This is a genomic window from Superficieibacter electus (assembly GCF_002915575.1).
In the GTDB taxonomy this organism is placed as follows: domain Bacteria; phylum Pseudomonadota; class Gammaproteobacteria; order Enterobacterales; family Enterobacteriaceae; genus Superficieibacter; species Superficieibacter electus.
This window is the reverse complement of sequence record NZ_PQGD01000006.1, coordinates 1-57,671: the sequence shown is the minus strand read 5'-3', so window position 1 is coordinate 57,671 and position 57,671 is coordinate 1. Positions and strand designations below refer to the sequence as shown.

Sequence of the window (57,671 nt, the reverse complement as noted above, 5' to 3'; positions counted from 1 at the left end):
CAGTAATTGTAAATATTCAGTTTCTTCTGGCGCTTTCACCAGCATAAAAGGGGATACCGACAACGGACGAAGCAACTGCTCAAGCGCGTAGAGCAGACGGTCCTGGGTGCCGTTTAACAGCGTATCGTCTTCAGATGCAAAATCTGGCTGTGCAAATACCTGCTGATAGCTTTCGGTATCAGGTGTAAGGTCGCGCCAGGCAAGTTTATTTATGGTCAAAGTCGATATTTTTTAGTCAGATTCAAAGCGCGCGATTATACCGCATGCAACAGGTGAGCACACGGATAATAGATAATCAACGTGTGCTAAAACGCATTTCGGAGGGTGCAGGCGATTTCTGCTCAGCACAGCGCAAAAAAACTGTTATCCTGAATGAGTTACACGGTCACATATGAGATCGCGATGAAATATCAACAACTGGAAAACCTTGAAAGCGGCTGGAAGTGGAAATACCTGGTAAAAAAACATCGGGAGGGTGAGCTGATCACTCGTTATATTGAAACCAGTGCCGCCAGAGAAGCCGTCGATTTATTGTTAAAGCTTGAAAATGAACCGGTTCAGGTGAATAAATGGATTGAACAACATATCAATCCGGCGTTGTTGAACCGCATGAAGCAAACGATTCGCGCGCGGCGCAAGCGGCATTTTAACGCTGAGCATCAGCATACGCGTAAAAAATCTATCGATCTTGAATTTGCTGTCTGGCAACGGCTGGCAGGACTCGCGCAACGTCGTGGCAAAACGCTATCAGAAACCATCGTGCAACTGATTGAGGATGCGGAAAATAAAGAGAAATACGCCAATCAGATGAGTAGCCTGAAAAGCGATCTTAAGGCGCTATTGGGTAAAGAGTAAATTCTTGCTGGATAAAAGACAAAAAAAACCCCGCGCTGCGGGGTTTTTTATTAGACGATAACTTAAGCCTGCGGCTGAGTTACAACGTCTTTGATACCTTTAACTTCGATCTCAACGCGACGATCCGGAGCCAGGCAGTCGATCAGCGCAGCACGCGGTTTCACGTTGTCACAGGTATTGCCGGTAACCGGGTTAGATTCACCCATACCACGTGCAGAGATCTTGTTGGACGGGATACCTTTAGAGATCAGGTAGTCAACAACAGACTGAGCACGTTTTTCAGACAGACCCTGGTTGTAAGCGTCAGAACCGATACGGTCAGTGAAGCCCAGAACCACTACAGAACCGTCTTTCGGATCAAGGTTGCTCAGCTGGTTGTACATCTGATCCAGCGCCTGCTGACCTTCCGGTTTCAGGGTAGCTTTGTTGAAGTTGAACAGTACGTCAGACTTCAGAGTAAAGTGTTTGGTCTGTACTTCAGGGGCCGGAGCCGGTGCCGGTGCAACTACCGGTGCAGCTTCTTCCTGACCAAAGCGGTAGGAAACACCTACGCTCAGCAGGCCGTTGTCCGGACGAGTACCAACGGTGTTAGCGTCGCCAATGTTGTTGGTCCACTGGTATTCCAGACGGGTAGCAACATCACGAGTAACAGCCCACTCCAGACCACCAGCAAATACCGGAGAAACACCGGTATCGTGATCTTTGAAGGTGTCACCGCTTACGCGAGACTGAGCTTTAGCATCTGCACGCCATACCATACCACCCAGACGAGTATAGACGTCCAGGTCGTCAGCTACCGGGTAGCTCAGTTTGGTGGTCAGCTGAATGCCCTGTGCTTTGAAAGCGCCATTCACGTTGTCGCCTTTGTAAGGCATACGGCCCAGCCAGTCATAACCCAGTTCGAAACCAACATACGGGTTAACCTGGTAACCACCGAAAGCGCCAGCGCCAAGCTGGTTTTCGTGGGTCGGGCCATCATTCGGGATAAACCCGGTGTCATGATACTGGGACCAGCCCAGTTTAGCACCAGTGTACCAGGTTTCGTCTTTCGGAGCGGCCTGCGCTACGGTAGCGAAGCCAGCCAGTGCCACTGCAATCGCGATAGCTGTCTTTTTCATTTTTTGCGCCTCGTTATCATCCAAAAATCGCCATGAATGTTCAAAGAAACTCACGGTTAAATCCTTCACCGGGGGCGCGACTCATTAATTACATTGCCGTTATTAGCAGCTTAAGACGAGCACCCCTGGCGATGTAAAGTCTACAACGTAGTTGGAAACTTACAAGTGTGAACTCTGTCAGGCATATGAAAAAAAAAGGTTGCTGAACATAATATGAAACATTTGTGTGTCATTTTTGGACTGACAACTATACGCGAAACCGCACCAGACAAGCATTGTCGCGAAATTTACCTGTACAATAAAAAGGTTGCCTGCAAATTAAAAAAAATGCCAGGAAAATTCTTAATTGCGATTAATGATACAAATTTGAGTGAATTTTTAACCCGCCGGAATGTCTGCCGCTACGATTATCCCCCCGAATCGGGCGCATAACGAAGCCCATGGCATGACCTTCTTCTGCCGCTTCAGCCAATTGTGAATATTCCTCGGGTGTTAACTCATCAGAGAGCCAGCCGATTACGACGCTGTAGTTACCCGTACGCAACGCGCGAATCATAGAGGCCAGTGTATTGCAGGGAGACATTTGACTGATTTGCATTAGTTTGGTCAAAGGAAGCCCCGCAGACTGTACCCATTCCCGGCTCAATTTCTGCTGAGGGGTAAGCCAAAGTTGCCACCGAGACTGTTGCCCCAGCTGTTGCAAAAGAGGGAGCAGCAGAAGCTGTGTCATCATGGGCTGGTCTTCTTGATAAACGATTTCACTGATCAAGCCAGCTGAATATTCAGATGCGGACCAGGACCCGGCGTTAGCGGTTGTCGGGAATGAAGAAGTGCGATTTGCGTGACCTGAAGTGTACATAATCAATCCAGCCCTGTGAGTTACTGTATGCATATACAGTACCCCTGCCACGTATAAAGATCAACCTCATTTTCTGAAAGCGACTCGCAAATTTGAACTTCAATGCAGCCGATCGTGAAATTCACCTTGCCGCAAGACCCGAAGTTGCCTATGTTCCTGATTAGCGGATCCGTTAGTAATGTTAATATTTTATATCCATGATTTTTAAGGAATAATCATGAGCAATATCTCACACAAACGGATTTATCAGTCGCAAGAATACCTTTCACCGTTAGGCTCGATTCGCTATCGGGCACTTTTTGGCGGATATAGCCTGGCGATAGACAACACCGTCTTTGCCATGGTAGCCGATGGGGATTTATATCTTCGGGTCTGCGAGGAAAGCGCACCCTATCGCGTCAACCACCCTACCTCTTTACTGACGCTGCAAAAGCGAGGACGTCCCATCTTGCTGAATTATTACCGGGTCGATGAAGCGCTATGGAGCGACCGGCAAACGCTTTTGCACCTCAGTTCGTTTTCGCTCCAGGCGGCCCGGCAGGAAAAAGCCCGGCGGGGTGGTGTCAAGCGGCTTAAGGATCTGCCTAATATTACTTTTCATCTGGAAATGTTGCTAATAGAAGTGGGGATTCGTAGCGAGGAAGAGCTTCGTGCAGTAGGGGCGGAGGTCGCGTGGCTGAAGATCAGGGAGAAAAATAAATATTTATCGGTCAGACTGCTTTATGCGCTGGAAGGCGCTATTACAGGCATGCATGAAGCCATGCTGCCGATGCAAAGGCGTCAACAGTTAACCACCTGGTTCGAGAAAATACCCGCACCCGGAAATGAATAGCAGGCATTACACGACTGTTGCGGGCGGCGTCAGCCGCCCCTTTATTGAGCATAACCTTCAATACTGGGTACGATTAAAGGTAAATGCGCCAGGAACCACGTTCTGTGCATCATAATTTTCCAGAATTTTGGCGTAACGTTCTTTATAGCCATTATCAACGTCCAGCTGCGGTATTACCTTTGACGCTTCATGTAGAAAATGCATCGATCCTCTGCCCATTGCGGCACCGCGTTTGGTGTGCTTATCCAGTGCGACATCCGGAATGACCGGCAATTCGCCCATGGCGACGCTTTTAATAATGATGTTTTTCAGCAGATCGCTGGAGCGATCTTTATCGCTACTGCACAAGACACGGATGGCATGAATAAAAAAGATAGGCTGATCGCCATCATCGTAAGGAAAATTTTTACGCATTTCAGACAAGTTTTGTACCAGCCCCGCAGCATCCAGGTTGCCAAAACCAATATCCTCAACGGAGATAGCCAGCAGTCTGCGCCATAGTTTATCCAGCAATAACGGAGAGGTGGTGTACATTTCATAGGCAAATCGGCATGCCTCCTCGACGAGGCCACGGCGAATGCTTTTTTGCAGCGCCGAAATAATTTCATCGGCAGGAAAATCATTCTTTGTTTTTAATTCAGACCAGATATCGTAGGTCATTTCATAGCTCCTCTTCTCTTTTTAAAAGTTATGCGTCCCTGACCATGTTCTCTTTACGTAACTCCTGGGCTTCCATAGCCTTAAAGAAGGGATAGTAAAAAGCGGTCATAAGGAGCAGACATACCGCGACCAGAACCACCGCTTTAATGTCCAGCGTCATTAAAAATGCGCCGACCCCTGGTGGCAGGAAGCCCGGCGGCTCAGCAATGGGATGCCCAACAATGCCCGTGCTTATCGCAAAGTAACAAAGGCAGGTCACAACCAGTGGGCCAAAAACAAAAGGGATAAACAGCCAGGGATTTAAAATAACAGGCGTGCCAAAAATGACCGGTTCATTAATGCCAAAACAAGAGGGAACAATAGCTGCTTTGCCCATGGAGCTAAGGTTTTTCGAACGGGAAAAACACATCATAATCACCAGTCCGATTGTCAGGCCAGAACCAGAAACCTGAAGAAGCGCGTAGTAATAACCAAAGGTAAAGAAATGTTCAACGGGTTGCCCGGCACCCCAGGCGGCGATATTTGCAGCACCATAGGTGACGGCAAAAGGAACCCATACCGCAGAGGTAATTGCCGGACCGTGAAGGCCAAAAAACCATAATAGCTGTGTCAGGAAAATAATAATTAGCATCGCTGGTAAGGTATCCATTGAGTCTACAGCCGGAGCCAGAATCGTCATCAACCATTGGGGAAAAGGTTGCCCGGTTAAGGCTACAATACTCACTGAAATAACCGCAGCAATAATAACGGTAACGGTAAGGGGTAATAGCGCTAAAAAACTTTCCATCACCATGGGAGGCACGCTAGCAGGCATTTTAATGACCAACTTTCGCTGGATCATCATCCGTGTAATTTCAACTGTAATGATAGCAGAAACGATACTGGTAAAAAGACCTTCAGCGCCCAGATATGTCGTGCTTAATTTCCCGTCCGTAATAGCAGCACTCAAAATGATATGCATAATTACGGCGGAAACTCCGGTAATAAGCGTTGAAATGCCATACGATTTCGCCAGTGCATTGGCGATAAAAAAGGCAGCATAGACAGATACCAGCCCGGTTGTAAACTGACTGGCCAGCGTCAGACCATGCAAGTGTGCGCCTATAAAGTCGGCGACCGAACCTTCTCCCAGCAGATTTTTAATGGCAACAGGGAGTAATGAGAATGAACCAACAATGATAATGGGAATAATGGCAATCATTCCATCTTTAATAGCCTGCAAGTGTTTCTGCTGCGCGATGTTATTGGCAATGGGAACGAGAAGCTTTTGTAAGACTTCCTGTTGTGCGGATAAATTCATATTCAATCCTTTATTTAAAATCCTTTTGCATTCACGGAGAATATATTTTGCAGAGCGCTATTTTTCTGTATACCTAACACCGGGCGATTTTGCAAACGGTAATGCCGCCACTGTCCATAAAAAGACGCTATGGAGAAATAGGGTGATTATTAATATTGCGAGCGAGAATACATAAGGTTTTAATTAATAAGCTGGTATTATCTATTTCCCAGCCTGAAAATAACTACCGCCTTATTAAATTAAGAATAACTTATATTAGCAAAACTTTATTGTCTGAAGCATCATCGGAGCGCGCCTGAACACGCTTGCCAGGCGCGACACTACCATTATTGTACAGGCGGTGTCACCTGCTGCTGCAAGCGACTAATTTCCGGCAGCAGGGCGATCAACAGGCCAATCTGTTGCAGAACCAGCGGCTCGGTACTCTGGGTATGAGGTTCAAGATGATGAATGCGCAGAGTAAGATCGTCCAGCGCCTGACGCACTCGCGGTTCATCGTCTGGCGTATGGTGAAATGCATCATCAACATAACATACCGCATCATCGAGCAGGTTCAGTACTGCCTCGTTGCTTAATTTTTCCCGGTGCGCACCCAGTGCTGAAATATAGCTGGTAAAAGTATGGTTCAGGCATAAAAGCCGGAATGCTTTTTCCCGCATCTCAGCAGAAGCGTTAGGTTCCGTCGACATGTTTGATACTACCGAGGCCAGTTCCGCATTGCGATGATAGGCGTCCCGGCGCGCGATACGGTATGCCAGGCGATTATCACGACCCTGATGGTATTGCTCAAGAATGGCATCGAGATAACGACAATTAGCAGTGATTGCCTGCTCCAGCACGCGCGGAAGATTACGAAACTGCCAGTCCGGCCAGATAAAACTGACCGCCGCCCAGGCAATAGCACAACCGATTAGCGTGTCGAAAATGCGCGGCAACGCCACTTCAAACCCTTCACCCAGCAGGTTAAAACATAACAAGACCAGCAGCGTAATGAACATTGTGGCATGGGCGTACTGTACGTTACGAAACGCGAAAAATAGCACTCCGGTCAGCACGATTAAAATCAGTTGCCCCTCAACAGACGGCACAAAAAACAGAACCGGTAAACCGATGGCTACTCCGACGAGGGTGCCAATAACGCGCAGTGCCAGGCGATGGCGGGTCGCATTATAGTTGGGCTGACAAACAAACAGGCTGGTCAATAAGATCCAGTAGCCATGATGCAGGCCGGTAAACTGAATAAAGGCATAACCAACACACAGCACCAGCGACATCCGTACGGCATGACGAAACAGCGCGGATTCCGGCGTCATGTTACGGGCTAAACGCGTACGAATATCGCTAAAACCGTGCAGACGGTCATCGGCCAGCAGGTTTTCGGTCTCGTTACGGGAGGGAACCTGCGCCTGCCCGGATTCAATCGTCGCCAGTTGTGCGTCAATGGCACGTAAATTATTGAGTAGAAAGCCCAGCGCCTTAGCCTGTTCATCGGGTACGCCTGAGGCCCGTACCCGATCAAGCGCAGCATCCAGATGAATAAAGGCTTTTTCAAAACGGGGATCGTGCTGCCAGGGGGTACGCATCCGGATGGCCTGAGCAAGCTGCTGGCAGGCCTGCGCCTGCATTGATAGCAACCGCTGAAAGCGAAACATAACATCGCTATAACGAAAACTGTCGCGCAACGTTTGATACTGAATGTGCGAAGAGCTGGCACGCTCGTGAATGTCCTGGGCGACAAAATAAGAGTGCAGTGTTTGTCGCGTACCGCGCTGTCCCCGATCGCCACGCAGGCGTGTTAACAGTGACGCTTTAGTTTGATTTAAGGTAGCAACGAGCTGCCCGTTAGCCAGCGCCAGTTCGTACATCGGAGCCTGGCTTTCTTCCTCAATATCCGGATCGAATAAGCGGGATTTTAGCTCAAGATAATGTGCCAACTGCTCGTAGCTGCGGGCAAGGTTATCCTGCAACGGGCGAATGGGAAAAATAAGGTGCCCGCTCAGCGTCAGCAAATTATACCAGACGGCTCCTGCCAGCAGCAGCAACGGTTGCTGATACCAGTGCTCATATAACGACACGCCAAGCATGGTATAGACGGCAATCAATAGCGCGCCAAAAGCGATAGTGGCGTAGCGCTGCCCCAGTCCCCCTAACAAAATGAAACTGCTGGTGGAAATGGTCAGGCCGATGGCAAATAGCCATGGCCAGTCAAACAACAGTTCTACCGATGCGGAAGCGATAAAAAAGCTGATAAGCGTAATCGCCAGATTGCGTAAACGTCCGGTGAGGCGGTCATCCAGATCTGCCAGCGCCGCCGCCACGACTCCGAGAGTCAAAGGGATAGTGAGCTTTACCTCTCCCAGCCACCAGGGCAAGGCGGCCGTGCCGCACAGGGCGATAAAAATCCTGACGTTATAAAGCCAGACGCTGTTGCCGGTATAGCGACGAATCAGAGGGCTTAGCATAGCGTTAGCGATCCTGTACCAAAACAGATAGAGATGCTGCCAGAACAAATGTGAGCATATTCAGAACGGTGCGCATACAGCCTCAGTAAAAGCAGGGGAATAATTGTTCCCGATGATTGTAACGTTTTTTTGGCTGGAGCACCCGGTATCTGACGGTTAAACTGGGTGACAACAGGTATTGTCAGGGTCGAACGTCGCATGGAACTGAAAGCCACATCGCTGGGCAAACGCATGGCACAGCACCCTTATGACCGGGTGGAAATACTCAATGCCGGGGTGAAAGTCTCGGGTGAACGCCATGAATATCTTATTCCTTTCAACCAGTTAGTTTCGGTTCACTGTAAGCGTGGACTGGTGTGGGGCGAACTGGAATTTGTGTTGCCGGAAGATAAAGTTGTGCGCCTGCACGGCACGGAGTGGAGTGAAACGCTGCGTTTTTATAGCCACCTGATGTCACGCTGGGAAGCCTGGAGCGCGCAAATGAGTGAGATTGCCGCGCGAGTGCTGAATGAGCAACTGGCGGAGATTGCCCGCAGCAGCAGTGAAGGCAAATGGCTGACACGTCAGCAAACTCAGGGGCTTCAACAGCAGATCCGCAATGCTCTTGATGCATTGCCGGTCCCGACCAGCCGCCTTGACAGCTTTGATAACTGCCGCGAATCCTGGCGGCAGTGTCAGGCGTGGCTTAAGGATAGCGAAAGCTGTCGGCTGGCGCATAATCAGGCGTTTACTGAAACTATGCTTAGCCAGTACGCATCATTCTTTGAACAGGTTGAAACCTCACCGCTAAATCCGGCGCAGGCCCGGGCGGTGGTGAACGGTGAACAGTCGTTGCTGGTGCTGGCCGGGGCGGGGAGTGGCAAAACGTCGGTCCTGGTCGCACGGGCGGGTTGGCTGCTGGCCCGCGGCGAGGCAGCTGCAGATCAGATCCTGCTACTGGCTTTCGGGCGTAAAGCGGCTGAAGAAATGGATGAGCGAATACGTGAACGACTGCATACTGAGGATATCTCCGCTCGTACCTTTCATTCACTGGCATTACATATTATCCGTCAGGGCAGCAAAAAGGTTCCGCAAGTCAGTACACTGGAGAACAACACGCCCGCACGCCAGGCATTATTAACCGACGTCTGGCAACAGCAGTGTCAGGAGAAAAAAGCCCAGGCCAAAGGCTGGCGGCAGTGGCTGGAAGAGGAAATGGAATGGGAACTTCCGCAGGGCAGTTTCTGGAACGATAAAAGTGTGCTGCGGCGGATAGCAAGCCGTCTCGATCGCTGGGTGAGTCTGATGCGGATGCACGGTGGTGCGCAGGCAGAGATGATCGCTTCAGCGCCGGAAGAGGTGCGCGATCTCTTCAGCCGCCGCATTAAATTGATGGCACCGCTGCTCAAAGCCTGGAAATCAGCGCTAAAGGCAGAGAACGCGGTGGATTTTCCGGGGCTCATTCATCAGGCCATCAATATCCTGGAAAAGGGACGCTTTGTTAGTCCATGGAAGCATATTCTGGTCGATGAGTTTCAGGATATCTCGCCACAGCGTGCTGCCCTGCTGACGGCGCTGCGGAAGCAGAACTCTCACACCACGCTGTTTGCGGTTGGCGACGACTGGCAGGCTATTTACCGCTTTAGCGGCGCGCAAATGACCCTGACAACCGCGTTTCATCACTACTTTGGCGAAGGGGACCGCTGTGTGCTGGATACCACCTACCGTTTTAACGGGCGCATTGGCGAGATTGCCAATGGCTTGATTCAGCAAAACCCGCATCAGCTTAAGAAGCCGCTCAACAGCCTTAAAGCGGGCGATAAAAAAGCGGTCACGCTGTTAGCCGAAGATCAGCTTGATGCCCTGCTGGACAAGCTTAGCGGCTATGTTCGGGCAGAAGAGCGGATTTTGCTTCTCGCGCGTTATCATCACCTTAAACCCGACGTACTGGAAAAAGCTGCCACCCGCTGGCCAAACCTGAACCTGGAGTTTATGACCATTCATGCCAGTAAAGGCCAGCAGGCGGATTACGTGATTATACTTGGATTGCAGGAAGGGCAGGAGGGTTTTCCTGCGCCGGCACGCGAGTCGGTGATGGAGCAGGCCCTGCTTGCACAGCCTGAGGATTTTGCGGACGCGGAAGAGCGTCGTCTGCTATATGTGGCAATTACCCGGGCGCGGGCGCGCGTCTGGTTACTGTTTAATAAGGACCGGCCATCCCGCTTTGTCGCAGCATTGAAGCAGCTTGATGTACCGGTCGCGCGTAAACCCTGACGTTACTTCAGCCGTTCAGAAAGATAGCGCTGATAATCCGGGATCAGAATATCAATGCTATCGTTAAATTGCGGCGACTGAATAATAAAATCGGCGGTTGAAACGTTCGTTGCCACTGGAATATTCCACACCGTGGCCAGGCGCAGCAGGGCTTTCACGTCCGGGTCGTGCGGTACAGCGTTAAGAGGGTCCCAGAGAAAAATCAGCACATCGATTTTGCCTTCTGAAATCATTGCGCCGACCTGCTGATCGCCCCCCATTGGGCCGCTAAGCATGGCATTTACCTCAAGCCCGGTGGCGCGCTGAATCAAATTCCCCGTGGTGCCGGTCGCATACAGAACGTGCTGCGCCAGTAATGGCTGATGGCGCTGCACCCATTTCATGAGCATCTCTTTGCAGTGATCGTGTGCTACCAGCGCAATATGCTTACGCGGCGGGAGAGAGCGTGTTGTAAGTTCCATGATAATTATCCGTAGTGTGATTTGCCTACAGATTACTGGATGTGACTGCCGCTGCAACCTGCGCCAGCAAAAAATGTGAATAATCTCTGACGGCGATTTTCAGATACCTCCTTGGGGGTTCTGTGGCCGCTCTGCCAGGATTATCGTACACTGGCTGAAACTGCCCGGAGGATAAGATGAAAGAAAATGATATTGCAGGCATCCTGACATCAACGCGTACCATTGCGCTGGTCGGCGCGAGCGATAAACCGGAACGTCCGAGCTATCGGGTCATGAAATATCTGCTCGACCAGGGCTATCACGTGATCCCGGTTTCACCCAAAGTAGCAGGAACGACGCTACTGGGACAAAAAGGATATGCCACCCTGGCCGAGGTGCCGGAGAAAATCGATATGGTCGATGTATTCCGTAACTCTGAGGCCGCATGGGGTGTGGCGCAGGACGCCATTGCCGTGGGGGCCAAAACCCTGTGGCTTCAGTTGGGCGTAATCAATGAGCAGGCGGCGGTGCTGGCGCAGGACGCGGGACTGAACGTGGTGATGGATCGCTGCCCGGCAATTGAAATTCCCCGTCTGGGTCTGGCGAAATAACAAAAAGCCCGTCAGGCACAAGGCCGACGGGCTTTTTAAAAGGCGGAGATTAGTGGCAAAGTCTGGGTGACTGAAGCTGGCGGCGAATGGTCCGGGCCAGTTCATCCATAGAAGGCTGTTCCGGATGCTCCTCCAGCATCTCGCCGCTGAGTTGAGCTTCGGCAAGATAAGTGTGCACGGGCTGGCCGCTGTCATCTTCCATTACCACATGATACCAGGGAGCCGCACGCAGCTCGTCATTAACCGCCATTTCATCAGCGGCCGGTTCATCAAGAGAATACTCAGCGTCCACATCCACAATTACGCCCAGATAGCCCAGCAGGGTGTGGCGGACCTGCTGACCAATGCCATATTTGCTGGCAATCATTGTCACCTCCCGGGGAAAATCGCTCTACAAGGAATGTGGGGCTAAATTTCCCGTTTTCAAGTTACATGACGCGACAGGCAAACCCTTTCAGATAGAGTCCTTCCGGATAGGTAGCGATCACCGGGTGATCGGCGGCCTGACGGAACTGCTCTATAAATTGTATATCACGTCCGGCATCTATAGCGGCATCAGCGACAATTTTCTGGAATAAATCGCTGGTCATCAGGCCAGAACAGGAGAAGGTCAGCAGTACGCCGCCGGGGTTAAGCAACTGGATCGCCAGCATATTAATGTCTTTATAGCCGCGGCAGGCACCCTGTAGCTGGCTTTTATTTTCGACAAACTTCGGCGGGTCCATGACGATGACGTCAAATTTCTCGCCGCTGTCGCGATACTTGCGTAGCAATTTAAAAACGTCATCGCGCACAAATTCCGCTTTGCTGAGATCGAGCTGGTTGAGCTCCACGTTTTGTTTCGCCACATCCAGCGCTTCCTGCGAGGTGTCGACGCTGATGACCTGGCGGCAGCCGCCCATCAGCGCGGAAACGGCAAAGCCGCCGGTATAAGAGAAGCAGTTCAGCACGCGGGCGTCTTCGACGTAGCGACGGGTGGCAAGACGGCTGTCGCGCTGATCGAGATAATAACCAGTTTTATGGCCAGCCTTGATATCCACCAGCAGCTTCATACCGTGCTCCTGAATTGGCAGCAGATCGGGGGGCAGTTCGCCGGTAACCGGTCCCTGGCTCAGCTCAAGACCTTCTTTTTTACGCACCGCAACGTCGCTGCGATCGTAAATGGCACATTCCGGCCACAGTGACTGAAGGGCGGAGATCAGTGCCGCGCGCTGGTACTCTGCGCCAGCGCTCAGCAGCTGCAGCACCAGAAAATGACCAAAGCGGTCGATGGTAACGCCAGGCAGGCCATCAGATTCTCCGGCGATCACGCGCCAGGCATCCAGTCCGTCGCGCTTCGCCAGCCAGTCGCGCCAGGTTTGCGCACGTTGCAGGCGGCGCACGAAAAAGTCGATATCAACTGACTCCTGCGGGTCAAAAGTCCAGACGCGGGCGCGGATCTGTGAGTCAGGAGAGTAGGCTCCCCGTGCCAGCCATTTGCCCTGATGATCGACAATATCAATGGTCTCACCCCGGCTGGCTTTGCCTTCCATACGGGCAACTGCACCGGAGAAGATCCACGGATGGCGGCGCAGCAGAGATTTCTCCCGCCCTTTCGCTAACACTAAACGTACGCTCATAATTTACTTTTCTGTCTGATAAAGAAATTTCGCGCATTTTCCCGACTTCGCCCGGAAATTGCAACGCGTTAAGGAAACCGTTCTTCAGTATCCTGCAATGCTGATGTGCTGTTAAACTTACCTTCAGGTTTTGACATCGTGAGGTGGCTATGTCTGATGAAAAATCGTCCCGTTGCATAAAATGCTGGGTTTATGGCAGAGTCCAGGGCGTCGGGTTTCGCTATACCACGCAATATGAAGCACAGAAGCTGGGCCTTACCGGCTACGCGCGTAATCTTGATGATGGCAGCGTAGAGGTCGTCGCCTGTGGCGAAAATGAACGGGTGGAACAACTGCTGACGTGGTTAAAAGCAGGTGGCCCCCGCAGCGCCCGCGTTGAAAAGGTGCTGACGGAACCTTCGCAGGGCGACTCGTCCTGGCGCAAATTTACCATTCGCTATTAAATACATTTGACCGGTTTGGGCAGGCCAGCAATCTTTGTTGCCTGCTTAGCCGGGCCTTTAGGAAAAAGGCGGTAAAGATAGCGGCTGTTACCTTTCTCCTCGCCATAGGTTTTTGCCATCGCTTTCACCAGCATACGAATAGCGGGTGAAGTGTTAAATTCAAGATAAAACGCACGTACAAAACGCACGACTTCCCAGTGTTCGGGGGAAAGCGTAATGCCTTCCTGCTCAGCAATCAGCCCGGCAAGCGCTTCGCTCCACTGCTGAGTGTCTTTCAGGTAGCCTTCGCTATCGGTTTCAATTTCGCGGCCTGCAAAGTTCAACATCGTCATTCACACGTTATTCTGTTAACTGGCGGCAGTGTAGCAAAAAACAAAGCCCCGCATAAGCGAGGCTTTGTTAACGGCGATGAGCGTTAATCGCGGCTGGCGAAGCCCAGGATACTCAGCAAGCTGATAAAGATATTATACAGCGAGACATACAGGCTAACGGTAGCACGGATGTAGTTCGTTTCGCCGCCGCGAATGATATTGCTGGTCTCAAACAGGATCGCCCCGGATGAAATCAGGATAAATACGGCGCTGATCGCCAGATGCAGAGCCGGCAATTGCAGGAAGATATTGGCAACCATTCCTACCAGCACTACCACAATACCCGCCATCAGCATCCCGCCGAGGAAAGACATATCTTTACGCGTGGTCAGTACATAGGCTGAACAGCAGAAGAATACCAGCGCGGTACCGCCCAGCGCCATACCAATCACATCACCCATTCCGGCGGAAAGGTAGGCGTTAAGAATAGGTCCAAGGATATAGCCCAGGAAGCCAGTGAAGGCGAAAGCCGCCAGAATCCCTGAAGGCTGGTTAGCCAGTTTGTACGTCAGGAACATCAAACCGTACATCCCGACCAGCGTCAGAATCAGACCCGGCGACGGCAGCGCAAGCAACGTGCTTGCCGTTGCGGTAATCGCCGAAAACGCCAGCGTCAGGCTAAGCAGAAAATAGGTATTACGCAGCACTTTATGCGTGCTAAGCAGCGATGAACTATCGCGGGAAACGGTAATAAAACGATCCATGAGTCACTCTCTTATGACAGATGTAATTAACAAGAATAATAGAAAATCAAAGCCTAACGGCATATCGGTTTTACCCATCTTTACTCATATTACGATTTTCTGCACAGAATAAAATAACTCTAAAGGCGTTACTGGCAGGAGGAATGAACGATCTTATCAGAAGACGAGATCAATATCTTATAGGTTACTAAAAAGGATTGCTTTGCCTGCGAACAGTCGTTAAGAGTGGAGTGAGCGTCAGACGCGGCAACCATTTGATGAGGCAAAGGAAATGAATCGGATTACCTATAAGACCTGTAATTACACACTGTTAGCAGCGAGTTTATTGGCGATTACGCCCTGTACGCTGGCGGCACAGGTTCCGCCCGGAACCGCGCTTGCAGTACAACAAGAACTGGTCAGAAATAATGGCAGCGAACCTGCATCCCTGGACCCGCATAAAGTAGAAAGTGACGTTGAGTTCAATCTTATCAGCGATATGTTCGACGGACTGGTCGGTGTAAATATTGACGGTACTATTGAGCCACATCTCGCGGCGAGCTGGGAGAATAAAGATAATACTGTCTGGACGTTCCATTTACGTCCCGGTATTACCTGGTCTGACGGCACAGCAATTACTGCACAGGATTTTGTTTTTAGCTGGCAGCGACTGGTTGACCCGAAAACGACTTCACCCTATGCCAGTTATCCCGGCAATATGCATATCGTCAATGCGGCTGACATAGCCCAGGGTAAAAAGCCGCCGGAATCGTTAGGTGTCAAAGCCATTAACGATACGACGCTTGAAGTTACCCTGACCCAGCCTACCGCTGCTTTCCTCGCCATGCTGGCGCATCCTTCTCTGGTTCCCGTCGACAAAGTTCTGATTAATCGCTTCGGCGATAAATGGTCAAGACCTGAGCATTTTGTCAGCAGCGGCGCGTATAAGCTTTCCGAATGGGTAGTCAATGAGCGCATTGTCGCGCTGCGTAATCCGCGTTACTGGGATGATAAGAAAACGATAATCAATAAAGTCACTTATCTACCACTATCTTCAGAGACCGCTGACGTCAACCGTTACCGTGCTGGCGAAATTGATATAACCTCTACCGTGCCGGTGAATCAGTTCGCGCAGTTGAAAAAAACGCTCGGTACGGAGGTTAACGTCTCGCCGCAATTAGCGACGTATTACTATCAATTCAATACCACCAAAGCCCCGTTCAACGACCCGCGTGTGCGGCGGGCACTTAATATGGCGCTGGATAAAGACATTATTGCTGAAAAAGTGATGGGGCAGGGGCAACGTGCAGCATGGGTGATTAGCCAGCCAGAAATCGGCGGCACTAAACTGCATGGTCCGGACTATGCGAACTGGCCGCGTGAAAAACGGCTTACCGAAGCGAAGAAGCTGCTGGCCGAAGCGGGGTTTGGTCAGGATCACCCGCTGTCGTTTAGTTTACTTTATAACACGATGGAAACGCATCAGCGTATCGCCATTGCCGCCAGTTCCATGTGGAAGAAAAATCTTGGCGTGGAAGTGAAATTGCAAAATCAGGAATGGAAAACCATGCTGGACGCCATGCATACCGGTAGTTTTGACGTGGTGCGTTACGCCTGGATTGCCGACTATGACGATGCAGCGACTTTCCTCAACAACTTTCGTACCAACGACAGTGAGAATACCAGCAAATACAGTAACGCCGCTTACGATGAGGCGCTGGCAAACGCGGCGAGAGCCGCTGAGGTGAAGACGCGAGGGCAATATTATCAGCAGGCGGAAGATATTCTGGCGCAGGATGTTCCGGCGATCCCGGTCTATCACTATGTACGCACCCACCTGGTAAAACCGTGGATTGGCGGATTTACGCCTGACAGCCTGGGCTATTACTTCACAAAAGATTTGTACATCAAAAAACATTAAGCGTGATTGTGCTGATTTACTGGTCAATATGCTGTTATTTCAGGCGACTAACAGCATTTTGCTGATTTTTCAGGCAAACGAACACAATAGGGCTTTACACAGTGCATAGGGATGTTTATAGTGCGCCTCAACCCGGAAGCGTGGCCGAGCGGTTGAAGGCACCGGTCTTGAAAACCGGCGACCCGAAAGGGTTCTAGAGTTCGAATCTCTACGCTTCCGCCAAACAAAACAAGGGGTTACCGAAAGGTAACCCCTTGTTGCTTTTGCTTCGTAGAAATTTTCTTGATTACCCTCCCTTTGCTTCCTTTCCCTGAGGAAAACTAAAGAGGGTGAGATTTCGTCATCCTGTCGTCGTTCATCATTTTTATGAAAAACGCGTTCAGACCCTCCCTGGTCTGTCAGAAATCATTGAAAGCCGCTGAATTGAAGTGGGTTATTCGCCGGGTGCATTGGTAGGCATAAACCTTGAAAAAAATACAATCTCCCTTGCGCAATTTGTCCGTTGGGAAGTTGCAGCGCCCGTTTTCGGCAGATTGGCCTTAACTAAATTAATGGCTGAAAGGATGGCTCTTTTTCTTTCAGCGATGCTTTCAGCCATCAACATTGATTCAAGTTCAATCAGAAGCGTGTCAAAACTAATCGGTGCATCAGCATCCAATATTTTGATCACGGCTTCGCCAAGAATAAGGTCAGTGAGCTTTTTGTTTTCTTTATACATAACAGCCACTTATTGGTAGTAATTTTAATGAGTTCAGGAAGGAAAGTTTGGGCAGACGAGAATCTGTCTTTGGCTTCACTTAAGGTCTGTCAGGATGTCTGTATGGACATCTGTTTACTCACGACACGGTTCGAAAGTCTGGCAGGACTGTTAAGAGTACATGTCTTTGCATGAATCACAAGGTGGATCTGTGCTTTTGTGCTGAGCATATTTCTTCGCTCGCGGCGTATTTTGTCTCACATTTTGTACGGCCTTTAGACAATGCATCATAATCTCTCATCAAGTTCACACAAATGAGCATAATATTGCAAAGTGAAGCATAAAGGAGCATAGTGTGTTCATGTTCACCCAGTCTCATGGTGCATGAAACGTACGAGTTAACCTTCTTCCCCGGAGGGCAAAAGATGTATGCGCAGATCAGTGAGTCAAAATTTGAACAAAATTTAAGTAATGTCGTCGAGAAAAGCGCTCTATGGTTCAAAGAAAATCAACATACCAGGCTTTCACTGCGGCTGGTCATGTACTTCAATGAGTCGCAATCCGGTACCTTAAAGAGGCATTATGCCTGTATTCTTGATGAATCCATGGAATGCCTCATTAGCGTTCTTCCTTTACTTGCAAATCGATTAGCTACCAGAGTCAGTGAGGTTGTGGAGGTTCCACAACTCAAAATTCGTCCCATTTTAAGTATGATTGTTTACTGGCTAATACAAGCTCATACCGGTAACACAAACGAGTTGCCAAACAGAGATGAAATGCTTGATATCTTGAGTGGCATACTTACCAACCAGTTTATGTCTTTCAGAGGAGCATAAATTGTTCCTGCCTTAAGGCTCTTTTAAACCAAATGATTCTTTTTGTTCGTTGAGCATGAGTTCCAGATCGTTGAAAATATCGTTCCAGACGACGTCCCCTATCGGATAGCCGACCATATTTCTGATAAAAATTGCCCCTTCAGCGGCAAGGTATATGGCTCTACGTTTTCGCTCTTCGCGGCTGGTTGCTTCAAAATTACCCATGCGTTTTTGATACCACGCTTTCATATACTCGCTTTGTGCGCCTGAACCAATCTGAGCGGCGAGCAACGTTAAAATTCGGCTACCCGACTCGTTTGACTCCTCCTTTGTCGAACACAGATGAGCCTGAAGCTGGCTTTGGGCATCAGTGAGGGTACCTAAGTAGTGGAGATACCTGGCTTGCTCTTTCTCCATCCATCTTTCAAGAAGCGCATCCAGTATCTTTTCTCTTGAACCAAAAGCAGACTGGACGCTTGCTTTGGAGACGCCAGCCTTAATGGCAATGGAGCCAAATGACAGCGCCTGAGTACCTTCATTGCCTATGATAGCTTCTGCTGCGTTAAGCAGAGCTTCACGATCTAACGTTCTTGGACGAGCCATCTAAACCCCTTTGTTGATTTAAATACGATCGTATGTTAAATTTATTTTAATGTATGTTACTGAATTAACCTATTGATTTTTTTACAGCCCATTAGCGAGCCAGGAAGACGGTATGATCCATCTTAAACCCGTATCACGCAGAATAGTTTACGTAGTGTCGTTTGAGTTTTTTGCTATCATTTTTTCCTCTGTAATACTTGCGGGTATGAGCAATGGCGAGGTTTCCGCCTCGCTGTTTGTCGCTGCCGCGCTTTCCCTCATCGCTATTGTCTGGAATTATATTTATAATACCCTATTTGAACTATGGGAAAATAAAAACAATATCAAAAAAAGAAGTTTTATCATAAGGTTAGTTCATTCAATCATTTTTGAAAGTGGTTTCATTTTGATAGCTGTTCCATTGTTTATGTGGTGGTATCGCGTCTCATTTTTACAGGCGTTTATAATGGAAATAGGAGTTTTGCTATTCTTTTTAATTTATACATTTATATTTACGTTGATCTTTGATAAGACTTTCTCAAGGGCTATTGAGGGTTATTAACGTTACTGACCTGAAAATTGTTTAGTCCTGTTTATGACAAAATACTATACAATCTACAGACTTAATAAGAAGGGGAGTGGAGATGTTTAAAAAATTACATACAAAAGAAGGTAAAAAATTTCTTATAGCTGTGGCCATCGTTTTTGTCGTCGCAGTGACAGTCATTTCGAAAGCGACCTTCCAGGGTGTGGAAGATCAATACAATCTCCCTATGGAGGAGTGGCCCGTATCGTTGTTTATCATACAGGGTACCTGGGTTGCCATTTACAGTATCATTTTTACAATTCTGGGATCATTACCGTTTGGTTTTTATTTCCTTGGACCTAAAGATGATCGAGGTTGATCTATCATCATTAATATAAATTAAGCGGGTGAGAAAACATAACTCGTTTCGCCCGCTTAAATTTCCGGCGTTGTGTGCGGCCACTCACGGTTCAGATAAATCCATAATACCTAATGTACCAAACTGTCGGTTTCCACAGTATGAGGTACACCAGCCTTGATTTCCTGATATTGTTTTTTATGTCCGCCTTAGCATATAGCGGACATTCCACACCGCCTTACTTACCCGGTTTTTAAATCAAATTCCTTATTAACTGACCTGGTTTTTTCCAGTTGTACCGGGGATCTGACCACCAGACTGGGGAGTGCCAGTTCAATATCTTTCTCAATAAGATGTTCTATGATACGGATATTAATTTCCTGCTGAATATCCATGTACTTATTATAATCAGACGTGTTGACGATATGCACCACTTCAAACGTCAGTCGATCCTGGTTAAATGCCAGCAGATGCGCACGGTCGAATTTTGTTTCACCCACGTCAGTAATAATATTTTTAACCATATCGCCGATGACCCGCAGCTTTTCCGGCGGGGTTGAGGTGGCTACCCCAAAGGTAAAGACAATGCGGCGCGTCTGCATACGTTTGTAATTATGAATGGTTTGCTGTAGCAACTGCGCATTTGCACACACAATTTGTTCACCACTGAGGCTGCGGATACGCGTGGTTTTCAAACCAATATGCTCAATGGTTCCTGCGACGTCGTTAAAAACGACAAAGTCTCCGATTTCGAAAGGCTTATCAAAACCGATGGATAATGATGCAAACACATCGCTCAGGACAGTCTGTACTGCCAGCGCAATAGCAATACCGCCGACGCCAAGGCTCGCCACCAGCGCAGTGATATCCACACCGGCATTTGCCAGAATAGAAAGCAACATCATGGACCACACCAGCACCCGGAGGATCATACCGAGGATGACAAGGGTGACGGGATTTTTATTGTTACCCGGTGCGTAGAGCAGATGGCGCATCCACGATTGCACGCTCTGATCCAGCCAGATTGCCATTTGTATTGCTACTACTAAAAACCAGGCATGGGAAATGGTTGAAAACAATCGGTCAGGAAGTGCCACAAAACGCAGACTAAAAAGAAAAGCGGCAAAAAGAATAAGCATTTTATTTGTTTTTTTCAGCATATCAAAAACAATAAATCGCAGACGCTCATCGTGACCTTCCGGATGGTTTGAATGCTGAAAAGTTTTATAAACAAAACCCAGTAAGCGGTTGATGATCCAGTAGGTAATAATTGTAATAAAAAATACCAGGGCGAGATTTATCCAAAAAGCCGTGGACATTAATACGGTAACGATATTCAGCCTTGCCAGATACTCCATTTTACCTCCAGTTTACTGTAAGTGCCCCTTCAGTATATACATTACCGGCGGAGATCCTAAAAATTCAGCCGCATATTATTATTCCGCATAATTTGAGTGGTTTATTTGACAGCGAGCGTCAAATAATTGCCACAATTTTCACGCGAGGTCTGTCACCGTTATGGTCTTCTCTAAACAGAGTGACACCGCGAGAAATGTTGCAACGCGCAAGATACCGGTGACGGAGAAGGGTGTGTTTTTTACTCTATGAGAGCGTTATATTTTACCCTGCCGCGAGCTGGTACTAACGCAACGGGACTGCAGTGTCGTGAGCATTAACGGTATAGTAAGTGAAAGAAAAGTGAATTGGAGGAAGGTCAAATGGAGATTTCGCAATTCCCGCAAATCAACCCGCCCCATCGCCTGCTGATGGGGCCGGGACCGGTTAATGCGGACCCGCGCGTCCTGCGTGCTATGTCATACCAACTACTCGGCCAGTACGATCCGGCAATGACTCATTATATGAATGAGGTGATGGCGTTGTATCGCGGTGTTTTCCGCAGTCAAAATCGCTGGACGATGCTCATCGACGGCACATCGCGAGCCGGAATTGAGGCCATTTTGCTCTCAGCCATCCGCCCCGGGGATAAAGTGCTGGTTCCGGTGTTTGGGCGTTTTGGCCACTTACTGTGCGAAATTGCCCGGCGCTGTCGGGCCGACGTTCATACCATTGAAGTGCCGTGGGGCGAGGTATTTACCCCGGATCAGATTGAAGATGCCATCAAACGTGTGCGTCCGCGCCTGCTACTGACGGTGCAGGGCGACACCTCTACCACCATGCTTCAGCCGCTGGCCGCGCTGGGCGACATTTGCCGGCGCTACGATGTGCTGTTTTATACCGACGCCACCGCGTCGTTGGGGGGGAATACGCTTGAGACAGATGCCTGGCAACTGGATGCTGTCTCTGCGGGCATGCAGAAATGTCTCGGCGGTCCCTCCGGTACGTCTCCAGTCACCCTCAGTGAGCGGATAGTTGACGTTATTCGACACCGTCGACGCGTGGAAGAGGGAATTCGTACCGAAGCGCATCGCGATGGTAGCGACGAGATGATCTACTCTAACTATTTCGATCTCGGCATGATTATGGATTACTGGGGGCCTGAGCGTCTTAATCACCATACTGAAGCAACGTCTGCGCTGTTTAGCGCACGCGAATGCGCGCGATTGATCCTGCAGGAAGGGCTTGATAACGGCATTACGCGCCATAAGCTTCATGGTGATGCGTTGCTTCACGGCATTCAGGCGATGGGGCTGGAGACATTTGGCGATCTTAAACACAAAATGAACAACGTACTGGGCGTTGTCATCCCGCAGGGCATTAATGGTGAGCAGGTACGTAAGCTAATGCTGGAGGATTTTGCCATCGAAATAGGTACATCCTTCGGTCCGTTGCATGGCAAAATCTGGCGTATTGGTACAATGGGCTATAACGCGCGTAAAGATTGCGTAATGACCACATTGAGTGCGCTGGAGTCCGTCCTCAATTACCTGAAATTTCCCACTACCCAGGGCGCAGCAATGCAGGCAGCCTGGGATCATTACTGCGCAATGGACAGACATTAACGCTCTGCTAACCGGTCCCGCTATGGCCGGAGCTTACTCTTCCTGAGTGAGCGCTGGCCTGATGGCAATTTTGCTTGTTGACGAGTTGCTGATTAAGCGTTTTCGACCACACTATAGTTAACAGGGAGGGTATCCCCATCCATTGTAAAAAGGCGTGTGCACATCCGCACGCCAACTTCCTGCATACAGATGATCGAAAACACAACGGACAACTTCATGAAAAAGATCGCTATTGTGGGCGCAGGGCCAACGGGAATTTATACGTTCTTCTCGTTACTGAAAAAAAGAGTGCCGCTGGCTATTTCCGTCTATGAACAAGCCGATGAGGCTGGCGTGGGCATGCCTTACAGCAATGAAGACAACTCGAAAATGATGCTGGCGAACATTGCCAGCATTGAAATTCCGCCTGTCTTTTCAACCTATATTGACTGGCTACGTGAGCAGGATGAGGCACATCTGGCACGCTATCGTGTGGATCGTGCTTCCCTGCATGTTCGCCAGTTTTTGCCCCGTATCCTGCTGGGTGAATATTTCCGCGATCAGTTCTTACAACTGGTTTCCCGGGCACGAGAGCAGGGCTTTGAAGTCAACGTACATGAATCCTGCCGGGTCACCGATCTTGAAGCAACAGAAACGGGCGTTAAGCTATGGGTTGAGGATGAACCGGTTGCCGGACACTTCGACCTGGCGGTGATTGCTACCGGGCACGTCTGGCCTGATGACAGCACGTCCACGCGCACCTTTTTCCCCAGCCCCTGGTCAGGATTGATGGAAGCTAATATCCGGGCCTGCAATGTCGGGATCATGGGTACCTCGCTCAGCGGCATCGACGCCGCCATGGCGGTGGTGGTTCAGCATGGCGAATTCGTCGAATCGGACGAAGGTCATCTCCAGTTCAGGCTGGACAAGCAAAGTGAGGCGCTCAACATTACGCTGATGTCGCGCTCCGGCATTCTGCCCGAGGCGGACTTCTATTGTCCGATCCCTTATGAACCGCTTAAGGTCGTCACCGCAAGCGCGATTGAGCAGGAGATTGCGGCGGGCGCTGAAGGCTTGCTCGACCGCGTATTCCAGTTGGTTGTCCAGGAGCTGGAGCTTGCCGATCCACGCTGGAGCGAGAGCATGGCGCTTTATCGGCTTAACGCCGATACCATTAACGACGCATGGTTTGCCGATCGTAAAAAACACGATCCTTTCCGCTGGGCGCAGGCCAATCTTGATGAAGTCGAGCGTAATAAACGTGACAAGCGCACGGTCGCCTGGCGCTACACCATCCTGCGCCTGCATGAGGTGGTTGAAGAAATTGTTCCTCACCTCAACGAGCGTGACGCACAGCGCTTTACCTCGGGCCTGGCGCGGATCTTTATTGATAATTATGCCGCCATTCCCTCGCAGTCCATCCGGCGTTTACTGGCACTGCGTGAGGCAGGCATTATCGATATCGTTGCGCTGGGCCAGGACTACGAGATGAAAGTGGAGGAAAAACAGACGCGGGTTTTTAACCAGCAAAATAGCTGGGTCTATGACGTGTTTATTGATGCACGCGGGCAACAGGCGCTGAAAACCAAAGATCTGCCATTCCCCACTTTACGTCAGCAACTGCTGGCGACCGGCGAAGACATCCCGGATGTCGGGGATGATTACACTTTGCAGGAGCCAGCGATGGCACGCGGACACATTGCTTTTGGTGCGCTGCCGTATCTGATGCACGACAGACCGTTTGTGCAGGGGATCACCGCCTGTGCGGAAATTGGCGCGGCGATGGCACGGGCTATATCGCAACCCGCATCGTGGCCTCGCCGTCGTCTGCCGTTTATTGAGGTCTAGCCTAAGATTCCACCCGGCAACGTTTTGAATCATGTTGCCGGGTGAGTTTGCGCTAAAAGACAGTCTCCATCTGGATACCAAAGCTCCATTCCCCACCGGCGGTAAAATCTTTCTGTGCTGAGGTATCGGACTATTGTTTTCCGGCGATTTAACCCGGTGGTAAAATGCTCAATTCTGGACGGCTAAAGAAAAGCGACAGGTATCAAGGCGCGGCGTTTATTGGTGGAAACGCAGGAAAGTATTGGCCGTATTGCTGAACAGGTTGGCTATACCGATCCGCTTCATTTTTCCCGTGACTTTCATCGTGTGGGGATGTCGCCCAGTCAATTTCGCCGCAGGGAACAATCTGACATGATGAAATAGCCACGATTACCCAAATAGCCTTTGCCAGAACGTTGTTTTTTTGACGGACCCATTCGCAAGCTCCATCCCCATTTCGCCGCCCTGAAGGGGGATCAACGTTAAATTCCCGCTGAAAACCGCGCCGGTATCAATATAAAATTGATTCGCGTATTGCTGCGGTGCCGGGAGCGGGGTGTGGCCAAAAATAAAACCGTCCGCGCCCTCAATCGCCTGTATCTGGCCACGTTGCGATGACGTGATACGCTCCCGACTCCAGACCACGCTCTCCTCATCGACCGGTTTATCCCGTTGATAATGTTTACCGGGATAATCAGCATGACAGACGACATATTTCCCTTTATTTGCGGTAACCTCGATAATTAACGGCAGCGCGGCAACCTGCGGTAATAAGGTCTCTACGCGGCTTTTGTCGGCGTTATCTAGCCTGAAAAACCACTCACCGCCATTCATTTGCCATAGCCCGGCATCGCGATGATGCAGCAGTGCATCCAGCATCATTTCTTCATGGTTTCCACGAATGGCCCGAAACCAGGGTTCCGTGATTAGCGTCAGGCAGGCAATATTTTCGCTGCCGCGGTCAGTCAGATCGCCAACGGAAATAAGTAAATCCTGCTGCTTATCAAATTCCAGCGCCGCCAGTTTCTGTTCCAGCAGTGAATAACAGCCGTGCAAATCACCCACCACCCAAATATTGCGCCAGTCTGCGCCAGTAATATGTTGGTAGACCGTCATTTTAGCCTCCACATTATCGTTCAAAAGCGGATGGTATTAAGTATGGACGTCCAGAAAAGGATGTTTGTCACCCTGAGATTAATCTTATTTTACGGGTGATAAAATAGGGTTGTTGGAAAAATGACCAGTCATCTGATGACGCTGAAATAGTTTAATTGAGTGTAACTTGCTGTTTTTTAAATATAAATAAAATGCAGTCGCGATATTTTTCTCTGTGTGCTCTCTGCCAGATAAAAGCTGTTACCCATAAATAATGGTGATTGTTGCACAACGTGTTACGTGGATAATGCGCTTAAATTTTACAGAAATTAACATTAATCACTATTTCCTTACATCACAGGGAACGTTAGATGGGCCGCTACCGAACCGCATTACGTTATTCCTTTTTCACCGTGACCGGCCTGCTTATTGCACCTGTCGTAAACGCCGCCGACGGCATCGCCGGGGCCGATGAACAAATCATTATTCAGCAGCAGCGCCAGAAAGCGCTGGAGCAGCAGCTTACGCCGCCAAAGCCGGATGTGCGCCTGTCACCGCCGTCTTCCGGCTTTGGCCGCATTACCTACCCAACGGAAACCCCCTGTTTTCCGATCAAACACGTGGTGCTGAGTGGAGAAGAGAAACTGCCGCGCTGGCTGCCGATCCAGCATCTCGGTAAAGAGGCTGAAGGCCAGTGCCTCGGCGCGCAGGGCATCAACCTGCTAATGAGCACCCTGCAAAACCGGCTGGTGGATCATGGCTATATCACTACCCGCGTGCTGGCCCCGTCGCAGGATCTGAACAGCGGCGTGTTAACGCTGGTGCTGGTACCGGGCTATGTCCGCCACGTCAGACTGACTGAAGACAGCGATCGCTATATCCAGCTCTACAGCGCCTTCCCGCCGCGTGAGGGTGCGCTGCTTGATTTACGCGATATTGAACAGGGGCTGGAAAACCTTCAGCGTCTGCCTACCGTCAAAGCGGATATGGAAATCGTTCCTGGCGAGCAGCCCGGTGAAAGTGATATTGCGGTGAGCTGGAAGCAGGAAAAAATGTGGCGTATCGGCGCGTCGCTGGACGACGCCGGAACGAAAAGCACCGGGCGTTATCAGGGTGGCCTGACGTTATCACTGGATAACCCGTTCTCCCTCAGCGACTTGCTGTATGTCTCCGCCTCCCATGATTTGCAGGGCGAGGGTGGCAAGGGCAGCAAAAACTACACCGGCCACTATTCGGTGCCGTTCGGCTACTGGATGTTCTCGGTGACCGGCAACGATTACGACTATCACCAGACGGTCGCCGGGGCCAACGAGGATTACCGCTACAGCGGAAAAAGTAAAAACCTCGACGTCCAGCTAAGCCGCGTGCTGCACCGCAGCGGCACGCAGAAAACCACCATGACTTATGACGTGCTGGTGCGTAAAACCCGCAGCTACATTGACGACACCGAGGTGGACGTGCAGCGCCGTCAGACCTCCGCCTGGCGCATCGGTTTACAGCACCGCCACTATATCGGCCAGAGCACGCTGGATGCGGGCGTCAGCTATCAGCGCGGGACCCGCTGGTTCGGCGCGACGCCTGCGCCGGAAGAGTACTTCGACGAAGCCACCGCGCTGAGCAAAATCCTGCAATTCAACGCCCAGCTTAACGTGCCCTTTGAAATCGGCACGCAGAACTTCCGCTATAACGTGCAGTACCAGCGCCAGATGAGCAGCACGCCGCTGACGCCGCAGGACCAGTTTGCCATTGGCAACCGCTGGACGGTGCGTGGCTTTGACGGCGAGCGCACCCTGAACGCCAGCCACGGCTGGTACGTGCGCAACGACATCGCCTGGAGCACGCCGCTGCCGTCGCAGGAATTTTACCTCGGGGCGGACTACGGCGAAGTGGGCGGTGCCGGTTCGGAATATCTGGTCGGTACGCATATGGCGGGCGGCGTGGCGGGCCTGCGCGGCTACGCGTTTAATACCGGCTACGACATGTTTGCCGGAACCCCGTTCTCGAAGCCGGACGGTTTCGACACCAGCGATTTAACCCTTGGCTTTAACCTCAACTGGGACTGGTAAGGAGCGGCAGATGCGCGTCGGTGAGTACGACATTAAAGCCCCGCTGATGCTGGGCGGCCAGGAGAGCGAGGCCGAAGTGCTCGGTGCAACGGTGTGGCTGTGGATGCACTCGCCGATGCACCGGGATGCGCCGCTGCATGCGCTGCCAACGCTGCTGCTGCCGATCATCAAACGCGGCCAGTACGTGCTGGTCACGCAGCACGAGCGGCCGGTGTTCTTTCTGAGCTGGGCCTGGCTCAACCCCGAATCGGAAGCCCGCTTCCTCACCCGCGCATCGATTCATATGCGGGAAGAGGACTGGGACAGCGGCGACCGCATGTGGTTCTGCGACTGGATTGCACCCTTTGGTCATACCCGTGAGATGTATCGTCTGCTGCAAAAAGAGGTCTTCCTCGATGGCTGTGCGCGATCGCTGTGGCACCGGGGCCAGGAGCGCGGAAAACGCGTAATGAATTTTCATGGCACGCGGATCAGCCGTGAAGCCGCACGACAATGGCGACGCGAGCATCCGCTGGCGGTAGATCTGCCGGAAGCTTAACAAGGAAATACCCATGAACAAGAACCTGTATCGTATCGTCTTCAACAAAGCGCGCGGTATGTTAATGGTGGTGGCGGATATCGCCCGCTCAGGCCGGGCGTCGTCAGCACGTTCTTCCGGCGTCGGACATACGCACAGCCGTCTTATCGGTAAAGTGGGGGCGTTAAGCTTCAGCCTGTGGCTGGCCATGGGGGTGATACAGCCCGTCCAGGCAAATGTCATCGCCGACGGCAGCGCACCGGCAAATCAACAGCCAACGATTATCAACAGCGCCAACGGCACGCCGCAGGTCAATATTCAGACCCCGTCCGCCGCAGGCGTCTCGCACAACAAATACGGCCAGTTCGACGTTAACCAGCAGGGCGTCATTCTTAATAACTCACATAAAAACGTCCAGACGCAACTGGGCGGTATGGTGGCGGGCAACCCGTGGCTGGGCAAGGGCGAAGCCAGGGTTATTCTCAACGAGGTCAACTCCCGCGATCCGAGCCGCCTTAACGGTTACGTGGAAGTGGCAGGTAAAAAAGCCCAGGTCGTTATTGCCAACCCGGCAGGCATTACCTGTGATGGCTGCGGCTTTATTACCGCCAACCGCGGCACGCTGACCACCGGCCAGCCGCAAATGAACAACGGCCAGTTGACCGGCTATAACGTTGAGCGCGGCGAAATCCGCATTGACGGCAGGGGACTGGACAGCTCGCGCGCCGATTACACCGACATTATTGCCCGCTCGGTTAAGGTCAATGCCGGGGTGTGGGCGAACGAACTTAACGTCACCACCGGGCGTAACCAGGTGGACGCCGCGCATCAGCAAATCAGTAAAACCAGCGACGATCCGGCGACCCGTCCGCAAATGGCACTGGATGTCGCCAGCCTCGGCGGGATGTACGCCGGTAAAATTCGCATGGTCGGCACCGAAAGCGGCGTCGGCGTGCGTAACGCCGGGAATATCGGTGCGCAGGCGGGCAGCGTCACGCTGACTGCCGACGGACGCATTGAGAACAGCGGCAACATCAGCGCCAGCGGCGACACGCAAATTGCCGCGACGGGCAGCGTTGATAATAGCGGCGCGATTTACGCGGGCAACGACGCCAGCGTGCAGAGCGGTGGCGAGCTGAACAACCGTGGCTCGCTGGTGGCCCGTAACAACACCCGCGTCCAGGCGGCCAGCCTGACCGGCTCAAAACAGGGCGTGCTGGCGGCGGGGGTGCAGGACGACGGTAAAATTGGTGCGCAGGGCGATCTGGAACTTAACACCGACGGACAACTGGCTGCTCACGGCCAGACGCTGGCAGGGGGCAACCTCAGCGCGCGCGGGCAGGGCGTTGATCTCAGCGCCAGCCAGACGCAGGCGGATAACATCACGCTCGACGCGGGTGACGGCGATCTGAACACCTCCGGCGCGCTGGTCAGCTCCCGTCAGTTGACCGCCCGCAGTGGTAAGCTGCTGAATAACGACGGCGGCACCATCAACGCTGATACCCTGTCCGTGCAGGCCAGCGCGCTGTCCAACCAGAAAGGCAGCCTCGTGCAGACCGGCAGCGGCGATCTGTCGCTGGATCTGCCGGGGGACGTGAATAACCGCGAGGGGCAGATTGCCGCCAACGGTAACGTGGCCCTGCGCGCGCAGTCGCTCAATAACCAGAAAGGGCAGGTGCTGGCGGCGCAGAACGGCAGCCTGAACACAGAAATTCGTGGCGGGCTGGATAACAATAGCGGTTCGCTGGCGGCCAGCAAGGATGTGAGCCTGAATGTCGCCGCGCTGGATAACGACGACGGGCTGATTTCCGCTTCAGCCGGGGCGGCAGACCTGACCAGTGTCGGCGCGGTGAACAATCGTAAAGGCCGTCTGGAAAGCGCCGGGGCGCTGACGCTCAATGCCGCCAGCCTCGACAACACGGCGGGTGAAATCGTTGCCAGCGGTGGCACTCTTCAACTGAACGGCGGCGCGCTGGATAACGCCTCCGGTACGCTGTTCTCTCAGGGCGACCTGCGCATCGACAGTGGCGCGCTGGATAACACGGCGGGCCTGATCCAGGCGGCGGGCAATACATGGCTGGATACCCACGGCGCAACGCTGACCAACCGTAACAGCGGGACCACCGGCGGCATCAGCAGCGGCGGCACGCTGAACCTCGCGGCGGGCGATATTGATAATCAGCAGGGTGTCATTGTCAGCGGCGGCGTGCTGGATCTGCGCGGCGATAAGGTGGATAACAGCAAAGGCCAGCTGGGATCGGAGCAGGCACTGACCGCGCACGCGGACACCCTCCTCAACGTGGACGGCTCGCTGAAATCCGGTGGCGATATGGCGCTCAGCACGGCTGCCTTACTGGACAACACCCGCGGCGTGATCGGCGCAGGCAGGGCGCTGGATTTGGACGCCGTCACCCTGGCTAACCAGAACGGCGTAGTGGTCAGCGGCGATCGTGCCGGAATTGATGTGCAGACGCTGGACAACCGCGCAGGTCAGCTTGCCGCGCAGCAGGCGCTGTCGCTGAGCGGTAAACAAATCAACAACGATGACGGCGGGCTGGTCCAGAGCGGCGACGCGCTGACGCTCAACGCTGGCACCCTGAGCAACCGTAACAGCGGCGATAAGGGCGGCATCACCAGCCTCGGGGTCATGACGCTCACCGCCGACAGCGTGGCGAATAACGACAGCGTCCTGCTCTCGGCAAAAGACATCACGCTGAACAGCGGCACGCTGGACAACACTTCCGGCGAACTGGTTGCCACGGACGCGCTGAATCTGGCGCTCGACGGCACGCTCACCAACACCTCCGGGCTGATGCAGGGCGGCAGCGTGGCGCTGGACACCGCCGGGCACGCCTTCACCAACACTGACGGCACGCTCAACAGTCTCGGCGCGCTGGCGCTCAGCAGCGGGGCGCTCAATAACCAGAACGGCACCCTGGCGGCGAAAGGCACATTCGATGCCAGCGCCGCCAGCCTTGATAACCGCAGTGGCGGGCGCATCATCGGTGAGAAAGACACCACCCTGACCAGCGGCGGCCTGCAAAACAGCGGCGGGCAAATCCAGTCGGTAGGCGATCTGTTACTGGATACGGCGAAAGGGGCAATCAACAACGCTTCTGGTCTGATCCGCAGCGGGGCAGACCTGACCATTAATGCCGCAAACCTTGATAACCGCGATACGCAGGGTAGCAATCAGGGCGTGGAAGCGGATACGGTAACCATCACTACCGGGACGCTTAACAACCAGCGCGGCACCCTCCTTGCTGACAGCAAACTGGCAGTCAGCAACAATGGCCTGCTGGATAACACCGGCGGCGCGCTGGCCTCCTCCGGCAGCCTGACCCTGAACGGCGCGGGGCTGGACCTGGCGAATACCGGCGGCGTGGCAAAAGCCGGCGAGTTACTGGATATCACTGCGCAGCGCGTCGGCGGCGACGGCGATTTGCTCTCGCTCGGCGACATGATCCTGCGCAGCAACAGCGCGCTGAATAACAGCGGGTCAATCATTGCCAATAACGCGCTGCAACTGACCACGCCGGGCAGCATCAGCAACAGCGGCAAACTGCTGGCCGGGAAAAAACTGGACCTGCACGGCGGCAGCCTGAGCAACGCGGAAAGCGGCGAAATCAACGCCGGGGAAAACCACCTCACCGTCAGCGGGACGCTCACCAACTACGGCCTTATCGACGGCGGCTACACGCGCATTGATGCGAATACCCTGAACAATATCGGCACCGGGCGTATCTACGGCGATGCTATCGGCATTAACACGGTAACGTTCAATAACCTGGCCGCAGGCGGCAAAGCGGCCACGCTGGCCGGGCGCGAACGGGTGGATATTGGCACCGGTACGCTGAACAACGTTGATCACGCGCTGATCTACAGCGGCGGTGATATGGCGCTTGGCGGTCAGCTTGATGACAAGGGCAACGTCACGGGCCGCCTCGGCGTTATTAATAACCACAGTTCGACCATTGAATCGGCCGGCAATATGTGGATCACCGCCGGGCAGATCAACAATATCAACGACCGTTTCTCCACCGAACTGGTGACGGTTTCGCAGGAGCAGATCAGAGAGTATCAGCACAGCGGATCGCCAACCCGCTGGAACGCCAATACCGAGGGCGTCTATGTCAACGGCGATTCCGCCGATCATCTGCGCAACCTCAATACCCCGGATGATACGGGGTCGAATAACGACAACTTTAACCAGTATGACTACAACCGCACGGTTGAAGAGACGCGCATTAAGGAAACCGATCCGGCGAAAATCCTTGCCGGTGGCGATATGACCATTACTGCCGATGAATTATTCAACGATAAGAGCCAGGTCATCGCTGGTGGGACACTGTTTACTGACGGGATTAAATTAACCCGTAATAAGGCGGTGGATGGTGAACGCCATACCACCGACGTCGGTACCGTTACCCACTATTACCGCATTCGTCATAAAGGCTCGGACGAACAGGGGCGCGATCGCACGGCGTACCAACCGCCGACGGTGATCCAGGCAATCACGCTGAAACCCGGACAGATCATTAGCCGGGGTGAGGTTCAGGGCAGTAATGTCACTATCGCGCCACTGACCACTCAGGGAACCGATGTCGCGATTGGTAAATCCGGCGCGGTAACCGGCAAAGTGGATGCCAGTACGCATGCGCCGTGGCAACAAACCGTTTCAGACGGCGAGCCGGTGACGCCGCCGCCGGGCCAGCAGTTTGCCGTGACGCCGGGTGAAGACACCATTCGCATTGTCGGGCCGAATACCCAACTGCCGGATAGCAGCTTGTTTAAAATTAACCCGTCGGCGAACGAGTCGTATCTGGTGGAAACCGATCCACGTTTCACCAATGAAAAAGAGTGGCTGGGCAGCGACTATATGCAGGATGCCCTCGGTCAGGATCAGCATAACAAACTCACACGACTGGGAGATGGTTACTACGAGCAACGGCTGATCCGTGAGCAGGTGGTCGATCTCACCGGCCAGCGTTATCTTGAAGGCTATACCAGCGATGAAGAGCAGTATAAAGCACTGATGGATGCCGGGGTGGCTTTTGGTAAACAGTACTCGCTCAAACTGGGCGTGGCATTAACACCGCAGCAGATGTCCTTGCTAACGGGCGATATCGTCTGGCTGGTGAATAGGCAGGTTAAAATGCCTGATGGCTCGATGCAGTCGGTGCTGATGCCGCAGGTCTATGCCAAAGTGAAACCGGGTGATATTAGCGGCTCCGGCGCGCTGATCGCTGGCAATAACGTGGTGATGAAACTCGACGGCGATCTGTTTAACCGGGGCACCATTGCCGGGCGGCGGGTGCTGCAACTGGATGCAGACAACATTACTAACCAGACGGGGACCATTCAGGGAGCGAATGCCAGCCTGAACGCGCGTACCGACGTCAATAATATCGGTGGCGTGTTGCAGGGCACGGACAGCCTGCTGGTCAATGCCGGACGAGATATTAATGCCACCACCACCACCCGCAGCGCCGAAAGCGCGGTGGGTCAGAATAGCTTCTCGCGCACTACCATTGACAGCGTGTCCGGTATTTACGTGCAGGGTGATAACGGCAAACTGTCGCTGAAAGCGGGCCGTGACGTTAACCTGACCGGCGCGCAGGTGATTAATAGCGGCGAGAACGGGCAAACGCAGATTGGTGCCGCACGCGATATTAATCTTGGCACGGTAACCACCTCCGGTCGCGATAATCTGGTGTGGGATAAAGACAACACCCTCAATCAGGGGCGTGTCGATCGGGTGGGTACGCAGATCAAAACCCAAAATGATACCGCGCTTGCCGCCGGACAAAATATTAACGTTGATGGATCGTCAATCACGTCCGAAAAAGCGCTGAATCTCAACGCTGGCAACGATGTGAACATTCGCGGCGTGCTCAATAGTACCGATCTTGACGAGCGCCACAAAGTCACCGGCAGCAGCGGCTGGCTGTCGAAGAAAACCACCACTACCCGGGATACCGTCGATCGTCAGACCGTTCAGGGCAGTGAACTGAGCGCGGGCAGCGTCAACGTGATTGCGGGGAATAATATCGGCGTGGTCGGCAGCAGCATCGCTGGCACGGGTGATGTGGCGATGAAAGCGGGTAACGATCTGACCATCAGTAGCATGACAGGTCGTAACGACGAAACTCACCTCAAACAGGAGAAAAAATCCGGCCTGATGGGGTCCGGCGGCATCGGCTTTACTATCGGTTCCCGCAAAGAGACCACCGATCAGGCCAGCCAGGCGCAGAGCGGTGAAAGCTCGCTGGTCGGCAGCCTGCAAGGGGATACGGTGCTGGTAGCGGGTAATAACTATCGCCAGACAGGCAGTACCGTTTCGTCGCCAAACGGCAATGTGGTGATTGAAGGTAAAAATGTCACCATCGAAGCCGCGCAGGACACCTACGCCTCGCAGTTCAAACATTCCGTTGAGCAGAAAGGCTTCACGCTTGCCGTCAACGTGCCGGTGATCCAGGCGCTGGAAGCTGCTGCCGCCTCGGTGAAACGCGTGGGGCAAAGCAATGACGATCGCATTAACATGCTGGCAGCCGCCAATGCCGGATGGGACAGCGCGCGGGCCGCGAATCAGATGATGGACAGCGCGCAGGGCATTATGCAGAACGGTGCGCAGGGGGCGGCGCAGAACGTCAGCGTTTCCTTAACCTACGGTCAAAGCAAACAGAGCAGCACTCAGGACACCACCAGCACCAGCGCGCTGGCCAGCAAGGTCAACGCCGGGAAAAATGCGGTGGTGGTGGCGCACGGGGGCGAGCGTTCTGACATCAATATTATTGGCTCGGACGTCAGCGGTAAGCAGGGCACGCTGTTGCAGGCGGATAACGACGTCAACATTCTCGCCGCCCAGCAGGATCGCCACGAGCGCTCGGACAATAAATCGAGCGGCTGGAATGCGGGCGTGGCGGTTAGCTACGGTCAGGGCGGCGCGTCCTTCGGCGTCACTGCGGGTGCCAACAAAGGCAAGGGATATGGCAACGGCGACGAGGTTTCCTGGCGCAACAGCCACGTGGGTGATATGAACAGCCAGACGCAGATTGTCAGCGGCGGCGACACCACCTTGCGCGGCGGCCAGGTGCTCGGCAAAGGCGTCGATATCGTCGCGGACAACCTCAACATCGAAAGCCTTCAGGACACCATGAAGTACCAGGGCAAACAAACCGATGTGGGCGGGCAGGTCACGGTCGGCTACGGTTTTGCCGCCTCGGGTAATTTCAGTAAATCAAAAGTCGATGCCGACTATGCTTCGGTGGCAGAACAATCAGGAATTTTCGCCGGTGACGATGGTTATCAGATTGATATTAACGATCTGACTAACCTTAAAGGCGGCCTGATCACGTCTAATGGCAGTGCCGAGCAGGCGGGGAAAAACCGCTTCAGCACCGGCACGCTGAGCTGGAGCGACATCGATAATCATTCGGAGTATGAAGGCACCGGCATCGGACTGGGCGGTTCGATGAGCATGAACGCCGATATGGGGCTGGGCGATCATGCTACGCCGCAAAGCAGCAAAACCGTCATGGATGAAAACGGCAAAACGCAACTGGCGAGCGGCTATAGGTCACTGCAAAAAGATCTCTCTTTTGGCATTGGTCATGACAGCGACAGCGAGAGTTCCGTCACCCGTAGTGGTATTAATACGTCCAATATCACCATTACCGATGCTGACGGGCAGCAACGTCTGACCGGTAAGACGGTAGATCAGACGCTGGCCGAGATCAAAACCGACATCATTACGGAGAATGCCGCCGCGAACGCGGGCTATATTGAAAATAATTTCGATAAAGACAAGGTATTTAAAGAACTGAATCTTCAGGTGAAAGTCACTAAAGACTTTAAGCAGAATGCGAATAAGCAAATAAGCGCTTATCTGGATGACAAACAGGCGGCAGCACGTCTGGTGCTGAAAAAAGCCATTGACGATGGCGATCGGCAAAAGCAGCAGGAAGCCGTAAACGAAATCTATAAACTTCAGTACCAACGCCGTTTCCTGCAAACGCTGGTGGGCGTCGTGGCGGGATCGCCTGATACTGCAATTACTCAGGGAACGCTGTCGCTAGCCGCCACCAAAATGCGCGAAGAGACCGTTCAAAACTCCCTTATTTTTGAAGGTGTGAGGGATATGGGCAACGGAAAAGTTTATAGCAACGCATCAGGTGACAGCTCGGCGCTGTATGACGGTTTTAAGGCCGGGGGCGTCAGAATTAGCCTGGATATTGTGTGTGGTGATAATAATATCAACTGTATGACGGTCAATAATGATGGCGTGACGCTACAGCGAGATGAACAAGGACATGTTCTTTTCAAACCAAGCCGTCAATACCCCTCAATGGATGTCTTCCTGACAAAAGAGGCGGCCAAAGGATTGTATGGTCCGACCGGGGGCTCTCAGGCGCTGGGGGGGTATCTTGCACCTTTCGGTACCTATACCCCCGGCCATTTCTGGGGGGATATTGGCGATAGTATTGTTGAAGGTTTTGCGGGCACGCACGATTTGGTTGGCGGTCAGATCCCTGGTTTTTACGATGAGCAAGGTAATACCTCTCGCAATCGTTCTGCAATGACCAAAATAGCCGCTGAGACATGGACCGTTGCGGCTATACCGATTGCCGCGCCATTCGCCGCCAGCGAAATTATTTCTCCAGAATTGCTACAGTTTATCTTTAGCGCACAACCCTAAGGGCTGACAAATGATCTTTCGCCGTATATTAATCCCGTTTTACGCACTCATCCTTGGGGGATGCGTGGTGGCAGATATGGATTCATCTAATTATCACTATCCTCCCTACTTTCAGACCTTTCAAAAGCAGGGACAAATGGGACACACTGACAGGACACAACGTAAAGCCGATCTTTATGCCTGCGGTGTGGATCGCAATGTTAACCCCGACAGTGAATTCTGGAGGAGGAACGTACTGCTCAATGGTGAAACGATGGAGCAGCACGACCGCCGGATAGATAAGCTTGAAACCTGTATGGAAAATAAAGGGTACGTGATACTGGACCCTTCAAGCTGTGGGCCGGTCAAAGCGCCGACCGGTAAATGCAACTAAGCCTTATCGTCTATACTTAGTGTTTCCCGATGTATTCACAGGAGATGATAATGCTAACGATTGAAAAAGACGATCCGCGCGAAGCCCCGGAATCCGGTGATAAAAAACCAACCCCTGAGAAGAAGTAATCGCAACAGGTCGCTACGGCGGCCTTTTTTTTGCCCTGAATACGCGCAGCGTCACAGAATCAATAACCCGAGCGCCACGGGAGCGCGAGGTGTGTCATAAATCTGTCACAATTAACGAACGATTAACCTCTGAGGGGCAAGAAATGAAAAAAACACTACTTGCAGCGACCATTATGGGCTCGCTGGTCATGACCTGCGGCGTGCAGGCGCAAACCACGCCGGACGGGTTCAAGCTCCAGCAGGTGCTGATCATGAGCCGCCACAACCTTCGCGCCCCGCTCGCCAACAACGGCAGCGTACTGGAGCAGTCGACGCCGCAAAAATGGCCGGAGTGGGACGTGCCGGGCGGCCAGTTAACAACCAAGGGCGGCGTGCTTGAAGTTTATATGGGCCACTATATGCGCGAATGGCTGGCACAGCAGGGGATGGTGACATCGGGCGAATGCCCGGCTTCTGATGCGGTGTATGCCTACGCCAACAGCCTGCAACGCACCGTAGCCACCGCGCAGTTCTTTATTACCGGCGCGTTTCCCGGCTGTGATGTCCCCGTGCATCATCAGGAAAAAATGGGCACCATGGACCCGACCTTTAACCCGGTGATCACTGACAACTCAGAAACCTTCAGTAAAACCGCTACCACCGCCATGGACAAAGAGCGCCAGCAGATGAAGCTGGCGGAAAGCTACCAGCTACTGGAGAAGATCGTCGACTACAAAGATTCTCCGTCGTGTAAAGAGAAGCAGACCTGTTCGTTAACCGGGCCAAAAGACAGCTTCAGCGCGAAATATCAGGAGGAGCCTGGCGTCTCCGGCCCGCTGAAGGTCGGCAACTCGCTGGTGGATGCGTTTACGCTGCAATATTATGAAGGTTTCCCGATGGATCAGGTGGCATGGGGTGAGATCAAAACTGATGAGCAGTGGCGCGTGCTCTCCCGCCTGAAAAATGGTTATCAGGACAGCCTGTTTACCTCCCCGGAAGTGGCGCGTAACGTCGCGGCACCGTTGGTAAAATACATTGATAAGGCTCTGGTCAAAGACGCCGATAAAACACCTAAAATCACACTGCTGGTAGGGCACGACTCCAATATTGGTTCACTGTTAACCGCGCTGGATTTCAAACCTTACGAACTTCACGATCAAAACGAACGTACCCCCATCGGCGGCAAGCTGGTATTCCAGCGCTGGCACGATGAGAAGGGGAATCGCGATCTGATGAAAATTGAGTACGTTTACCAGAGTACCAAACAGATCAGAAATGCCGATAAATTAACCCTGGAAGCACCGCCGCAGCGCGTCACCCTGGCGTTGAACGGTTGCCCGGTTGATGCAGACGGCTTCTGCCCAATGGATAAATTTAGCGAAGTGATGAACGAGGCGGTGAAATAACGCTTTTGCTCCCCTGTGGATGCAGGGGAGCCTGTGTATTACACGTTTTTCCGCTCAATTGTCTGTTCGCCCCAGAACAGCGAGTCTTTGTCGGTTTTCTTAAAGGCGCGAATTAACACTTCATCATTGCCTTCCTCCCAGATTTTCTCGACCAGCGTTTCATCGTAGTCAGCCAGTTCAAAGATGGCTTCCGCAATCTCCGGTGACGTATTGCGTAAACTGGCCCATTCACCGACGCGATGAGCTTTAGCTTCTTGAGTAGGCATAGATATTCTCCTGTAAAGATTAACCGTTAAGTTTTACTACCAGTCCTGCAACGTACTCGCCCTGATAGCGAGCAATAGCCAGCTCTTCCTCGCTGGGCTGGCGAGAACCGTCGCCTCCTGCGATAGTGGTCGCGCCGTAAGGCGTACCGCCGCGTACCTGCGAGATATCAAATAGCTCTGGCGCACCGTAGCCAATGGGAACAATGATCATTCCGTGGTGGGCAAGGGTGGTCCAGGTTGAGGTGATGGTTTGTTCCTGGCCACCGCCGGTGCCGGTGGAGCTGAACACGCTGGCAACTTTGCCTCGCAGGCTACCGTTAGCCCATAAACCGCCGGTCTGGTCGAGGAAAGTGCGCATTTGTCCGGCCATATTGCCAAAGCGGGTCGGCGTGCCGAAAATAATCGCATCATACTCTGCCAGCTCTTGTGGGGAGGCAACTGGCGCGGTCTGCTGCTTACCGCCAGATTTCTCAAAGAGCTCCGCGGGCATGGTTTCAGGAACGCGTTTAAGTACAACTTCTGTGTTAGGTACTTTCTTCACGCCGTCAACAATGGCGTTGGCCATCGTTTCGATGTGTCCATACATGGAATAATAGAGCACTAAAATTTTTGCCATTTCTCTCGCTCCTCGTTATAGCCTTTTTGTTTATTTGACTCCTTTAACTCTATGTCGTGATGCTAAAAGTGCAAATTTGCCGGCTGGCGCAGGGATAAATGCCAGCCAGCGGAGAGGAAAAAAAATGACACATTTTTAGCGCCTGAATTTTTCAAAACATAATAAAAGCTTATGTTTTCTCGTTGCAGTTGAGGCCGTTTTTTGCCTTGATTCTGTTGCAGAATATGAATAGTGACTGGCCGTCACAGCCCAATACACTATGCTTAATCTCACGCGGCGCAGTTAATGATTTACGCAGTTTGCCGCGGAGTGAAAGAAAACTCTTTTACTGAATGCAGTATGATGTCTAATCAATAATGGAGGTCAGTAATGGCAAACCATCGTGGTGGCTCTGGTAATTTTGCAGAGAACCGGGAAAGAGCATCAGAAGCAGGCCGTAAAGGTGGTCAGCAGAGCGGCGGGAATTTTAAGAACGATCCCCAGCGCGCTTCCGAAGCTGGCAAAAAAGGGGGGAAAAGCGGTCATAGCGGCGGTCGTAGTTAGCCCGATGACTGTTTTATGAAGTTGAAGTAAGTGACTTTAGTCGAAGTAAGCTGGAATAAGTAGTTGAATCAGATAGTAACGTAGTCTGTAGTAAGTAGTAGCTGAAAGAAGTACCTGTAAGTCACCCCCCAGCCGCCGGGTTAACACCCGGCGGTTTTTCGTTATCAGTGTAGCGTCATTGGGCTGGGGGCAAGGGACAGCTCAAATCTCCTTCCTCACATTGCAGCATTGAACCCAGCCATGCGTTTCGCTCTTCGGTTTTTTCACTCAGGCATTGATTGCGGATCAGCGGTTGCACGCTGCCACCCTCGGTACCGGAGGCGATCACCTCGCAGTCAGCGTCACGTAAGGCTATCCATGTCTGCTGCGCTTTTTTAAGTAGCGCCTGCTGTGGAGCTTGTGCGCGACTCAGTACGTTTTTCCAGGTTTCATTTAGCTTATTGTCGGCCGCCTGATACTGCTGCGCGCTGCACTGGTTCATTTCCAGCTGCGTTGAGGCGTTATCGCAGTTATCGGCAAACGCCGGAATACTGACCAACAGGCTAGCTATCAGCAGGGTCATTCGCTTCATGTTATACCTCTATGATTAAGGCTCCTGAAGCAGGAGCCTGAACAGAGTAATCACACCTTACCCAATTGTCATCAGGCTGGCATTACCACCTGCGGCAGCGGTGTTAATACTGAGGGAACGTTCAAGGTACAGACGCTCCAGCGGAATATCACTCTCGCCGCGTGCAAATCCCAGCAGCGGAATAATAGCACCATTACGCTCTGCAACGGTGCCGCATAACTCGCGCAATTTATCAGAATCTCCGTGGAAGATTACCGCGTCACAGGTTGCCGCAGCCAGATTCTGTGCCGCAATGAAGCCGATCCTTGCCTGTACCTCCGGCGGAAGTTGTCGGAAGAGGGCGCGATGTAATTCACCTTCCGGCCATAGAAGACGTCCACCAACGGCCAGTACCGCGGCGAGCTGGGTCAGCGCGTCCTGTTCATTATCGGTCAGGCACAGGACCGTCTCGCGCGGCATTAAGGTCCAGGTATTGCGCTCACCGGTCGGCCCTGGCAGCAGCCGTTGCGTGCCACTTTGGGCCTGCTCGCCGAAACGCTGGCACAGACTCTGAAACGCGGGTCGGTCGGCTGCCCATGCGGTCAGGGCTGCCAGCGGCTGCGTAAGTAATGTCTTCAATTGCGAATCAACGGTTCGCTCGCCGTCCTGCCGGGCAAGGGTGATGGCTGGAGCATTCTGCGGACGGCTGCTGAGCAGGCGATACAAATAGAGCGGGCCACCGGCTTTCGGGCCAGTACCGGATAAGCCTTCACCGCCAAACGGCTGTACGCCAACCACCGCGCCTACCATATTGCGGTTAACATACAGATTGCCCACCTTCGCTTTCCCGGTCACCTGGGCGATGGTCTCATCAATGCGCGTATGCACACCCAGCGTCAGGCCGTAGCCTGCGGCATTGATCTGCTCAAGCAACTGTGGCAGTTCACGGCGGGAGTAGCGCACAACATGTAGCACCGGACCAAAAATCTCTTTTTTGATCTCCTCCACGCTCTCCAGCTCGATAAGCGTTGGTGGGATAAACGTGCCGCTCCGCCATTCGCGCCTGTCGTCTCCCGCATCGCGGGCAGCCTGAAAGACGGGACGGCCTTTGGCCCGCATTTGCTGGATGTGGCGTTCAATATTGGCTTTGGCCTCGGCATCAATGACCGGGCCGATATCCGTACTAAGCCGCCCGGGGTTGCCCATTCGACATTCCGCCATTGCGCCACGCAGCATGGTTAATGTGTGATCGGCAGCATCCTCCTGAATGCACAGCACCCGCAGCGCCGAGCAACGCTGTCCCGCACTGTCGAATGCGGACGCCAGCACATCGGCAACGACCTGTTCGGTAAGCGCTGAAGAGTCAACGATCATTGCATTTAAGCCACCTGTCTCAGCGATGAGTGGCGTCGGACGACCCTGCGCATCCAGACGAGTAGCAACGCTTCGCTGTAGCAGGCTGGCGACGTCGGTAGAGCCGGTAAACATCACTCCTCGTACCCGGTCGTCAGCGGTCAGTCGTGCCCCAACGATCTCCCCACGTCCCGGGAGTAATTGCACGACACCCGGCGGAACCCCGGCTTCCAGCAAGATAGCCACTCCCTGAGCGGCAATCAGCGGTGTTTGTTCCGCCGGTTTTGCCAGCACGCTGTTACCCGCGGCCAGCGCGGCGGCGATTTGCCCGGTAAAGATCGCCAGCGGGAAGTTCCACGGGCTGATGCAGACCACGGGGCCAAGTGGGCGGTGAGTTTCGTTATCAAAATCGTCCCGCACCTGCCCGGCATAGTAGTGCAGAAAATCGACCGCTTCGCGTACTTCGGCAATCGCATTGCTGAAGGTTTTCCCCGCTTCGCGCACCAGAATGCCGATAAGCGTTTGCATCCGGTCTTCCATCAAGATGGCCGCCCGTTGCAGGCTGGCCGCCCGCTCCTGCGGCGGCGTGGCGAACCAGATTGGCCCCTGGCTGACCGCGCGGGCCAGCGCCCGATCAACCTCCGCCTCGCTGGCGTCCCGCACAAAGCCAACGATGTCCCCGGGCTCAGCAGGATTGACCAGCGGTGTCATTTCGCCTTCTTCCACGGCATCTTCAAGCACCGGCAGCGCCAGCCATTTTTGCGCTGCGCTATTCAGCAAGGCAGAGGAGAGCGACGCCAGGCGGTGCTCGTTTGATAAATCCAGTCCGGCAGAGTTAAGACGTCCCGTGCCATACAGGTCGCGAGGCAGCGGAATTTTGGGGTGCGGCAGGCCGATGTCACCTTCTTTAACGCCCAGTTGTTCAACCGCCGTCACCGGGTTCGCCACCAGTTCGTCAAGCGGCAGAGTGGTATCGGCGATCCGGTTAACGAAAGAGGTATTAGCCCCATTTTCCAGTAGCCGGCGAACCAGGTAGGCCAGCAGCGTTTCATGCGTGCCGACCGGAGCATAGATACGGCAGGGACGGTTTAGTTTGCCATCGGCGATTTTTCCCACTACTTGTTCATATAATGGTTCGCCCATGCCGTGCAGGCACTGAAACTCATACTGCCCCGGATAATAATTCTGCCCGGCAAGATGGTAAATTGCTGCCAGAGTATGCGCGTTATGGGTGGCAAACTGCGGATAAATCAGGTTTGGCACCGCCAGCAGTTTTTTGGCGCAGGCAAGGTAGGAAACGTCCGTATACACCTTGCGCGTATAGACCGGATAACCTTCCAGCCCTTCCATTTGCGCACGTTTGATTTCGCTGTCCCAGTACGCGCCTTTCACCAGGCGGATCATCAGCCGCCGGCGACTGCGGGTCGCCAGATCGATCAGGTAATCGATCACGAACGGGCAGCGTTTCATATATGCCTGAATGACAAAGCCGATCCCGTTCCAGCCTTCCAGTTCCGGCTCGAAACAAAGTTTTTCCAGCAGGTCGAGAGATATTTCCAGCCGATCGGCTTCTTCAGCGTCAATGTTGATGCCGATGTCATACTGCCGCGCCAGCAGCGTTAGCGATTTCAGGCGCGGATATAGCTCTTCCACAACGCGATCGTATTGCGCGCGGCTGTAACGGGGATGTAGCGCCGAAAGCTTGATAGAAATCCCCGGCCCTTCATAAATACCGCGTCCGTTGGAGGCTTTACCGATAGCATGAATTGCCTGCTGGTAAGAGACCATGTATGCCTGTGCATCAGCGGCAGTGAGGGCCGCCTCGCCAAGCATATCGTAAGAGTAGCGAAAGCCCTGGTCTTCCAGCTTGCGCGCGTTTGCCAGCGCAGCAGAAATAGTTTCGCCGGTCACAAACTGTTCGCCCATCAACCGCATTGCCATATCCACGCCTTTGCGAATGAGCGGTTCGCCGCTTTTACCGATGATACGGTTAAGGGAATGCGAAAGATTAGATTCATTATGCGTGGAGACCAGCCGTCCGGTAAACAGCAGACCCCAGGTGGCAGCGTTAACAAACAGCGACGGACTGCGACCAATATGCGATTGCCAGTTACCATTGCTTATTTTATCGCGGATCAGGGCGTCACGCGTGGCCTTATCCGGAATACGCAGTAGCGCTTCGGCAAGACACATCAGCGCTACACCCTCCTGCGAGGAGAGAGAAAATTCCTGTAACAGGCTCTGTACCATACCGGCACGACCGCTGGCATTTTTTTGCTGACGTAGCGATTGCGCCAGTTGATAGGCCAGTTTATGGGATTGCTCATCGACGGCGTGCGGCAGGCGCGCCTGTTCCAGCAGCATCGGGATCGCTTCTGTCTCGGGGCGGCGATACGCAGCGGTGATCGCCGCGCGATTTACCGATTGCGGCAGGATCTGTTCAGCAAAGTCAAGAAACGGCTGGTGGATTTCCTCCACCGGTGTGGCGGTCTCATCCTGCTCCGTCGCCGCATCCAGCAGGGCAGGTAGCTCGGCTACAGGCTCGTTATTTTCCAGTCTCTCAAGATAATTAAATATCGCCTGCTTGATAAGCCAGTGCGGCGTGCGGTCAATGCGGTTTGCCGCCGCCTTGATCCGCTCGCGCGTGGCGTCATCAAGTTTGACTCCCATCGTGGTCGTCCCCATGCCTTACTCCTGTTGTGCTGTTCGTTATGGCGAATGACTATCCGACATGTTGCAACTTTGTGCAACCATGTTAAATGTGACCAGGATAACAGGTCTGAAATTACCGAAAATGTTAATTAAAAGTTATCTCATTTGCTTGGGGAAGGATTAACTAAGAAGGCTATTACATGCGCTGGTTAACATTTTTAACGGGTGCAACCTGGAAAAACGTGAGCGAGTGCAACCTAAATGAAAATCATATTTGTGCCAGAACAAAAATGATGTGAATGCTGTGTTAAACCATTTGTGAATAGTAAAAGGTTGCGGCAGGATACGTCGCCTGACGATAACAGCATATTGCCACCCCGTTCCGGTGGCGCAATAACAGATAAAGACTCTGGAGATGGTTAATGGCTATAAGCACCCCGATGCTGGTGACATTCTTTGTATATATATTTGGCATGATCTTAATCGGCTTTTTTGCCTGGCGGTCAACGAAAAACTTTGGTGATTATATTCTCGGTGGTCGCCGAATGGGACCGCTGGTAACCGCATTGTCAGCGGGTGCATCGGACATGAGCGGTTGGCTGCTGATGGGGCTGCCGGGAGCCATTTTCATTTCAGGGATTTCAGAGAGCTGGATTGCGATTGGGCTAACGCTTGGCGCATGGATCAACTGGAAGCTGGTCGCCGGCCGCCTGCGCGTCCATACCGAGGCGAACAATAATGCGCTGACGCTACCGGATTATTTTACTGGCCGTTTTGAAGATGGCAGCCGCCTGCTGCGGATTATTTCGGCGCTGGTGATCCTGCTTTTCTTCACCATCTACTGTGCGTCGGGTATCGTCGCCGGGGCGCGTCTGTTTGAAAGTACCTTCGGTATGAGCTATGAAACCGCACTGTGGGCGGGTGCGGCGGCCACCATTCTTTATACCTTTATCGGCGGTTTTCTGGCGGTCAGCTGGACCGATACTGTACAGGCCAGCCTGATGATTTTCGCCCTCATCCTCACCCCCGTCATCGTGGTGATTTCCGTTGGTGGCTTTGCAGATTCGCTTGAGGTTATCCGACAGAAAAGCGTTGATAACCTCGATATGCTCAAGGGGCTGAATGTGGTGGCGATTATCTCACTCATGGGCTGGGGGCTTGGCTATTTTGGTCAACCACACATTCTTGCGCGTTTTATGGCGGCAGATTCTCACCACACCATCGTCCATGCGCGGCGTATTAGTATGACCTGGATGATCCTGTGTCTGGCCGGTGCCGTTGCGGTGGGTTTCTACGGTATTGCTTATTTCAGTAACAATCCGTCGCAAGCAGGTGCAGTGAATCAAAATGCTGAACGTGTATTCATTGAGCTGGCGCAGATCCTGTTTAATCCGTGGATTGCCGGTGTGCTGTTGTCTGCAATTCTTGCGGCGGTAATGTCTACCCTGAGCTGCCAATTACTGGTGTGTTCCAGTGCCATTACTGAAGATCTCTATAAAGCGTTTTTACGCAAAGGGGCAAGCCAGAAAGAACTGGTATGGGTAGGACGAATGATGGTGCTGGTCGTGGCGCTGATCGCCGTTGCGCTGGCGGCAAATCCGGAAAACCGCGTGCTGGGGCTGGTCAGCTACGCGTGGGCAGGGTTTGGTGCGGCATTCGGACCGGTTATTCTGTTCTCCGTATTGTGGTCGCGTATGACCCGCAACGGGGCGCTGGCCGGGATGATTATCGGGGCGGTAACGGTTATTGTCTGGAAGCAATTTGCCTGGTTCGGGCTGTATGAAATTATCCCTGGTTTCATTTTTGGCAGCCTGGGCATTGTGATCTTTAGCCTTATCGGGAAAGCGCCGTCAGCGGCGATGCAGCAGCGCTTTGCTGAGGCTGACGCCCATTATAATAACAAGACGCCCGAGCATGTAACGCCGTAATTTTCTTATCAATAAGCGCATAAGGTGGGAAATATTCCCACCTTTTTTATGTCGGTTTATCAATGATACCGACCGTAATTATTCGCTGGCACAGCGATTATTCCTGCCTTAACACACAATTTCACTTGTTTTTCTTTTTTCCGTAATGATAATCACTATCAATCATATTTACTTTTCTTTTCAAGTATTGACCTTACTTGAGATAAGGATGCAATGATGTTTGTTCCATTTCTCATCATGTTACGTGAAGGTCTGGAGGCGGCACTCATTGTCAGCCTGATAGCCAGCTACCTGAAAAGGACGCAGCGGGGGCGCTGGATTGGCGTGATGTGGGTAGGCGTGGTGCTGGCCGCAGCCCTGTGCCTGGGACTGGGCATTTTCATCAATGAAACAACCGGCGAATTTCCGCAAAAAGAGCAGGAGCTCTTTGAAGGGCTGGTGGCCGTGGTGGCCGTAGTCATTCTGACCTGGATGGTGTTCTGGATGCGTAAAGTGTCGCGCAATGTTAAACAACAGCTGGAGCAGGCGGTCGATAAGGCATTACAGGGCGGGAATAAGCATGGCTGGGCGCTCATCCTGATGGTGTTCTTTGCTGTAGCGCGGGAAGGCCTGGAATCGGTATTTTTCCTGCTGGCGGCCTTCCAGCAGGATCTCGGCATCTGGCCACCGCTGGGGGCAGTGCTGGGGCTAACGACCGCCGTGGTGCTCGGCTTTCTGCTTTACTGGGGCGGTATCCGCCTTAACCTTGGCGCATTCTTTACGTGGACCAGCCTGTTTATTTTACTGGTGGCAGCCGGGCTGGCGGCTGGCGCAATCCGTGCTTTCCATGAAGCCGGCCTGTGGAATCATTTTCAGGACGTGGCATTTGACCTAAGCAACATCCTGTCTACGCACTCGCTGTCTGGCACATTGCTTGAAGGGATCTTTGGCTACCAGGAAGCGCCGAGCGTCAGCGAAGTCGCTGTGTATTTTATTTATCTGATCCCGGCGCTGTTGCTGTTTATCTGGCCATCGCGTGCCGGTGTGGCAGCGCGTACGCCTGCACCCTGATGACAAACAATAACCATATTAGTTACAACATACTTTTAAAGGATGTGCTATGACCCTCAACGTTAGCCGTAGTGCTTTGCAACTCAGTCTCGCAGCGCTGTTTACCTCTGCCTTTGCCGTTCAGGCGGCAGATGTGCCTCAGATCAAGGTCACAGTAAACGATAAACAGTGCGAACCGATGAACCTGACGGTGAAAGCCGGAAAAACACAGTTTATTATTCAGAACCACAGCCAGAAAGCGCTCGAATGGGAAATCCTCAAGGGCGTGATGGTGGTTGAAGAACGGGAAAACATTGCACCGGGCTTTACCCAGAAGATGACCGCCAATCTTGAGCCGGGTGAATATGATATGACCTGTGGTCTGCTTACCAACCCGAAAGGTAAGCTCACCGTTACGGGGTCCGCTACCCCAGACGCGGCCAAAGGCAATGCATTACTGGAATTAAGTGACGCCATTACCGCTTATAAAGCGTATGTGACTGCACAAACGGTTGAACTGGTGACAGGCACCAAAGCCTTTACCGATGCGGTAAAAGCAGGAGATATCGAAAAAGCCAAAGCGCTGTACGCGCCGACCCGCCAGCATTATGAACGCATAGAACCGATTGCCGAGCTGTTCTCCGATCTTGATGGGGCGATTGATGCCCGCGAAGATGATTATGAACAAAAAGCCGCCGATCCAAAATTCACCGGTTTCCACCGTCTGGAAAAAGCGCTGTTCGCTGATAACAGCACCAAAGGCATGGCGCAGTATGCCGACGGACTGTACCGCGATGTGGTGGAACTGCAAAAACGGATTAACGAACTGGCGTTCCCGCCATCAAAAGTAGTGGGTGGCGCGGCTGGCCTGATTGAAGAAGTGGCCTCCAGCAAAATCAGCGGCGAAGAAGACCGCTACAGCCATACCGATCTTTGGGATTTTCAGGCCAACATTGATGGCGCACAGAAAATTGTTGATCTACTGCGTCCACAGTTGCAGAAAGATAACGCCGCGCTGCTGGCGAAGGTCGATGCGAACTTCAAAAAGGTCGATGACATTCTGGCGAAATACCGCACTAAAGACGGGTTTGAAACCTACGACAAACTCACCGATGCCGACCGCAATGCACTAAAAGGGCCTGTTACTACGCTGGCGGAAGATCTGGCGCAACTGCGTGGCATTCTGGGGCTGGACTAATCTGATGTCTGATCACGATCCCGACAACGTTGACCAACCATCACGTCGTCGTTTACTGAAGAACATCGGCGCGTTGGGTGGCGCGCTGGTGGTCGGTGGTGGCTGCCCGGTAGCGCATGCGGCAAAACCGCAAAGCGCGCCGGGAACCCTGTCACCCAATGCGCGTATGGAGACCCAGCCTTTTTATGGGCCGCATCAGGCCGGTATTCTGACGCCGCAGCAGGCCGCGATGATGCTGGTAGCATTCGATGTGCTGGCAAGTGATAAAGCGGGGCTGGAGCGACTCTTTCGTCTCCTTACCCGGCGCATTGCATTTTTGACAACCGGCGGCCCGGCACCGCAGACGCCAAATCCCCGGATGCCGCCAACCGATTCCGGCATTCTGGGTAAGTTTATTGCTCCGGATAATCTGACCATAACCGTGTCTCTCGGCCATTCGCTGTTTGACGACCGTTTTGGTCTGGCCGCACACAGGCCAAAAAAACTGCAAAAAATGACCCGCTTTCCTAATGATTCTCTGGACGCTGCACTGTGTCATGGTGATGTGCTCCTGCAAATCTGTGCCAACACCCAGGATACGGTGATCCACGCTCTACGGGATATTATTAAGCACGCTCCGGATTTACTGAGCGTACGCTGGAAACGTGAGGGTTTTATCTCCGATCACGCGGCACGCAGTAACGGCAAAGAGACGCCAATTAACCTGCTGGGATTTAAAGACGGCACTGCTAACCCGGATAGCCAGAACCCGGCCTTGATGGACGAGGTAGTATGGGTAACAGCGGAGCAGGGCGAGCCGGCCTGGGCCACCGGAGGTAGCTATCAGGCAGTGCGTATTATTCAGTTTCATGTTGAATTCTGGGATCGTACCCCGCTAAAAGAGCAACAGACCATTTTCGGCCGCGATAAAGCGACCGGTGCGCCACTTGGAATGCACAACGAGCATGATGTCCCGGATTACGCGCAGGACCCCGATGGCGATATCATTGCTCTGGACAGCCACATCCGGCTGGCGAATCCGCGTACGCCACAGACACAATCCAGTCTCATGATGCGCAGGGGATACAGTTACTCGCTCGGTGTAACCAACGCGGGGCAGCTTGATATGGGGCTGCTTTTTGTGTGCTATCAGCACGATCTGAAAAAAGGTTTTCTGACGGTACAGCAGCGTCTTAATGGTGAAGCGCTGGAAGAGTACATCAAGCCGATTGGCGGGGGATTCTTTTTCGTGTTACCCGGTGCGCAGGGTAGCGATAATTACCTTGGTCAGTCTTTGATAAATGCGTAGTACCGTGGGTCTGGGGTGCAGATTTGCACAGCAGATCATAAATTTTTCCTCTTTCCTGCGCATTGTTATATTTCTGTAATATAAATATAAGAGGCTTGACCCAACACGAAGTTAACTGTTTTTGTTATGTTAAAGTAAATATAATGTTGCATTTTTGAAAATATTTGATTTACTTTATGTATGAGTGGTTATCCATGACAGGATGTCGCTGCAATGGGAGGCTGTGAATGGTAGCGTCCGGCACTGGACATGTTATATCGAAAATCCATCCCTGCAACTGCGGAGGCAGCGCCTTCGTCACCACCATCTTCTTTATCTTTCTATCCCTATTCTGGGCAGCAAACGAGTTTACCGACAGGGCGCGCGGTGCGTTTAACCGTGCGCTTTTGTCCGTTAAAACGCAGTCATGGCTTACAAGGAAGCCAAACCTCAGATGTTTGAGTACATAATCGCGCCGATTTTAGCGCGTGGATGTTAATTAACAACTCAAGGTGCTATCCATGGGAAGACAAAAAGCAGTGATCAAAGCTCGTCGTGAAGCGAAACGTGTGCTGAGACGGGATTCGCGTAGTCATAAGCAACGTGAAGAAGAATCGGTCACCTCGCTTGTCCAGATGAGCGGCGTTGAATCAATTGGTATGGCGCGGGATTGCCGTGACAACTCACCAATTGAAGCGCGTAATGAAGCTCAGGCGCACTATCTGAACGCTATTGAGACTAAACAGCTGATATTTGCTACCGGTGAAGCAGGGTGTGGTAAGACCTGGATCAGCGCAGCAAAAGCGGCTGAGGCTCTGATTCATAAGGATGTGGAGAGGATCATTGTTACCCGTCCGGTCCTGCAGGCTGACGAAGATCTCGGCTTCTTGCCCGGAGATATCTCTGAGAAGTTCGCTCCTTATTTCCGCCCGGTTTATGACGTGCTGGTGAAACGGCTCGGAGCTTCCTTTATGCAATACTGCCTGCGACCAGAAATTGGCAAGGTGGAAATCGCGCCGTTCGCCTATATGCGCGGACGTACATTTGAAAATGCGGTTGTCATTCTCGACGAGGCTCAGAACGTGACCGCAGCGCAAATGAAGATGTTTTTAACGCGCCTCGGGGAAAACGTGACGGTCATTGTTAATGGTGATATCACCCAATGTGACCTGCCGTCGCATGTTAAATCAGGGCTGAGCGATGCGCTGGCGCGTTTTGAAGAAGATGAAATGGTGGGGGTAGTGCGATTCACTACCGAGGATTGCGTGCGTTCTGTGTTGTGCCAGCGCACGCTGCAAGCCTATTACTGATAGTTATCTCACTACAAAGCCCGGGTAAACCGGGCTTTGCTATTAAATAGATTGCAGAAGGAGAATAACCGCTCCTGAAAAGACAAGATAAAATGACCAGTACGGGCATGCCCTTACGCCAATAATTGACGTATAACATCCTGCTGTTGATCCCATATTTCTGTTACCGGCACAATACGTCTTGAGCGTGGGGTTTCGCTGCTGGTCCATAAAAAAGGATAAAAATGACAGGCAAGTTCGCCTGAAAGCGCTTTTACCTCTGTTTGCCAGCCCTCCCAGCGAACATTGTTATAAAAAAGGTCCAGATCGCCGGTTAATGCCCACTGTAGGAAGTGAGAATAGCCGACCTCAAGACTTTCCCATTTGAGGCTGTCCGGAGCCTTCCGCTTTCTGCTAATATTATTTAAGTATTACTTTTACATTTCTAATCATACTATAATCGCTCGCGTTACGATTTCGTCAGTAAGTCATATTTAACAACTGAGGGGATCTGCTGCATATCTACAGCATGAGTTATGGTTGATTTGCATCCTCATTTATATATAATCTGAATGACTTATAGGTTAACATAGTCATCAGAGAAGAAAATAATAGTGCCCATGCAAACATAAGGTCATCAAGTAAAGGATTGGCTCCACATTCAATATGACCGTCGTACAAGCCATAACGGACATGCACATAGTAATATGCCGCCCACCCAGTACTTTCTATATCAAAAGCTGTTTCCAGTATACTTTCCATAACGACTGATATGAGAAGGAAGAATAAAAAAACAAAAATCATGATAGCTATTCTGAAAATACAAGCAGAAATATAAACCATGATTTTTTTTATGAACATAGAATGTGGCATTTTCAACGTGATTTTACCATGAAGAGTGCTTTGGGGTAAAGGCAAGAGCCCTGACTTTCCATGGCTTCTTGTGTCATTCGTTTTTTGAATGTCATTTTTTTCTCATCATATCTAAGTGCGTTATTTTTGTTTCATCGTGAAATGCTCCAAACCATTCATCACGATAATGGGTATTCAAACCATGTTCGACGCTTTTACGCAAATTCTTGAGTGCCCGACTCTTAAGCTCACCACTGGGCCTGTCAACTATCCCGTATTTTCCTGAAGGAAGAAAAGCATTACCTTTGTACGCACATTCCGGAATATCGCTATAAAGCATATTGCTTTTCAGAACAGGGAAATCAGGAAACTTTCCTAGTGTCTTACATGATAAATGTAACACACCAGTTTCATCTTTTTTACCGTTTTTTACTGTAAATCCCTGCATATAACCCTTCTTACAAAATCAGAAACCCACGCATTCCATAAACGGTATGCACTGGTCCCTGCCAGACAGTGCTTCCATGTCACCGAGTTATAAGTAAAACTAATATTTTCGGTCGGCTGGCCTCCCGGATTATTCAGGGTGTACGGGCTGGATAAACAGATACCTTTTATCGTGGCTTTAGTCAATCTGCTTTTTTACATAGTGTTCATCTGTTACATTCCGGATCGTCAGTGACTTACCATTTAGCAATGCAGATTTCCAGTAAATATAAGGCAGAAACACCAGTGAGACCAGTTATGATATTTACTCTCTCCTTTATTATTCGTATTTTTTCTCTTTTGTTTTTCAATAGTAGATGTTCTTTGAAAAATAAACTCCATATTTTAATTTGTTTCATGATATATTAATCTGTATATTGACGAGTATTAAAAAAGTTACGATGAAGAAATTTAATAGGCAATAGTACTATATGATTCAAATATCTCTTCCGCCCAGCATAGAACTAATTACTTTTTAATGAAAATGGATGACCTGACCACAGTTTACTAATGTGATCTGCCAGGATGCGTTCCCGTCCTTTTCCCTGATCATCCGGTCGAAAGCGGTTTTATTTGATACATAACCAATGATCCGTTTTATAACATATTATAGAATCTCCCACAGTCGGCGAAACCAATTACATTTACAGGATTTTAATAGTCTAAATGCCACAAACATTACTGGAACGGGAAATACTATTACACAGAAGAGCATAAAATCACCAAGTACAGGATTGACGCCCCAGCCATAAATTTCTTCATACCACCCATAATGGGAATGAAGATAATTGTATGCCATCCATGCCATATTCTGCATTGCTGTGTCGAAAAAAATATCCAGTATTATCAAGGCAACAATTGTCATGTAACACAATAAAAGATAACAAATAATTAAGATGAATGCCCTGTAAATAAAGCTCAAAATACGAGCAGCAATTTTCTTTATAAACATTATATGTCGTATAACCACTATAGTTGCCTTATGTTAATTGTAATATTTCATCTTTCGCTTTCTGCTTATGTTTTTAAGTATTCCTGTATTATGAGTTATGGCTAATTTTCATCCTCATTTATATATAATTTGAATAATCTGAATGTCAACAGGGTCATCGGAGAAGAAAATAATAGCCCCCATAAAAACCTAAGATCAGTGAGTAAAAAATTGGTTCCACATTCAATATGACCGTCGTACAAGTCATAACGGACATGCAAATAGTGATATGCAGCCCAACCAAGTCCTTCCATATCAACGATTATAACCAGTATAGCATCCAGCACAATAGATATGCAAAAGAAGAATAAAAAAACAAAAAATCATGATAGCTATCCTGAAAATAAAACCGGAAATATAAACCATGATTTTTTTTATGAATATATAATGCTGCATGTTCAACGTGATTTTACCGTGAGGAGTGCATTAGTGTGAAGGTAAGATCCCTCACTTTCCATGGCTTCTTGTGTCATTTATTTTTTGAATAGCATTTTTTTCTCACCATATTTAAGTACATGATAAATGTAACACGCCATTTTCATCTTTTTTACCGTTGTTTACTGTAAACCCCTGCATATAATCCTTCTTATAAAATCAGAAACCCGCGCATTCCATAAAATGTATGCAATGCTCCCTGCAAGGCAGTGCTCCCACGTCATCGAGTTATAAGTAAAACTAATATTTTTGGTCGGCTGGCCTCCCGGATTGTTCATGGCGTCCGCGCTGGATAAACTGATATCTTTTATCGTGGCTTTAGTCAATCTGGTTTTTTCATAGTGTTCATTTACACCCTCACGGTTTGTACAATAGAAATCGAATTCGCAGTTCAGTATTTCATTCTACGCTGTTAGGTTGCTAATAGATCTCTTTCTCCTGCATCTCAGCATTCTATCCATGCACCCGCATTGGCTGATACTGCGTCAGCAGAGATCCTGCAGGCGTTTCCTGATTCAGCGTCCGTTCAGCCTGCCAGTTTTTATTTACCCGGCATTTTTCAACGCGTTATTCATTCCGGTTTTAATTCCCTCGATTGCCCGCTTCACCTGATAAAGCTGGTCGCGTAGCTCCCGCACCTCGTCACTCTCCGCCATCAGTACAATGCACCCTCCCGAGATCTTCGCGGTGACCGCCGTCCCGATAGCAAATCCCGTCTCTTTCAACCAGTCGCCTTTAAGGTACAGGCTGAGGATTTGCGAATATCTGGCAGGAACTTTGGTCTTATGTTTAGTGTGGCGGGTATCCATGTAATAAACTTCAAACCAACTTTATCGCTTACATTTTTCTGGTTTACATCATGTTTTAAAAGTAAAATAAGCTTTGTGCAGATAAATATATTTATCAGGGCATGGCGGTAGCGTATAAACTATGACGTGGTGGTATAGGGAGTGTGCGAACGGATCTGGTAGTTTGATGCTCATATGTGACTATTAGCGTGAGTTGATCCCTTTGGGTTAGCGGGATGACTGAATACGCACGCTAATGCGCATTATCCGGTTAACCGGAAAGAACCGTGGGGATGGCAGGACGTCCCCTTAAAGCTGAAGCAGGCTTACTTGCAAGTAAAAAATATGGCATCGACTGGAAAAAGGGCCTGCCAGAGCGATAAAATACAATAAAGCAGAAGGTCAATTCGGTATTACGGATGACGTTCAATTTACTGTTGATGAAGCAAGCGCTTAACCAACAGGCAATATAGCATTTTTGGTCTACCGGAAGGTCATTCATCAGTTGTTCATTTGCCAAACGGACAGACTGTACCCGTAACAAAGTCTGAGTAATACATAATAGTAAGGCGGTGCACGCATACCCAATGGAGTAAATAATGAGTTTCTATATTCAATTAAGTAACCCAAGAATTAATACTATAAGCGTAAAGAATGAAGTTGGGATAAGTAAATTTATTGAAGATTTATTTCCTATGGAAACGGAGGACTTAATGATTTGTTGGAACGGAGTTCGTTTTTCTTTGAGTTATAAATATGATATTCCAATTATTTTTGATGATGTAATTCAAATGATTAATAATATAAACTCATCCCAAAAGGGAATGCTAAATGTTTTTTGGCCTTCCAATACATTCAGAAGCGATTGGAAAATCTCCTGGAACAATGAAAATATTCAATGTAACACCATATGGGAAAGCGTTAGTGGAAACGTTGAGTCAGTTTTAAATAGGGTTAGCTCATTAGAATGTACAAAAGATTATTTCATAGGTGAATGGATTGCCGTTTTACGAATGATAAAGAAAAAGATCATTAAGTCGGGGGTCAATCCTAATTTAATACTAGAGATGAAAGAATTGGATGAGTTACTTGAAGCCAGACGTGATGACATTGGATATCTATATACTATAGAAACGTGGTCTGTTTTATAAAAAAAACGAACAAATAAACACGCAAAATTGAAAAGTCTTGTTGGCAGCCAGCATCATTAACATTGGGAGAAATCCAGCCAGCTGCTGGGCAGCGACATCACCGAACAGGGCGTACTTACCGCCCACAAACCTGGCACTGCTACTGGGATGAATTCGACCACCTGCGCCAGGGCAAAACCCCGCAGGGCGAAGTCTGAGCCTATATCTATGACACCCTGGGCCGACGCATCAAAGGCAAAGCCTGTGTCAATATGGCCGGGTGGTTAACGATGAGAGCATGATCGGCTGCGTCCTGCGGTTTATGGGGCAGTGGTTTGATGAAGAAAGTGGTCTACACTATAACCTGCATCGCTATTATGATCCGCAGACGGGGCAGTACTTATTGACCGATCCAATTGGGCTGTGAGGCAGAATAAACCTTTATCAGGATGCGCCGAATCCGCTGGGATAGATCGAGCTTCCTGGGCTAAAAGGTGGAAAATCTTGCAGAGATTTAGGTAAATCAGGTGAAAGGAATTCTTTTGAGCTGACTGTGTTACCTAAAAATACAACGCAGATTTCAGGTAATAGTGGTAAAAAAGCTATGGGCTTCCTGAACATATGTTTACTGATGGGCGTTATATTGCTGAAATTAAAAATCAAAATTTTATGCATTTATCCAGCCAATTGTAAGATTATATCACTTATGTAGGCCGTCGTGGCGGGCTGGTAGAGTAGATTTTATTATTGTTCAGGAAGTGAAGATTAGCGAACCTCTATTAAAAAGCATCTTTATCCTAAAAATTCATTACATATTATCGGTACGGATTTAAACAAATGACGAATATATTTACGGGAAAAATTAATTATTCTATATCTAACTTGAAAAACAATAATGATTTATCTTTTATTTTTAAATCATTTGAAGAGTATTGCGACGATTTAATATCAACAAGAACAGGATTGGTGATGAGAGGTGTTGATGGTGCGCCTGATTGGTATGGATATGAAATGATAATATGGAAATCTGTTTTTAAATATATTGAGCCTATATTAAAAATGAAGAAATTTAGAGGTAAAAATGAGTTGCTAGATGGAATGCTATCTTTATGCTTGAGAAAAGAATATGGTAAAGGGCGCCAGTCTTTAGTTATGCTAATTGGAAAGTATGGTGCAATTGATTATGCATCATCGTTGGCTCGTTTAATTGATGATCCTGAAATTTCTATTCATGTAATTGGTGCTTTAACTCAACTGAAGGATTTATCTCACTTTGAACAAATAAAAAATATATCAGAGGAGAAAAATCTTACATCGAAAAGAACATATGCTAGAAAGTATATGAAGAAATTAGCACCTTTAAAATTGAATCAAGAATAAAACGATAGTGGAGAGAGAAAACAAAATTTTCCGGCTTAATTTTATTTACCCGCCACTGTCTCGCGCGTTAGTCATTCTTTTTTTAATTCCCTCGATTGCCCGCTTCACCTGATAAAGCTGGTCGTGTAGCTCCCGCACCTCGTCACTCTCCGCCATCAGTACAATGCACCCTCCCGAGATCTTCGCGGTGACCGCCGTCCCGATAGCAAATCCCGTCTCTTTCAACCAGTCGCCTTTAAGGTACAGGCTGAGGATTTGCGAATATCTGGCAGGAACTTTGGTCTTATGTTTAGTGTGGCGGGTATCCATGTAATAAACTTCAAACCAACTTTATCGCTTACATTTTTCTGGTTTACAGCATGTTTTAAAAGTAAAATAAGCTTTGTGCAGATAAATATATTTATCAGGGCATGGCGGTAGCGTATAAACTATGACGTGGTGGTATAGGGAGTGTGCGAACGGATCTGGTAGTTTGATGCTCATAT

The 57,671-nt window shown here is 51.0% G+C and carries 49 protein-coding genes, 1 tRNA gene and 1 pseudogene (1 of these 51 running past the window's edge); 27 read left to right on the top strand and 24 right to left on the bottom strand.

Annotated elements, in window-relative coordinates; genetic code table 11:
- A protein-coding gene (locus CHU32_RS08585) for an AAA family ATPase (RefSeq protein WP_103750824.1) crosses the window boundary here: on the bottom strand, positions 1-219 show its beginning. 1,542 nt of this gene lie to the left of the window's left edge; the window shows 219 of its 1,761 coding nt (coding positions 1-219); its start codon is at positions 217-219; its stop codon lies off the left edge, out of view.
- 183 nt (positions 220-402) lie between these two features.
- Here CHU32_RS08585 and matP point away from each other — a divergent pair, with 183 nt between their 5' ends.
- On the top strand, positions 403-855 hold the full coding sequence (gene matP, locus CHU32_RS08580; RefSeq protein ID WP_103675376.1) for a macrodomain Ter protein MatP: 453 nt from the start codon (positions 403-405) through the stop codon (positions 853-855).
- A 62-nt stretch (positions 856-917) separates the two neighbouring features.
- On the opposite strand, the gene ompA is transcribed toward matP, so the two are convergent.
- Positions 918-1,973, bottom strand: coding sequence for a porin OmpA (gene ompA / locus CHU32_RS08575; RefSeq protein ID WP_103675375.1), 1,056 nt, complete (start codon positions 1,971-1,973; stop codon positions 918-920).
- 352 nt (positions 1,974-2,325) lie between these two features.
- Positions 2,326-2,832, bottom strand: coding sequence for an SOS-induced cell division inhibitor SulA (gene sulA, locus CHU32_RS08570; protein ID WP_103675572.1), 507 nt, complete (start codon positions 2,830-2,832; stop codon positions 2,326-2,328).
- A gap of 217 nt (positions 2,833-3,049) precedes the next feature.
- On the opposite strand from sulA, the gene CHU32_RS08565 reads away from it, so the two are divergent.
- The gene (locus tag CHU32_RS08565; RefSeq protein ID WP_103675374.1) at positions 3,050-3,664 is read left to right on the top strand and encodes a TfoX/Sxy family DNA transformation protein; all 615 of its coding nucleotides are present in this window, start codon (positions 3,050-3,052) and stop codon (positions 3,662-3,664) included.
- A 57-nt stretch (positions 3,665-3,721) separates the two neighbouring features.
- Here CHU32_RS08565 and CHU32_RS08560 read toward each other — a convergent pair whose 3' ends face one another.
- The 3 genes from CHU32_RS08560 to yccS all read right to left on the bottom strand — a co-directional run bounded on the left by CHU32_RS08560 (position 3,722) and on the right by yccS (position 8,086).
- A complete protein-coding gene (locus CHU32_RS08560) occupies positions 3,722-4,324 on the bottom strand; it encodes a hypothetical protein (RefSeq protein ID WP_103675373.1) in 603 nt (200 codons plus the stop codon).
- 28 nt (positions 4,325-4,352) lie between these two features.
- Complete coding sequence (locus tag CHU32_RS08555; RefSeq protein WP_103675372.1) at positions 4,353-5,624, bottom strand: PTS sugar transporter subunit IIC; 1,272 nt, start codon at positions 5,622-5,624, stop codon at positions 4,353-4,355.
- Positions 5,625-5,950: 326 nt separating this feature from the next.
- Complete coding sequence (gene yccS / locus CHU32_RS08550; protein ID WP_103675371.1) at positions 5,951-8,086, bottom strand: YccS family putative transporter; 2,136 nt, start codon at positions 8,084-8,086, stop codon at positions 5,951-5,953.
- Positions 8,087-8,284: 198 nt separating this feature from the next.
- Here yccS and helD point away from each other — a divergent pair, with 198 nt between their 5' ends.
- Positions 8,285-10,339 (top strand): DNA helicase IV, encoded by a 2,055-nt coding sequence (gene helD / locus CHU32_RS08545; RefSeq protein ID WP_103675370.1) that lies wholly within the window; start codon positions 8,285-8,287, stop codon positions 10,337-10,339.
- A 2-nt stretch (positions 10,340-10,341) separates the two neighbouring features.
- On the opposite strand, the gene mgsA is transcribed toward helD, so the two are convergent.
- Positions 10,342-10,800, bottom strand: a complete 459-nt coding sequence (gene mgsA / locus CHU32_RS08540) for a methylglyoxal synthase (protein WP_103675369.1) — start codon at positions 10,798-10,800, stop codon at positions 10,342-10,344.
- Positions 10,801-10,976: 176 nt separating this feature from the next.
- Between mgsA and CHU32_RS08535 the strand changes: the two genes are divergently transcribed.
- Complete coding sequence (locus CHU32_RS08535) at positions 10,977-11,390, top strand: CoA-binding protein (RefSeq protein ID WP_103675368.1); 414 nt, start codon at positions 10,977-10,979, stop codon at positions 11,388-11,390.
- Positions 11,391-11,439: 49 nt separating this feature from the next.
- On the opposite strand, the gene hspQ is transcribed toward CHU32_RS08535, so the two are convergent.
- On the bottom strand, positions 11,440-11,757 hold the full coding sequence (gene hspQ, locus CHU32_RS08530) for a heat shock protein HspQ (protein WP_103675367.1): 318 nt from the start codon (positions 11,755-11,757) through the stop codon (positions 11,440-11,442).
- Between the two features lie 61 nt (positions 11,758-11,818).
- Positions 11,819-13,009: a 23S rRNA (cytosine(1962)-C(5))-methyltransferase RlmI gene (gene rlmI / locus CHU32_RS08525; protein ID WP_103675366.1), complete on the bottom strand. Its 1,191-nt coding sequence runs from the start codon at positions 13,007-13,009 to the stop codon at positions 11,819-11,821.
- 149 nt (positions 13,010-13,158) lie between these two features.
- Between rlmI and yccX the strand changes: the two genes are divergently transcribed.
- Positions 13,159-13,452: an acylphosphatase gene (yccX, locus tag CHU32_RS08520; RefSeq protein WP_103675365.1), complete on the top strand. Its 294-nt coding sequence runs from the start codon at positions 13,159-13,161 to the stop codon at positions 13,450-13,452.
- Here yccX and tusE read toward each other — a convergent pair.
- The gene (gene tusE / locus CHU32_RS08515; protein ID WP_103675571.1) at positions 13,449-13,778 is read right to left on the bottom strand and encodes a sulfurtransferase TusE; all 330 of its coding nucleotides are present in this window, start codon (positions 13,776-13,778) and stop codon (positions 13,449-13,451) included. The two genes, yccX and tusE, sit on opposite strands and share 4 nt — an antisense overlap.
- An 89-nt stretch (positions 13,779-13,867) precedes the next feature.
- Positions 13,868-14,527, bottom strand: a complete 660-nt coding sequence (yccA, locus tag CHU32_RS08510; RefSeq protein WP_103675364.1) for an FtsH protease modulator YccA — start codon at positions 14,525-14,527, stop codon at positions 13,868-13,870.
- 271 nt (positions 14,528-14,798) lie between these two features.
- Here yccA and CHU32_RS08505 point away from each other — a divergent pair, with 271 nt between their 5' ends.
- Complete coding sequence (locus tag CHU32_RS08505; RefSeq protein WP_103675363.1) at positions 14,799-16,427, top strand: ABC transporter substrate-binding protein; 1,629 nt, start codon at positions 14,799-14,801, stop codon at positions 16,425-16,427.
- Positions 16,428-16,561: 134 nt separating this feature from the next.
- Positions 16,562-16,649, top strand: a tRNA-Ser gene (locus CHU32_RS08500).
- Positions 16,650-16,860: 211 nt separating this feature from the next.
- Here CHU32_RS08500 and CHU32_RS08495 read toward each other — a convergent pair.
- Positions 16,861-17,145 carry a hypothetical protein gene (locus CHU32_RS08495; protein WP_103675362.1) on the bottom strand — a complete coding sequence of 95 codons (285 nt, stop codon included), beginning with the start codon at positions 17,143-17,145 and terminating at the stop codon, positions 16,861-16,863.
- Between the two features lie 404 nt (positions 17,146-17,549).
- Between CHU32_RS08495 and CHU32_RS08490 the strand changes: the two genes are divergently transcribed.
- Positions 17,550-17,960, top strand: a complete 411-nt coding sequence (locus tag CHU32_RS08490) for a hypothetical protein (protein WP_133159236.1) — start codon at positions 17,550-17,552, stop codon at positions 17,958-17,960.
- A gap of 12 nt (positions 17,961-17,972) precedes the next feature.
- On the opposite strand, the gene CHU32_RS08485 is transcribed toward CHU32_RS08490, so the two are convergent.
- Positions 17,973-18,542, bottom strand: coding sequence for a TetR/AcrR family transcriptional regulator (locus CHU32_RS08485; RefSeq protein ID WP_103675360.1), 570 nt, complete (start codon positions 18,540-18,542; stop codon positions 17,973-17,975).
- Positions 18,543-18,654: 112 nt separating this feature from the next.
- Between CHU32_RS08485 and CHU32_RS08480 the strand changes: the two genes are divergently transcribed.
- Together CHU32_RS08480 and CHU32_RS08475 are read left to right on the top strand one after the other, a co-directional pair.
- The gene (locus tag CHU32_RS08480) at positions 18,655-19,083 is read left to right on the top strand and encodes a PACE efflux transporter (protein WP_103675359.1); all 429 of its coding nucleotides are present in this window, start codon (positions 18,655-18,657) and stop codon (positions 19,081-19,083) included.
- Between the two features lie 82 nt (positions 19,084-19,165).
- Entirely contained in the window at positions 19,166-19,426 is a 261-nt protein-coding gene (locus tag CHU32_RS08475; protein WP_103675358.1) for a DUF2534 family protein, read from the top strand.
- A gap of 221 nt (positions 19,427-19,647) precedes the next feature.
- Here the strand turns inward: CHU32_RS08475 and CHU32_RS08470 are convergent, their stop codons facing one another.
- The gene (locus CHU32_RS08470; RefSeq protein WP_103675357.1) at positions 19,648-20,763 is read right to left on the bottom strand and encodes a mechanosensitive ion channel family protein; all 1,116 of its coding nucleotides are present in this window, start codon (positions 20,761-20,763) and stop codon (positions 19,648-19,650) included.
- A 360-nt stretch (positions 20,764-21,123) separates the two neighbouring features.
- On the opposite strand from CHU32_RS08470, the gene CHU32_RS08465 reads away from it, so the two are divergent.
- The 3 genes and pseudogenes from CHU32_RS08465 to CHU32_RS08455 all read left to right on the top strand — a co-directional run.
- Entirely contained in the window at positions 21,124-22,365 is a 1,242-nt protein-coding gene (locus tag CHU32_RS08465) for a pyridoxal-phosphate-dependent aminotransferase family protein (RefSeq protein ID WP_103675356.1), read from the top strand.
- A gap of 216 nt (positions 22,366-22,581) precedes the next feature.
- Complete coding sequence (locus CHU32_RS08460; protein WP_103675570.1) at positions 22,582-24,192, top strand: FAD-NAD(P)-binding protein; 1,611 nt, start codon at positions 22,582-22,584, stop codon at positions 24,190-24,192.
- Between the two features lie 204 nt (positions 24,193-24,396).
- Positions 24,397-24,555, top strand: a pseudogene (locus tag CHU32_RS08455) (helix-turn-helix domain-containing protein); the annotation flags it as partial.
- A gap of 6 nt (positions 24,556-24,561) precedes the next feature.
- Here the strand turns inward: CHU32_RS08455 and CHU32_RS08450 are convergent.
- Complete coding sequence (locus tag CHU32_RS08450) at positions 24,562-25,287, bottom strand: metallophosphoesterase (protein WP_103675354.1); 726 nt, start codon at positions 25,285-25,287, stop codon at positions 24,562-24,564.
- Positions 25,288-25,637: 350 nt separating this feature from the next.
- On the opposite strand from CHU32_RS08450, the gene CHU32_RS08445 reads away from it, so the two are divergent.
- From CHU32_RS08445 to agp, 5 genes are all read left to right on the top strand, one after another.
- The gene (locus tag CHU32_RS08445; protein WP_103675353.1) at positions 25,638-27,332 is read left to right on the top strand and encodes a ShlB/FhaC/HecB family hemolysin secretion/activation protein; all 1,695 of its coding nucleotides are present in this window, start codon (positions 25,638-25,640) and stop codon (positions 27,330-27,332) included.
- Between the two features lie 10 nt (positions 27,333-27,342).
- Entirely contained in the window at positions 27,343-27,870 is a 528-nt protein-coding gene (locus CHU32_RS08440) for a toxin-activating lysine-acyltransferase (RefSeq protein WP_103675352.1), read from the top strand.
- Positions 27,871-27,883: 13 nt separating this feature from the next.
- Positions 27,884-36,547: a two-partner secretion domain-containing protein gene (locus CHU32_RS08435; protein WP_103750823.1), complete on the top strand. Its 8,664-nt coding sequence runs from the start codon at positions 27,884-27,886 to the stop codon at positions 36,545-36,547.
- Between the two features lie 76 nt (positions 36,548-36,623).
- Positions 36,624-36,920, top strand: a complete 297-nt coding sequence (locus CHU32_RS08430) for a hypothetical protein (RefSeq protein ID WP_245880201.1) — start codon at positions 36,624-36,626, stop codon at positions 36,918-36,920.
- A gap of 271 nt (positions 36,921-37,191) precedes the next feature.
- Positions 37,192-38,433 carry a bifunctional glucose-1-phosphatase/inositol phosphatase gene (gene agp / locus CHU32_RS08425; RefSeq protein WP_103675349.1) on the top strand — a complete coding sequence of 414 codons (1,242 nt, stop codon included), beginning with the start codon at positions 37,192-37,194 and terminating at the stop codon, positions 38,431-38,433.
- A 38-nt stretch (positions 38,434-38,471) separates the two neighbouring features.
- On the opposite strand, the gene CHU32_RS08420 is transcribed toward agp, so the two are convergent.
- Together CHU32_RS08420 and wrbA are read right to left on the bottom strand one after the other, a co-directional pair.
- Positions 38,472-38,699 (bottom strand): YccJ family protein, encoded by a 228-nt coding sequence (locus CHU32_RS08420; protein ID WP_103675348.1) that lies wholly within the window; start codon positions 38,697-38,699, stop codon positions 38,472-38,474.
- Positions 38,700-38,718: 19 nt separating this feature from the next.
- Positions 38,719-39,315: an NAD(P)H:quinone oxidoreductase gene (gene wrbA / locus CHU32_RS08415; protein WP_103675347.1), complete on the bottom strand. Its 597-nt coding sequence runs from the start codon at positions 39,313-39,315 to the stop codon at positions 38,719-38,721.
- Between the two features lie 369 nt (positions 39,316-39,684).
- Between wrbA and CHU32_RS08410 the strand changes: the two genes are divergently transcribed.
- Positions 39,685-39,858 (top strand): con-10 family general stress protein, encoded by a 174-nt coding sequence (locus CHU32_RS08410; protein ID WP_103675346.1) that lies wholly within the window; start codon positions 39,685-39,687, stop codon positions 39,856-39,858.
- Between the two features lie 175 nt (positions 39,859-40,033).
- Here the strand turns inward: CHU32_RS08410 and CHU32_RS08405 are convergent, their stop codons facing one another.
- Entirely contained in the window at positions 40,034-40,429 is a 396-nt protein-coding gene (locus CHU32_RS08405) for a lysozyme inhibitor LprI family protein (protein ID WP_103675345.1), read from the bottom strand.
- 57 nt (positions 40,430-40,486) lie between these two features.
- Complete coding sequence (gene putA / locus CHU32_RS08400) at positions 40,487-44,446, bottom strand: trifunctional transcriptional regulator/proline dehydrogenase/L-glutamate gamma-semialdehyde dehydrogenase (protein WP_103750822.1); 3,960 nt, start codon at positions 44,444-44,446, stop codon at positions 40,487-40,489.
- A gap of 389 nt (positions 44,447-44,835) precedes the next feature.
- Between putA and putP the strand changes: the two genes are divergently transcribed.
- From putP to phoH, 5 genes are all read left to right on the top strand, one after another.
- Positions 44,836-46,341, top strand: coding sequence for a sodium/proline symporter PutP (gene putP / locus CHU32_RS08395; protein WP_103675343.1), 1,506 nt, complete (start codon positions 44,836-44,838; stop codon positions 46,339-46,341).
- Between the two features lie 216 nt (positions 46,342-46,557).
- Positions 46,558-47,391 (top strand): iron uptake transporter permease EfeU, encoded by an 834-nt coding sequence (efeU, locus tag CHU32_RS08390; protein ID WP_103675342.1) that lies wholly within the window; start codon positions 46,558-46,560, stop codon positions 47,389-47,391.
- A gap of 49 nt (positions 47,392-47,440) precedes the next feature.
- Positions 47,441-48,568, top strand: coding sequence for an iron uptake system protein EfeO (gene efeO, locus CHU32_RS08385; protein ID WP_103675341.1), 1,128 nt, complete (start codon positions 47,441-47,443; stop codon positions 48,566-48,568).
- A 4-nt stretch (positions 48,569-48,572) separates the two neighbouring features.
- Positions 48,573-49,856, top strand: a complete 1,284-nt coding sequence (efeB, locus tag CHU32_RS08380) for an iron uptake transporter deferrochelatase/peroxidase subunit (protein WP_103675569.1) — start codon at positions 48,573-48,575, stop codon at positions 49,854-49,856.
- A 500-nt stretch (positions 49,857-50,356) separates the two neighbouring features.
- A complete protein-coding gene (gene phoH / locus CHU32_RS08375; RefSeq protein WP_103675340.1) occupies positions 50,357-51,145 on the top strand; it encodes a phosphate starvation-inducible protein PhoH in 789 nt (262 codons plus the stop codon).
- A gap of 113 nt (positions 51,146-51,258) precedes the next feature.
- Here the strand turns inward: phoH and CHU32_RS08370 are convergent, their stop codons facing one another.
- The 4 genes from CHU32_RS08370 to CHU32_RS08345 form a co-directional block, all read right to left on the bottom strand.
- Positions 51,259-51,543, bottom strand: coding sequence for a DUF2625 family protein (locus CHU32_RS08370; protein WP_103675568.1), 285 nt, complete (start codon positions 51,541-51,543; stop codon positions 51,259-51,261).
- A 545-nt stretch (positions 51,544-52,088) separates the two neighbouring features.
- Positions 52,089-52,424, bottom strand: a complete 336-nt coding sequence (locus CHU32_RS08360) for a DUF2778 domain-containing protein (protein ID WP_103675338.1) — start codon at positions 52,422-52,424, stop codon at positions 52,089-52,091.
- Between the two features lie 1,586 nt (positions 52,425-54,010).
- Positions 54,011-54,283: a type VI secretion system tube protein Hcp gene (locus tag CHU32_RS28905; RefSeq protein ID WP_369522144.1), complete on the bottom strand. Its 273-nt coding sequence runs from the start codon at positions 54,281-54,283 to the stop codon at positions 54,011-54,013.
- A gap of 150 nt (positions 54,284-54,433) precedes the next feature.
- Positions 54,434-54,697, bottom strand: coding sequence for a SymE family type I addiction module toxin (locus CHU32_RS08345; protein WP_103675335.1), 264 nt, complete (start codon positions 54,695-54,697; stop codon positions 54,434-54,436).
- 578 nt (positions 54,698-55,275) lie between these two features.
- Here CHU32_RS08345 and CHU32_RS08340 point away from each other — a divergent pair.
- The 3 genes from CHU32_RS08340 (at position 55,276) to CHU32_RS08330 (ending at position 57,186) form a co-directional block, all read left to right on the top strand.
- Positions 55,276-55,827 carry a hypothetical protein gene (locus tag CHU32_RS08340; RefSeq protein WP_103675334.1) on the top strand — a complete coding sequence of 184 codons (552 nt, stop codon included), beginning with the start codon at positions 55,276-55,278 and terminating at the stop codon, positions 55,825-55,827.
- 259 nt (positions 55,828-56,086) lie between these two features.
- Positions 56,087-56,233 (top strand): RHS repeat-associated core domain-containing protein, encoded by a 147-nt coding sequence (locus CHU32_RS08335; RefSeq protein WP_425444884.1) that lies wholly within the window; start codon positions 56,087-56,089, stop codon positions 56,231-56,233.
- A 410-nt stretch (positions 56,234-56,643) separates the two neighbouring features.
- The gene (locus CHU32_RS08330) at positions 56,644-57,186 is read left to right on the top strand and encodes a hypothetical protein (RefSeq protein ID WP_103675333.1); all 543 of its coding nucleotides are present in this window, start codon (positions 56,644-56,646) and stop codon (positions 57,184-57,186) included.
- A 45-nt stretch (positions 57,187-57,231) separates the two neighbouring features.
- Here CHU32_RS08330 and CHU32_RS08325 read toward each other — a convergent pair whose 3' ends face one another.
- Positions 57,232-57,495 (bottom strand): SymE family type I addiction module toxin, encoded by a 264-nt coding sequence (locus CHU32_RS08325; RefSeq protein WP_103675332.1) that lies wholly within the window; start codon positions 57,493-57,495, stop codon positions 57,232-57,234.
- Positions 57,496-57,671: the final 176 nt, after the last annotated feature.

Coding starts and splice junctions, on each gene's coding strand:
- matP (WP_103675376.1), top strand. CDS start 403: ATGAAATATCAACAACTGGAAAACCTTGAAAGCGGCTGGAAGTGGAAA.
- ompA (WP_103675375.1), bottom strand. CDS start 1,973: ATGAAAAAGACAGCTATCGCGATTGCAGTGGCACTGGCTGGCTTCGCT.
- sulA (WP_103675572.1), bottom strand. CDS start 2,832: ATGTACACTTCAGGTCACGCAAATCGCACTTCTTCATTCCCGACAACC.
- CHU32_RS08565 (WP_103675374.1), top strand. CDS start 3,050: ATGAGCAATATCTCACACAAACGGATTTATCAGTCGCAAGAATACCTT.
- CHU32_RS08560 (WP_103675373.1), bottom strand. CDS start 4,324: ATGACCTACGATATCTGGTCTGAATTAAAAACAAAGAATGATTTTCCT.
- CHU32_RS08555 (WP_103675372.1), bottom strand. CDS start 5,624: ATGAATTTATCCGCACAACAGGAAGTCTTACAAAAGCTTCTCGTTCCC.
- yccS (WP_103675371.1), bottom strand. CDS start 8,086: ATGCTAAGCCCTCTGATTCGTCGCTATACCGGCAACAGCGTCTGGCTT.
- helD (WP_103675370.1), top strand. CDS start 8,285: ATGGAACTGAAAGCCACATCGCTGGGCAAACGCATGGCACAGCACCCT.
- mgsA (WP_103675369.1), bottom strand. CDS start 10,800: ATGGAACTTACAACACGCTCTCTCCCGCCGCGTAAGCATATTGCGCTG.
- CHU32_RS08535 (WP_103675368.1), top strand. CDS start 10,977: ATGAAAGAAAATGATATTGCAGGCATCCTGACATCAACGCGTACCATT.
- hspQ (WP_103675367.1), bottom strand. CDS start 11,757: ATGATTGCCAGCAAATATGGCATTGGTCAGCAGGTCCGCCACACCCTG.
- rlmI (WP_103675366.1), bottom strand. CDS start 13,009: ATGAGCGTACGTTTAGTGTTAGCGAAAGGGCGGGAGAAATCTCTGCTG.
- yccX (WP_103675365.1), top strand. CDS start 13,159: ATGTCTGATGAAAAATCGTCCCGTTGCATAAAATGCTGGGTTTATGGC.
- tusE (WP_103675571.1), bottom strand. CDS start 13,778: ATGTTGAACTTTGCAGGCCGCGAAATTGAAACCGATAGCGAAGGCTAC.
- yccA (WP_103675364.1), bottom strand. CDS start 14,527: ATGGATCGTTTTATTACCGTTTCCCGCGATAGTTCATCGCTGCTTAGC.
- CHU32_RS08505 (WP_103675363.1), top strand. CDS start 14,799: ATGAATCGGATTACCTATAAGACCTGTAATTACACACTGTTAGCAGCG.
- CHU32_RS08495 (WP_103675362.1), bottom strand. CDS start 17,145: ATGTATAAAGAAAACAAAAAGCTCACTGACCTTATTCTTGGCGAAGCC.
- CHU32_RS08490 (WP_133159236.1), top strand. CDS start 17,550: ATGTATGCGCAGATCAGTGAGTCAAAATTTGAACAAAATTTAAGTAAT.
- CHU32_RS08485 (WP_103675360.1), bottom strand. CDS start 18,542: ATGGCTCGTCCAAGAACGTTAGATCGTGAAGCTCTGCTTAACGCAGCA.
- CHU32_RS08480 (WP_103675359.1), top strand. CDS start 18,655: ATGATCCATCTTAAACCCGTATCACGCAGAATAGTTTACGTAGTGTCG.
- CHU32_RS08475 (WP_103675358.1), top strand. CDS start 19,166: ATGTTTAAAAAATTACATACAAAAGAAGGTAAAAAATTTCTTATAGCT.
- CHU32_RS08470 (WP_103675357.1), bottom strand. CDS start 20,763: ATGGAGTATCTGGCAAGGCTGAATATCGTTACCGTATTAATGTCCACG.
- CHU32_RS08465 (WP_103675356.1), top strand. CDS start 21,124: ATGGAGATTTCGCAATTCCCGCAAATCAACCCGCCCCATCGCCTGCTG.
- CHU32_RS08460 (WP_103675570.1), top strand. CDS start 22,582: ATGAAAAAGATCGCTATTGTGGGCGCAGGGCCAACGGGAATTTATACG.
- CHU32_RS08450 (WP_103675354.1), bottom strand. CDS start 25,287: ATGACGGTCTACCAACATATTACTGGCGCAGACTGGCGCAATATTTGG.
- CHU32_RS08445 (WP_103675353.1), top strand. CDS start 25,638: ATGGGCCGCTACCGAACCGCATTACGTTATTCCTTTTTCACCGTGACC.
- CHU32_RS08440 (WP_103675352.1), top strand. CDS start 27,343: ATGCGCGTCGGTGAGTACGACATTAAAGCCCCGCTGATGCTGGGCGGC.
- CHU32_RS08435 (WP_103750823.1), top strand. CDS start 27,884: ATGAACAAGAACCTGTATCGTATCGTCTTCAACAAAGCGCGCGGTATG.
- CHU32_RS08430 (WP_245880201.1), top strand. CDS start 36,624: ATGGATTCATCTAATTATCACTATCCTCCCTACTTTCAGACCTTTCAA.
- agp (WP_103675349.1), top strand. CDS start 37,192: ATGAAAAAAACACTACTTGCAGCGACCATTATGGGCTCGCTGGTCATG.
- CHU32_RS08420 (WP_103675348.1), bottom strand. CDS start 38,699: ATGCCTACTCAAGAAGCTAAAGCTCATCGCGTCGGTGAATGGGCCAGT.
- wrbA (WP_103675347.1), bottom strand. CDS start 39,315: ATGGCAAAAATTTTAGTGCTCTATTATTCCATGTATGGACACATCGAA.
- CHU32_RS08410 (WP_103675346.1), top strand. CDS start 39,685: ATGGCAAACCATCGTGGTGGCTCTGGTAATTTTGCAGAGAACCGGGAA.
- CHU32_RS08405 (WP_103675345.1), bottom strand. CDS start 40,429: ATGAAGCGAATGACCCTGCTGATAGCTAGCCTGTTGGTCAGTATTCCG.
- putA (WP_103750822.1), bottom strand. CDS start 44,446: ATGGGGACGACCACGATGGGAGTCAAACTTGATGACGCCACGCGCGAG.
- putP (WP_103675343.1), top strand. CDS start 44,836: ATGGCTATAAGCACCCCGATGCTGGTGACATTCTTTGTATATATATTT.
- efeU (WP_103675342.1), top strand. CDS start 46,558: ATGTTTGTTCCATTTCTCATCATGTTACGTGAAGGTCTGGAGGCGGCA.
- efeO (WP_103675341.1), top strand. CDS start 47,441: ATGACCCTCAACGTTAGCCGTAGTGCTTTGCAACTCAGTCTCGCAGCG.
- efeB (WP_103675569.1), top strand. CDS start 48,573: ATGTCTGATCACGATCCCGACAACGTTGACCAACCATCACGTCGTCGT.
- phoH (WP_103675340.1), top strand. CDS start 50,357: ATGGGAAGACAAAAAGCAGTGATCAAAGCTCGTCGTGAAGCGAAACGT.
- CHU32_RS08360 (WP_103675338.1), bottom strand. CDS start 52,424: ATGCAGGGATTTACAGTAAAAAACGGTAAAAAAGATGAAACTGGTGTG.
- CHU32_RS08345 (WP_103675335.1), bottom strand. CDS start 54,697: ATGGATACCCGCCACACTAAACATAAGACCAAAGTTCCTGCCAGATAT.
- CHU32_RS08340 (WP_103675334.1), top strand. CDS start 55,276: ATGAGTTTCTATATTCAATTAAGTAACCCAAGAATTAATACTATAAGC.
- CHU32_RS08330 (WP_103675333.1), top strand. CDS start 56,644: ATGACGAATATATTTACGGGAAAAATTAATTATTCTATATCTAACTTG.
- CHU32_RS08325 (WP_103675332.1), bottom strand. CDS start 57,495: ATGGATACCCGCCACACTAAACATAAGACCAAAGTTCCTGCCAGATAT.